The sequence below is a fragment of the Bradyrhizobium sp. Crot121 genome, assembly GCF_059512385.1.
Map to the genome: position 1 here is coordinate 402394 of NZ_JCAMOR010000001.1, position 56326 is coordinate 458719.

Sequence of the window (56326 nt, forward strand, 5' to 3'; positions counted from 1 at the left end):
TTCTGATTCCATCAGAACCGAAGCTCTATATTCTAGTTTCGACGCGTTTTCTGCGCAGATAAGTCTACGCAATCTGCGTAAACTTGATGCTTCGCTCGAAAACGCTCCAGATCATGTTCCGATTGGACGAAATCGGATCACGATCTCATCTTTTTGTTAAGCATGATCTTCCCACGCAAACGCTGCGTTTGTGGCGAGGGAAAGCCGGTTCATGCTCTACTGAAACGATCGTACCAGGCCAACGGCGAGAAGATTCCATCCATCGATCAGCACGAAAAACAGCACCTTGAAGGGAAGCGCGAACACAGTCGGCGGCATCATCATCATGCCCATGGACATGGTTAGCGTGGCGACAACCATGTCGATCACGAGAAACGGCATGATGACCAGGAAGCCGATCTCGAAGGCCCTTCGCAGCTCGGAGATCATGAACGCGGGTATGATCACGCGCAGATCGATCCGTTGGCCGTCGGGCCGCGTCTTGAAGCCTTCGGCCGCCAGGCTTTCAAAGCTTTGCAAATCCTTCTCGCGGACATGCGCCAGCATGAAATCGCGGAACGGATCGGTCACACGGGTATACGCTTCCTGCTCGGAAATTTCGTTCTGCATCAAGGGCTGAACGCCGTCCTTCCAGGCGCGGTCAAATGTCGGTGCCATGACATAGAAAGTCATGAAGAGCGCGAGGCTGATCATGACGATATTTGCCGGCGTCGTCTGCAATCCGAGTCCCTGCCGCAGAAACGAAAGCGCGACGACGAACCTGGTGAAACTCGTCACCATGATCAGAAGCCCGGGAGCCAGCGACAGGACTGTGAGCAGCGCCACGAGCTGGATGATCCGGCCGCTGGCGCTTCCACCGCCTTGCGGGATCAGCGAGGACAGATCGGGAATCTGCGCCGCTGCCGCGGTGGGGAGAAGAGCCAGGAGCAGGACGAGGCAGAAGCGCTTCATTGGATGACCAGTGTTTCGATGATCAGTTCGCGCACCTTTCCGCCCGAACGGACCGCCGCCCGCTCGTTGAGATCCTCGCGAAGATACTGCAGCCCGCGCGCGCCCTCGATTTGCGCCGCCGACACCGTTCGCAGGTAGGACACGATGTCTTCGCCCAGCCGGGCCGCGAGAAGGCTCGCTTCCTCCTCGTTCATCTGATCGGTGATGACTGATCCCTCCATGCGGACCCACGTGCCGGTCGGTGCCGCCAGGTTGGTCACTACCGGCGAGATCTTCCGCAGGCGCGCCGTCGGACTGAATGCGGTGGCGACCGGCCGCTCCGCGGGCTCCTTCTGGCTATCCGCCATCCGCTGCCCGGCGGATAGGAGATACAGACTGGCAAGACCGCCCGCCCCAGCCGACAGCACCGTAATCAGCAACAATGCGGCCAACCATTGCATCACGTTTCCCATGCTCCGCTCCGCCGCCTGACGAGCTTCGCCACTTCTGGCCGCACCATCGGCTAGAACGGCCCGACCTGGTCGTAGATCTGCTGCCCCCACGCCGGCTGCTGCACCTCCATCAGACGGCCACGGCCGCCGTAGGACATTCGCGCTTCTCCGATCTTGTCGTAGGCAATGGTGTTGTTGCGGCCGATGTCCCGCGGCCGGACGATACCGGCGACGTTCAGAATGCGCAGTTCGTAATTGACGCGCATTTCCTGCGATCCGCTGATCAGCAGGTTGCCGTTCGGCAACACGTCCACCACGACCGCTCCGACCGAGAACTTCACCTCATCGGTGCGATCGATCTTGCCCGCTCCCTTGGTCGACGTTTGCGAGTCGACGTTGCCATTAGCCAGCCCCTGGGGCTTCCAGCCGAACATGTCGACGAGGTAGTCGGCGCTGAACTTTGTCTTCGAATCCCGTGACCGGTCGGTCTTGTTGTCGAGGGTCGCCTTGTCGTTCATGGAGATGTTGACGGTGATGAGATCACCGATGCGCGCCGCGCGCGGATCGCGGTAAAGATCCCTCCGCTCGTCCCACAGCGAGTGATAGCCAGCGGTGTATCGGCTGCGCGGCTCGACGGGAACCGCGCGCGCTTCTGCGTGCAGACCCTGGCCGATCGGCGACAAATAGGGCGCTTGGTTGATCTCGGCGAGGCTGTTCATGCATCCGCCCAGAGCGAGAACCGGAAACAGAGAAAGTAAGCGAAGAACCTTCATTTGTTCGTCTTCCCGTCGTCGGGGCGTCGCATGCCCGCCAGGGTGTCGGCGAGGTGGGCCGCGCGCCCGGTCTCCATCTCGTTCAGGATCGCGCTTGCGGTCCGCACCCGAAGCTTGGCGAGCACGGCCGCCGCGGTTTCATCCGCCATGCTGGCGATCTGCCGCGCGGCGGCATCCGGGTCCATGCCGGAGTAGATCTCGACGACGCTGTCTTCCGCCTTCTTCAGGAAGTCCTCGCGCAGCTTCAGCCATTTCTCGTACTCGGCGCGCTTCGCCTCCAGCTCGGCGATCCGCTCCCGAAGCTTGGCCTCGGAGGCTTCCAGCTGCTTTTGCTGCCACGCCACGCGCGCATCCAGCGCCGAATCTGTGATGTTCTTGCAAAATTCGGTGGCGTCAGATCCGCGCTGATCGGTTGTCGCCGGCTCTCCAGGTGCCGCTGGAGGCGCTGCATTTTTCGCAACGGTTGCGGTCGTCAGCGGCAGTTCGGGCTGGGAATTGCCGGACGGCGCCTCCGGCTTGGCAACAGGGCGGGACGGCACCGCGCGCGATGTCTTGGCGAAGTTGGCCAGGTTCAGCGGCTTCGACAATTTCTGCTCAGGCTGCGCCCATGCCGACGCCTGCGCGGAGAGCGCAAGACACCCCGCAAGCAGCATGCTTCTTCCCAGCAACGTCGCGAGCCTCACCATCCGCTCTCCGTACAGCATCTGTTCGAAGCGTTGCACGTTCAAGCTTGTGCGACGCTGACTCTACTGGATGACAAGATCGGCTTGGAGTGCGCCCGCCGCCTTGATCGCCTGCAGGATCGCGATGATGCCCTGTGGCTTCAATCCGATCTGGTTCAAGCCGCGCACGAGACGCTCCAAGTCCGTTCCACGCAAGATCGCCACTTGCGCGCCATTCTCGCCGGCTTCGATGAACGTTTGCGGCACCACGACCGTTTCGCCGCGGCGCGCGAATGGCCCAGGCTGGGAAACGACCGGCATCTCGGTGATCCGAACCGAGAGATTGCCGTGGGTGACGGCGACGGTCGAGACCTGGACGTTGCGGCCGATCACAACGGTGCCGGTCCGTTCGTCGATGACGACACGCGCCGGCGTGTCAGGCTCGACCAGCAATTCGCCGATCTCGGCGATGAAACGAACCGGCGCGACCGAGCGTGGCCGCGACAATATGATCGACCGGTAGTCACGCTCGAAGGCCATGCTGGCGTGATATCGCCCCTGGCCATAGTGGTTGATGGCGTCGATGATTCGCGTCGCGGTGACAAAATCCGGATTTTTCAGCTCGAGAATGAGCGATTCCATCTGGTAGAATTTGCCCTGCACCTCGCGTTCGATCAGCGCGCCGTTTGGAATGCGGCCCGACGTCGGAACGCCCTGGCTGACGGTCTGCGCGGCACCTTCGACCGAATATCCGCCAACCGCAATAGCTCCCTGGGCCACGGCATAGACCTCACCGTCCGCGCCGCGGAGTTGGGTCATGAGGAGAGTGCCGCCCAATAGCGAAGAGGCATCGCCGAGCGAGGAGAGCGCGACATCCATGCGCGAACCACCAGTAGCGTATGGTGGCAGATCGGCTGTCACCACGACAGCGGCGACGTTTCGCGTCCGCAGCAACGTTCCGCGGATGTTGATCCCCATATTGTCGAGCATCGACTGGAGCGACTGCTCGGTGAAAGGGGCATTGCGCAACGTATCACCGGTCCCTTTAAGACCGATCACCAGACCGTAGCCGATAAGCTGGTTTTCCCGCACACCCTTCAGGTTGGCGATATCCTTGATCCGCACCGCCGCATCGGCGACGGTGCAGGAAAGGAGCAGGACGATGAATGATAAAGGTCGCAATATCATCCGTTTTGAATCCGCACCGATCCGTCCGACTGGATGATACCCCTGATGATCACGCCCGTATCGAGGTTCCGAAGCTGGATCATGGTGCCCGGACTGCCGGACTGCAGCGATGAGGCGTAGGTGACGATGGAAAGAGATCCATCTTCGACGATCACCTTGACGACATTGCCTCGCGCCACGAGTTTCTGCTCTTCGAGGGCGTTGATCGGGATCGGCTGGCCCGCCACCAGCGTCCTTCGCGCGACGCGGCCAACAAGCGATGCCCGGTCTGCGGCAAAGGCCGCTGCACCGGGCATATTCGGCCCGAAGGCGCGATCGATGATCAACTCGTCCTTGATCACATCGCCCGGATAGATCACCGTTGCCGGCACGAGCAAGCGCACGGAATCTTCCGCGATCGCGCCGCCACCTGCGCCGCTCGCAACGAGCATGAGCGCCGCGATCATGGAAATCAGCGCGAACTTGACGAGCTTCAAGACGCTTCTCCGCTTGCAATCCTATCGAAGGCCCTTGGAGACCGTCGACGCCATCTCGTCCGCCGCCTGGATCACCTTCGAGTTCATTTCGTAAGACCGCTGCGCCGAGATCAGTTCAGTGATCTCTTTCACCGGATCGACGTTCGAACTTTCCAGGTAGTGTTGATGGATCTTGCCGAAGCCGATATCGCCGGGAACGCCAACGACCGGAACGCCGGACGCCAACGTCTCCCTGTAGAGATTGCCGCCAAGCGGATCGAGGCCCGCCTCGTTGGCGAAATTCGCGAGATTTAGCTGGCCGAGCAGGCGCGGATTAACCTCGTTGTCGAGCTTGGCGTACACCTGGCCGGATTCATTGACCGTGACATCGACCGTCCCTTGCGGGACGATGATCGCGGGATCGACGGTGTAGCCATCCGCCGTCACCAACTGTCTGTCGGCGTTGGTATTGAAGGCCCCGGCGCGGGTGTAGAGCGTCTCGCCATTCGGCCCCACGACCTGGAACCATCCTCTGCCGTTGACGGCGAGATCGTAGGTATTGCCGGTTTGCGCCAACGCACCCTGCAAGTGCAGCTTTCGCACGGCCACCGAGCGAACGCCCAGCCCCAGCTTGGCCCCTTCGGGGACCGCAGCTTCGCCGCTGCGGTTCGGAACGCCCTGCATGCGATCGACCTGGTAGAACAGGTCGGTGAATTCGGCTCGCGAACGCTTGTACGATGTCGTGTTGATGTTCGCGATATTGTTGGCGATGACCTCGACATTGAGCTGCTGCGCGCTCATTCCGGTCGCCGCGATGGCAAGCGCTCTCATTTGCTATCCTCAGATCGCCATTCGGCTGACTTCTTGGTACGCCTGCACGACCTTGTCGCGCACGGCGACCGCCATCTGCAGCGTCTGCTCGGCGGACATCACGGCCTCCACCACGCTCTGGGCCGACACCTTGCCCTGGATATACGACACCGACGCAGCCTCCCCGTTCTTAAGGGTGCCGATGGCGTCGGCGGCAACCTGCTCAAGGACCCCGCCGAAACCGACCGAGGATTGAGCCGCCTGCGGCGCCACCGGTGCGGACGTCGCAACACTGCTTGAGCGAACGACGCCGGCAATGTCTTTTAGAACCGAAACCGCTTCCAACATCATGGACTATGCCCCCTTCAACAGATCGATCGTCATGGCAACCATCGACCTCGCCTGCTTGATCACCTGCAGATTGGCCTCATACGAGCGGTTGGTTTCCCGCATGTCCGCCATTTCGATCAGCATGTTCACGTTCGGCAGCTTGACATAGCCGTCCTGGCCGGCCGCCGGATGAGTTGGCTCGTAGTCGACCCGAAACGGAGCGCGGTCGACACCGATGTCCTTGATCTTCACGACCCGCACGCCCGCCGCGCGATCGACCTCCGCCGAGAACGTTGTGGTCTTGCGTCGGTAGGGCTCGGCACCGGGCGTACGGCCAGTGGAGTTGGCGTTTGCCATGTTCTCGGATACGACGCGCATCCTGGTCGACTGCGCCTCAAGTCCCGAACTGGCGATTTGAACTGATGCCTGCAGCGGATCGATCATCAAGCCTCGCGTTAGCTCTTCGCACCGGTCATGAACATGCGGTGAAACGATTTGACGATTGCGACGTTCAACGAATAGTCCTTGTTGATATCGCCCGCCTTGAGCATTTCCTGCTCGAGACTCACCGAGTTTCCGGAGTGAACGACTTCCCAGCTATTCTCCTTGCGCGTGCCCTGCGGACGTACAAGCGAGCCGGTGGTCATATGTTTCGGAGATGTGACTGCGAGCGGCACGACTTTGGTATCGAGTATCTTGTCGAACGGCTCGATATCCTGCGCTCGGTAGCCCGGCGTATTTGCATTGGCTACGTTCGACGAAATCGTGGACTGTCGAAGCGACAGCCAGCGCGCGTGAGATGAGGCAAGATCGAAGAGATAAACGGGTCCCACAACGTCCTCGTCACAGTGGTCCTATGACGATCGTATACGAACCCAAACTTGTCCGAGGCTGGTGAAATCTCCGCCATTGATGCGAAGCGTTTCTCACACACCCGCCTTCTGCTTGCGTGAATGCAGGAAATAGATGATCTCGGCGACCGGACGAAAGAACTCTTGCGGAATCACCCGGTCGACCTGAGCGGCACCGTACATGGATCTCGCAAGCATCTTGTCCTCCACGACCGGCACGTTGTTCTGCTCGGCAATTTCCCTGATCTTGAGCGCGATGAGATCCTGCCCCTTCGCAAGCACGGTGGGAGCTGCATCTTCGCCATGTCGATATTTCAGGGCGATCGCATAGTGAGTGGGATTGGCCACGACCAACGTCGCGCGGGGAACCGCAGCCAGCATCGACTTTCGCGCCCGATCGCGGGCCAATGACCGCAGCCGCGACTTGACCAGCGGATCGCCTTCCGCCTGCTTGAATTCGTCCTTGAGTTCCTGCCGCGTCATGCGCAGGTCGCGCCGCCAGTGGAATCGTGCCCAGACGAGATCGAGTGCCACCAGCACGATCGTGGCAATGCTGATTGCCGATACGAGCCGCATCGCAGTCGTCAAGATAAGTTCCGGAACGCCGGTCGGGTCGCTAAACAAAGAATTCACGGCCACAGCCTCCTCGGCCCGCAATACGATGGCCACCACAAGGCCTATCGCAAAAAACTTAAAAGCGGCCTTCAGGAACTCGATGCGCCCCTGACTGCCGAATAATCTTCCCCATCCCTGAGAAATCGAAATACGTGAGGCCTCGGGCTTTATCCTTTCAAACACCAGACGCGGAGCGTTCTGCAGGAACGAAGCCGCCAGTCCGGCTATTGCAAGGACAACCACGATTGGAAGCAGCAGGGCGGCCGAACTGCTTCCAATAACCACCATGAATTCCAACGCATCCGCACCGTTACGGATGCGAATCCCGGAGGGATCATCGATCAACCGGCTCAGCGTCGATGCCAGTTTCCGGACACTGTCGACCGTAAGGAAGCTCAGGATGATGAGGAACGCGATCATGGACGAGAAGATCGACGCCTCACGCGAGACCGGAATTTTGCCCTTCTCGACGGAGTCTCTTATCTTGTTTTCCGTCGGCTCTTCGGTCTTGCTCTCCTTGTCGGGTCCCTCGGCCATAACCGTCAGTCTTTACGTGAATACCGGCCCATCTTCCTGATCCGGATTGAGCTCGATCTCTCCTCGCCCGGCCATGTCGAGCGCAAGGTCCGTGATCGCGCGGCGCGCCTCCAGGATTTCGCGCTGGTTCGAAGGGACACTGCTGGCAAGCTCGCCCTCGACCATCCGGCGCGTCCGCGACGCCAGCGACGACAGAATGAGCTCGCGAAAGCTCGTATCCGTTCCCTTCAGCGCTATCACCGTGCGATCGGTCGGGACCTGGTCGAAGATCAGCATGCGCGCCTTGGCGGCGAGATTGACGATATCGTCAAACGTGAACAGCATCCCCTTCAGTATCTCCGCCGACTTCGGTCGCGATTCGGAGAGATTCTTCAGCGATTCCTCCATCTGCGTCCGCTCCATCTTGTTGATGATGTCGGCCATGCGAGGATAGGTGTCGGATGCGAGGTTGCGCCCGAAGTTGATCATGAAGTCTTCGTGCATGGTCTTCTCGATGACCCCCATCGCCTCCTCGACAACGGGTTTCAGGCTCAGCATGCGGCGCATCAGATTGTGCCGCAAATCCGCCGGCAGCAGGCTCATCACGCGCGCGGCGCATGCGGGCTTTACCCTGGAAAGGATCAAGGCGGCCGTCTGCGGATGCTCCTTGAGCAGATAGTTGGCCAGCAGGCTTTCGGACACGGAAGAGACCCGTTCCCACACCGACTTGGTCTTGTTGCCGAGCACCTCCGATATGATGTCCGTGACCTGCTCGGGAGGAAGAACGCCGGTCAGCAGTTTCTCCAGCTCGCCAACCGTTCCGAAGATGTTTGGCCCGGTCGTGAAGTGCTGGGCGAACTCCTCGATGATCGCCTCGAGCTCGGGACCTGAAATAGGCTTCAATTCCGCCGCTGCGCGCGTGACGATCCTGATCTCGTCCGGATCGAATTCCTTTAGGACGCCGCCGGAGAGCTCCCGACCCATGGCCAGAAGGAGCGCGGCAACCTTCTCAGTGCCGCTCAGCGGCCTGGCTTCGGAGCTACGCTTTGCAGGTGCATTGAACGCCATTCGGGCAGATCCCTTACGCCTCTACATCGCCTGGGGATCCTCCGACGATTTCGGTGAGCGACACGCCGAATCGCGAGTTCTCGTCCTCCACGACGACAACCGCGCCGCGCGCCACGATTCGGCCGTTGACAACCACCTCCACCGGCTCGCCGACGCGATGATCCAGCGGAATGACGGCGCCTCGCCCCAGCTTCATCAGATCGGCGACCGGCATCGTCGCCGAGCCAAGCAGAACCTGGACAGTGACCGGAATGCGCAGGATCGGCTCGAGGTTTGTAAGCCGGCTGGTTTCCTCCGCCGCGCGCGCAGCAAGATCCGCGAGTTTTCCGAACGCGGCTCCTCCCAGCTTGGCCGCCTCCGACGGATTCGCTGTCGGGGAGGCGGCTGATTCGGTTTCGAATGGCTGCTTCATTTCACTTGCTTTCTCGGCAATTTCATATTCCGGCGATCATGCCAATTATATCTACCTGCGGGACACATCGGCGCGAGTTTCGATATCGGTGATTGCCTTGCGCGCCTCTTCGATCTTGCTTCCGAGGATATTGACGAGCTGCTTTCCGTCGGCACTGAACTCCCGCACCATGAGCACCATGTCATCCATGGTTTCGGTGGTCTTGCCGAGAATGAAAGCGAAATCGCCCTGGCTGGCGCGCAGGTGAACGAGCTCCCGGTGCATCCTCGTCACACGGATGGTGGTGACAAGCAGCGCCGCCAGGAGAATAAGGTCAACGAGATAGGATGCCATCGATGAACTCCCGCTTTTGATCCGCCGATTCCTTGACTTGCAGCGAATAGACCCCGTTGAGCTGCCCCATTTGGCACCAGAACAGCCGCTGATTGTTGCACTCGAGCCTCACGAGAGTGCTCGGCGTGGCATTCAGCTCGATCACCTGACCTACCTGAAATCCCGCGACTTCGCCGAGAGTGAGCGAGCGCTCCTCGAGCACCGCTTTCAGCACCACCTCGGTGCGCTGGATCTCGTTGTGGAGCTGCTTGCTCCAGTTCGGGTCCGTGGATACGGACTCTCCGGACACGATCTGCGAAAGCGCCTGGCGGATAGGATTGAGAACCGCGTGCGGAATGACGATGAACATCTCGCCACCGCGGTCCAATCCCTGGACCAGAATCTTGGCATATACGGCCATGTTGTTGAGCCGGCCGATAGCCAGATAATCCATCCGCGTCTCGACGCGTTCCAGATTGAACTGGACCTCCGAAGCGCGCGAGAACGACGATTGCAATGCCTTGCCGAAGCGTTCGAACAGCGCTTCTGCAACATGCAGCTCCACGTTCGAGAAAACGCGCGGCATGTCCAGCGGTGGTTCCGCCCCGTCGGAGCCGAACAACAACTCTACCATCGTGTATACGAAGTCGCGATCGAAGCCGATGAGGATTCGGCCGTCCCACGCCTGCGCGTAGAACACCGCCACGATCGCCTCTGATTCGCGGCCGTCGAGAATCTCGGAAAGACGGTCGCTACCGACACCGGTCAGCGAAAAATACGACTGCGACGGCGACATCGACCGGAGACTCTCGGCGCAGAGGTTGGTCATCTGATCGAAGATCACATGCAGCATCGGCATGCGATCGACCGAGATTCCGGCAGCTCCGAGCAGTTGATCCGGAGCCGGCTCGTGCCGCAGCGGCTTGCTTTCCGACATCAGGCCTTCGCTCCCGCCACTTTCGCCACCTGCTCACCGCCGCCGCCCTTGGCCGCGCCGGCAATGGTCTCGTTTTCCACCACGTCGATCGAGGGACGATCGCCAGGTCCGATCATCTTGCGGCCATGCTCGATTGCGATCTGCGGCAGCGCGCCGTTCATGAAGGCAAGTAGCGTCTGCTTGACGATGATGTACATCCGGCATTGCTGCTCACGCACCATTTTGACCTTGTGGGCCAAAGGCGCAACAAGGCCGTACGAGAGAAAAATTCCGGCAAATGTTCCAACCAGCGCCGAACCGATCAGGCCACCGAGAAGCTTGGGCGACTGATCAAGCGCCCCCATCGCCTTGATGACACCCAGGACCGCGGCCACGATCCCAAGCGCCGGCAGGCCTTCCGCAACCATCATCAGAGAATGGTACGGCTTGAGCTTGCTACGAACTATCGTTTCGATCTCTTCGTCCATCAGCGCCTCGATCTCATGCGGTCGCGCGCTTCCCATGACGATCAGGCGAAAATAGTCGCAGATGAAATGCACGAGAGAATCGTTGGCAAGTACGGTCGGGAAGTTCTGGAAGATCTCCGACGATGACGGGTCGTCAATATGCGCCTCGACTTCATTGCGCCCCTTGTTGCGCACCTCGCGCATGAGCGCGTGCAGAAGTCCGAGCAGGTCGAGATAGTGGCGCTGCTTCGGCACCGCCACGGTAAGCGCCTGCACGATCCCGACCCCCGTGTCGATGACGACTTTCCAGGGGTTCGCGACAATATAGGTGCCGATCGCCATGCCGGCGATGATGACGAACTCCCACGGCTGCCAGATCACGCTGACATGCCCACCCATCGCCACGAAGCCGCCCAGCAGGCTCGCGATCGTGACGATGACGCCAAAAAGAATGCTCAAGCCCACCGCTCCGAATTGGGACACATTCGTTTAGGCAGCGATCCTTGCACGAAGCTGTCACTGGACCGGCGCGAACAGCCTCACACAAGCTTGCCGGTCGATTTTTCAGGCAGTCTTAATCCCTGTGTGCGCGCAGGAGCCGCTTTCGCGATGGTGTCCCACGATCGCAAATTATCGGAGATCTCCGGCAATCCGGCTCGATCTCCGAGCGGACGGCGCGCAGCAACCTGAAGATCGGACGATAGCCGGTATGCAATCAGCGCTCTATGTCAGCCTTTCCGCTCAGGTCGCCGTCGAAAAGAGGCTTGAGACCATCGCCAACAATCTGGCGAACATGAAGACGACCGCTTTCCGCGCCGACGCGGTGAAGTTCGAAACGGCAATGTCGCGCGCCGCATCCCAGCCCGTCGCCTTCTCGACCCCCGGAGAAAACTTCATCTCCCGAAGGCCCGGAAGCGTGACGCGGACCGAGAATACGCTCGACGTCGCCGTCATCGGCAACACATGGATGGGCTTTACCGGTCCCACCGGCACGGCTTACACGCGGGACGGCCGGATGCAGATCAACCGCACTGGCGAATTGCAGACCGTTTCAGGGTTCCCCGTGCTCGATGCAGGCGGCACGCCGATCATCGTCGATCCCGAGGGCGGACCGCTGACGATCTCGCGAGACGGGACCATTACACAAGGCATAAACCAGGTCGGAGTGCTCGGCCTGTTCGACATTCCTGCCGGCGCAAAGCTGGAGCGCTACGGCAATTCGGGGGTCATTCCGGACCGTGCCGCGACGCCCGTCGTCGATTTCATGTACACCGGCTTCCAGCAGGGCTATGTCGAGGAGTCCAACGTCGATCCGCTATCGGAGCTGACACAGTTGATCACCGCCTCGCGCGCGTTCCAGAGCGTCACCTCGCTTGTCGAGGGCTCCGAGGGCACGATGCAGAATGCGATTCGCTCGCTTGGCGAACCGCCCAAGGCATAGCAGCCAGCAACACAGGAGCCTGGTGACCGAATGAATGCGCTGGAGCGGCTGGAATCGACGCTTTCGTCGCTCCGCAAGGACGTGCCGACGGTCCGGGTAGGCGGCACCGTTTCAGAGGTCGCGCCAACGCATTACCGCGTCTCGGGCCTCTCGCGATTCGTAAGACTGGGAGAGTTGATCGGGCTCGAAATCGATGGCCAGGTACAACTCGGCGAGGTCGTTCGTATCGACGGCAACGGCGTCACTGCCAAGCCATTCGATTCCCACATCGGGGCAGGCCTGGGCCTCGTTGCCTATCGTCATCCACCAAAGACGATCTCGCCGCATCCAAGTTGGAAGGGCCGGGTGCTGAACGCCCTTGCCGAGCCGCTCGACGACGCTGGCACGTTGCACGTCGGGGACCGGGTGATGTCAACGGATGCAAGCCCGCCGCCCGCCATCAGCCGCGCCCGGGTGCGCGCACCGTTGCGGACGGGAGTGCGGGTGCTGGACCTGTTTACGCCGCTCTGCGTCGGGCAACGTATTGGTATTTTCGCCGGGTCAGGCGTCGGCAAGACGACGTTGCTGTCCATGATCGCGCAAAGCCAGGGTTTCGACACCGTCGTCACGGCCTTGGTCGGCGAACGCGGCCGCGAGGTACGCGAATTCCTCGAGGAGGCACTGGTTCACCATCAATCGCGCGCGATCACGGTGGTGTCCACGAGCGACGAGAGCCCGATGATGCGCCGCCTGGCGGCAAAGACCGCCACCACGATCGCCGAATATTTTCGGGATCGCGGCGAATCGGTGCTGCTGATCGTCGATTCGGTCACACGCTTCGCTCACGCGGCCCGCGAAATAGCACTGGCCACCGGCGAGCCGGCGGTTGCGCGCGGCTATGCCCCAAGCGTCTTCAGCGAGTTGCCGCGCCTTCTCGAACGGTCCGGACCCGGCATCGACGGACAGGGCTCAATCACCGGCATTTACTCCGTGCTCGTCGATGGCGATGATCACAATGAGCCGATAGCGGATACGGTGCGCGGCACTCTCGATGGGCACATCGTGCTTGACCGGGAGGTCGCAGATCAAGGGCGCTATCCCGCCGTCAATGTACTCTCATCGGTATCGCGCCTGGCCCAACAGGTCTGGACCGCGGACGAGCGCAATCTGCTGCGAAAATTGCGCGCCATGATCGCGCGCTTCGAGGACACGCGCGATCTGCGCTTGATGGGCGGCTATCAGCCGGGTCGCGACGGCGAACTCGATCAAGCCGTCCAACTCGTTCCGAAGATCTACGATCTGATGCGGCAAGCGCCGTCGGACCCGCCGAGCCGTGAGCCGTATCAGGAACTGCTGAACCTCATCAAGGCCGCAATCGAGTAGCGGTTTGCCTTTCCGGGAGGCCAACCTCGGAAGGTCACTGTAGCTTTGTTGTTCCTGACACTCGCCGAGTTTCTCATAGCAAGAAGGCAAGCGCCGCCTCGCAGCGATCTTCTATCTTCAGCGTGAGCAGGTGATCGGCACGGGTCCGACCGAGATTGACGGCCGCGATCGGCAGACCATTTTGAGCGGCCATCTGCGCGAACCGAAAGCCGGAATAGACCATGAGCGAGGAACCGACGATCAACATGCCGTCGGCTTCGTTCAAATGGCTCTTAGCGGTGGCAACGATCTCGCGCGAAACATTTTCGCCGAAGAAGACGACATCCGGCTTGAGAACGCCCCCGCACACGCGGCAAGCCGGTACGACAAAGCTTGAGAAATCCTCGTTCTCGACGTCAGCGTCCCCGTCCGGAGCGTCCGCGGCGTCCAAACCGAGCCACGCGCCGTTCAAGCGAGCCAGCTCATCCTGAAAAGTCGACCTCGGCATCGTCGATGCGCATCCCAGGCACCGAACCATATCAAGTCGTCCATGCAGGTCGATGACCTGCCTGCTGCCCGCAGCCTGATGCAGCCCATCCACATTTTGCGTCAGGAGAACCTTGCTTCGTCCCTTCGCTTCCAGCTTGGCCAGCGCATGGTGGGCATCGTTGGGCAATGCACGGCCAAACCTCCGCCACCCGATCAGACTCCGCGCCCAATAGCGCTGCTGGGTCGCGTGCTCACGAATGAAGGCCTGGTAGGTGACCGGCGGCGTTCGCTTCCACTTGCCGTCGCTATCGCGATAATCCGGAATGCCGGAATTTGTGCTGCAGCCTGCTCCCGTCAGGACGAACAGACGTGAGTGGCGGTTGATGAAGTCCTCGAGCGCATCGTCTTGCATGGCCGGGAGTATTTAGTGCGTCGGTGTCGCTGACGCCAGTAGGAGCCCGCGAGCTTGTGCGCCGGGCTCCGGACGGGGACCGCTCTCCACACCAACTTCGGCCGAGCCTTGCTTGCCGAGGAGGCCCGCCGATGGCCTCTGCTTCGCAGGCTTCTCAGGGGGATAGAGTGGAGCGCGTCGCTCTATCCGCGGCAATATTCGCACATAGCGCGGAGCGGGAACGCGATGCCTGAACCGACCACCGCGTTCCCGTTTGAAAAGTGTCAATCCGATTGATTTGCGATGGCGGTAGGGTCCATCCACATCGGTTCGAAGACATGGCCATCCGGATCCTCGAACGAGCGGAGATACATGAAACCCATGTCCTGGGGCGGCCGGACATCGGCCTTGCCGCCGGTGATCGCGGCGGCTTCGCAGATCGCGTCCACCTCCTGGCGCGATGCGCGCGACAGGGCGATCAGCACTTCGCTCACATTCGCGGCGGCGATCGGCTTTGCCGAGAAGCTTGCAAAATAATCATGCGTCAGAAGGTGGAATGTAATCGTGTCCGACCATGCCATCATGGCTGCCTGGTCGGTGCTGAACTGCTCGTTCTTCTTGCAACCAATCGCCTCATAGAAGCGAGTCGCTGCAGCAAGATCCTTTACCGGCAGGTTGAGAAAGATCATCTTGGTCATTCAAGTTCTCCAGTAATCATGTGCGGGCAGTAGCATGACGAGACGTCATCGCGCTGTTCGCGACGACGGCTCGGAACGTAGCGGCGTCGCCGCTGACCGCATTGATCTTTGGTAAGAAATCGCCTCAGCGCGAATCCGGCCCGCCATAGGCAATGGCCCGTCTCAGGCGACTGAGACTCTCCGGAGTGATGCCGAGCCATGCCGCGATGTGATGCTGCTTCAAGCGCCTGTGCAGGTCCGGCATCTTGTCGATGAAGTTCCGATAGCGCTTCATCGCATCGTCGTGGCGGAACGATATCTCGTCCGGCTCTTTCTCGATGATCCAATGCTGCTCCATGTAGCTGATGTAGAAGGCGGCGATATCGGAAAATTTGGAAACGAGCTTCCTGAACGCGGCGACATCATATTCCAGCACCGTGCTGTCCTCGATCGCCGTGATGGTGAATCGGCTCGGTTCGCCGAGGAGCGTCGCGCTGACCGAAGCCGCAATGCGGTTCTCCGAGCAAAAGTGCCGGCGCGGTCGGCTTCTTCGGCGAACTGTTCTTCCGGATGTTCACCTGCGGCGCTTTCTACAAATGCTTGTGTTTGAAGCGCTGTCGCGATGTATAATCCCGTTCTCAACCGATCTCGGCGTCCTGCTGTAATTACTCCTGTTCGCCAAGAGCGCGCGGATCGCTTCGTTTGCTCCGCGCGCAAGGCCTTATGAGGCATGATTGCCCTCCGTAACGGCGGTCACCAGCCTGACAAATGCCAGCATTCCGGGATCGTCGAGGCCGCGGCTCTTGTCGCCGAACATCCGCGCACGGCCGATCCTGCAGGGTTTGTCGTTGAAACCGGCCAACACAGCGGCGGCACCCTGCCGCGCGGCGCTGACCACCGCTGTCCAGTCCGACTTGCCCGTAACCGCCTTGGCAACGGCATCGATCGCGTCGATGACCGTCTTGTCACCGAGCGCCGATTGGCCGCGCTTCAGCATCGCGTCACGCACATCAGCAAGGATCGGACCCAGCTCCGAGGCGGCAAGCTCGGTGCGGCCTTTCGTGGCGCGAGCGAACGCGAGAAGTCCGGTCGCAAATAGCGTGCCAAGGCTGGAGCCGGTGGCAGCCGCGGCCGCCTGTGCAAGAGCGCCGCAGACACGGCCGAGATCGTCGCCGTCCTTCGCATCCACCGACGCCAGCCGCTCAATCACCCTGGCAAGCATACCGCCCGTGTCGCCATCGCCCAACTTCGCGTCGGCAGCATTGAGTTCTTGTTCGAGCTGCGGCATGGCGGCATGAGCGCGCGACGCTGCCGAAATGAGGGACTTTGCCGACAGCATCAGCCGACCGTCCAGAATGGGCAGTATGCGGGAGCAGCGAGAAGGCGTTCCAGTTCCTGGTCGAGGAAGCAAAGGCTGATCGAGGCGCCGGCCATCTCCATCGACGTCACATAGGGACCAACAAGCGGCATCACGATGTGTAGCCCGCGTGCCGCCAGGAGTTGGGCCGCTTTCCTGTAGAGGATGAACAGCTCTTCCAGCGGCGTCGCACCCAGGCTGTTGACGAGGATGGAGACCCGATTGCCGCAGCCCCGCGGCTGCTCCGCCAGAAGGCGCTCGATCATTTCGGTCGCGATCTCGTCAGCGGATCTCAGCTTGTCGCGCCAGATGCCGGGCTCGCCGTGAATGCCGATGCCCATCTCCATCTCATCCTCACCGACGGTGAAGGTCGATCTGTCCGCGCCGGGCACGCGGCAGGGCGCGGTCGCCATGCCGATGGTACGGGTCGCATCGACAGCTTTCTGCGCGATCTCGGCGACATCGGACAGGCTGGCCCCCTCCTCTGCGCGTGCGCCGGCGATCTTGTAGGCGTAGACGATGCCGGCGACACCACGCCGCTTGCGCGCCTCCTGAGGCGAGGCGCTGGCGATGTCGTCGCAGCCAAGCACGGTGCGCGTTTCGACGCCATCAAGCTCAAGCATCTCGGCGGCCATGTCGAAATTCATGCGGTCGCCGCCATAATTGCCATAGAGCAGCAGCACGCCGGCGCCACCATCAGCAAGCTTGATGGCCTCGGTGCAGGAGGCCACATTCGGTCCCTCGAAGACGTTGCCGATGGAGCAGGTGTCGAGCAGCCCCTTGCCGACATAACCGGTGAAGAGCGGCAGATGCCCCGAGCCTCCGCCCGAGACGATGCCGACCTTCCCCTGACGCGCGCCTTCCGCCCTGCGCACCACGCGCTTTGCCTCTCCGCCCAGAGCAAGCGAGGGATTGGCCGCCACGAGGCCGGCAAGCATCTCGTCAACATAGTCCGAGGGTGAGTTGATGATTTTCTTCATGAGAAGCCCTCCTGAATGGCACAAGGTCAGTTGCCGATACGCGCTTCGGTCCCGGGATCGAACAGATGAATGACGGGGTCGAACGCCAGCTTGATGACGTCCCCTACAGCAGCCGTGATGCGCTCCCGGACAACGGCCGTGACTGGCGTCGTGCCGACACGAAGCTGCAGCACGGTCTCGGCACCGGTCGGCTCTATCAGCAATATGGTCCCGTCCACGCCCGCTTTGCCGACGTGGATGTGCTCCGGCCGGATGCCGAAGATCACCTTCCGTCCGTCCTGCATGCCCGGCGCCGAACAGAGATCTACGCCGCCATCGGCGATGATGCGCCCGCCGCTCGCGATCGCCGGAATGAAGTTCATCGCCGGCGAGCCGATGAACCCGGCCACGAACTTGTTGACCGGCTTGTCGTAAAGATCCAGCGGTCGTCCGACCTGCTCGACCGTGCCGCCGCGCAGCACGACGATCTTGTCGGCCATGGTCATCGCCTCGATCTGATCGTGCGTGACATAGACCGTCGTGGTCTTGAGCCGCTGGTGCATGTTCTTGATTTCGGAGCGCATCTGCACGCGCAGTTTGGCGTCGAGGTTCGACAACGGCTCATCGAACAGGAACACTTGCGGGTTGCGCACGATGGCGCGGCCCATGGCCACGCGCTGCCGCTGGCCGCCGGAGAGCTGGCGCGGATAGCGTTCCAGATAATTGTCAAGGTCGAGAATGGACGCCGCCCGACGCACCAGCTTTTCGATCTCTGCCTTCGGACGCTTCTGCAGCCGCAGCGCGAAACCCATGTTTTGAGCGACCGTCATCTGCGGGTAGAGGGCGTAGTTCTGAAACACCATCGCAATGTCACGGTCTTTCGGCGCGACGTCGTTGACAACGCGGCTGCCGATGCTGATCGCGCCGGAACTGATGACCTCCAGCCCGGCGATCATGCGCAGCAGCGTGGACTTGCCACAGTCCGACGGCCCGACGAGCGTGACGAACTCGCCGTCTTCGATGTCGACCGAAATCCCGTGGATCACCTCAAGAGAGCCGTAGCGCTTGCGCACGTCCTTGATCGTTACAGTACTCATTGCATGTTTCTTCCTTCGCGAAGGGCGAGCCCGCGTCAGCCCTTGACCGCGCCCGCGGTCATGCCCGCGACGAGGTACTTGCGCATCAGCACCGAGAAGAGCAGCACAGGCATCATGATCAGCGTGCCGCCGGCGGCGATCTTGCCCCACTCCCAACCTTCGTAGTTCATGAAGTTCACGACCTCGACGGGAGCGGTCATGGCGCTGTTGCGGGTCAACGTCAGGGCGAAGAAGAAGTCGTTCCAGGAATAGAGGAAGCACAACATTGCCGTGGTGGCGATCGCCGGAGTGGACATCGGAAGAACGATCAGCACGAATGTCTTCCAGAGGCTGGCACCATCTATCCAGGCGGCCTCTTCCAGCGCGCGCGGCGTCCCATCGAAGAAATTGCGCATCAGCCACACGACCAGCGCGAGATTGAAAGTCAGGTAGACGATGATGAGGCCGGTCTTCGTGTCCAGTAGTCCAAGATTGCGGTAAACGAGGAAGTAGGGAATGGCGAAGGCGACCGGCGGCGCCATTCGCGAGGCCAGGATAAGCAGCGAGAACGTGCGCTCGCGACGCATGGTGGCGCGCGACAGCGCGTAGGCGCCGGGCGTTCCGATCATCAGCGCCAACGCGGTCGAAACCGTGCTGGTGACGATGCTGTTCCAGATCGACACCGAGAACCGGCCAGTCCACAACCCTTCGTAGTTCTTCAGCGTCGGCTTGAAGAACAAGCCATCTATTCCGGTGAAGAACTCGTCCGACGGCTTGAAGCTCATCACCACAAACCACAGGAAGGGCAACAGCGTCAGGATCGCGAGCACGATGACGAGCGTGTTGGCAAGAATGCGTTCGCGACGTGGCAGATAGGAGGGAGCGTTAGTCGACACGGGACTCTCCTGCAACGACGCGGATGATGATCCAGCTCAGCAACAGCGTGATCGCAAGCAGCACCATGGTGACTGCCGACGAGTAGCCGATATAGCTGTAGTTGAAGGACTGCGAGAAGACGTAATAGTTGGAGACTTCGGTCACGGTGCCCGGCCCGCCATCGGTAAGGATATAGATCAGCGGGAAGGTCTTGATGCTGTCGATCAATCGGAACAGGCCGGCAACCAGGAGCGTGTTCCGCAGATAAGGCAGCGTCACGAACCAGGTGAGCTGCCAGCTTGTCGCGCCGTCAATGCGGGCGGCCTCGCGCAGCTCCTCGGGCATCATCGAGAGCGCCGCCAGGATGATCAGCATCGTGAAGGGAAACCATTCCCAGGTATCGGCGATGATGATCGCGGTCAGCGCCCAATTGGCATCGGTGATCGGCGTCGCGACGGACCAGCCAAGCGCTTTGAATATCCACCACGCCGGGCTGATGTCGGGCGAGTAAAGCACCTTCCAGATGATCGCCACGACGATGGGTGGCAACACCATCGGCACGAGAAACGTCGAGCGCAAGGCCTCCATCAGCGCGGTGCGCATGTTCAGCAGCAAGGCCACGACGAGGCCGAGCAGGAGCTGCAGCACCACGGTGAAGAACGACAGCTTGAGCTGCACCCACAGGCTGTTGTGCAGCCTGCTGTCGCCGAACAGAACCTTGTAGTTGGCCAGCGGGTCCGAGAAATTCCAGGCGGTTCCCGGCGTCGCCAGGCTCAGCGGCGTAAAGCTGGTGACCAGAAGATAGATCGTCGGCAGCAGCGTGACGATGGCGAGGATCACGAGCACCGGCGTCAGCAGCATCCAGAAAAAGCGGATCCGCTGTCGTTCGAAATGGGGAAGCGCGCCGATAGCTGCGCCACGGCCATCGCTGGCCGCGGCGTAATCCGACACCTTGGTGGAGATCGACATTAAAGCGCAACACCGGCCTTGCGCAGATCGGCAACGGCTTCGGCCTGTGCCGTCGCCATGGAAGCCTCCGCGCTCTGCTGACGCGAGGCGATGCGCTCGATCGCCTTGTTGATCTTGTCGCCCACTTGCGGAAAGACCGGGACGGTACGGTAGCTCATGTAGTTGCCCTCGCCGGCCCGCTCCAAAATTTGAAGATAGAGCGCGGCGACATCCTGACCGTTGATGTTGAGCACCTTGCGGTATTCCGGATCGTCGATGATGGACCGGCGCGGAACGGCGAGGCCGCCGCGCTCGAACGCGATACGCCGGAACGTCTCCTTCGAGGTTGCCCACTGAATGAAGGCCCACGCGGCTTCCTTCTGCCGCGCGCCGACCGGAATGCCGTAGCCGTTGGCATTGGAGCCCGGGAACCTGCCGCCGGCGCCCTTCGGGATCATGCCGAAGCGTGTCGTCTCCTTGACCTTGGAATCGGCGCGCTTGGCGAGCGGCAGCACCCAGGCCATCGCGTTGGTGCGAATGTTGGCGCGCCCCTCCGTCTGGCTGCGCAGCGCCTGATCGTCCGTGAACGACAACACGCCCTGCGGGCCGTATTTGCTGAGGAGATCCCCATAATATTGCGCGGCGCGCGCCGCTTCCGGCGTATCGAGCGTCGGCATCAGATCGTCCGGCGCCTTGCGAAACACCTTGCCACCCATGTTCATGAGGTAGGGCGGGAAATTCCAGTGATGCAGCTTGTCGTTCACGTAGGCCGCAACGCCATCCTTGCCATGGACGGCCGCGCAGACCGCAGCGAGCTCTTCGAGCGTCTCTGGGATCTTGAGACCGGCCTTCTCGATCAGGTCGTAACGCGCGATCCCCATCATCATCGCGCCGGCCTCCCAGGCGAAGCCGTAGGTCTTGCCGTCCTTGCCGCGGAACGGGGTCTGGGTGCCGCTGACGAAGTCGTCGGGATTCCACTCCGCGGGAGTCTGGTTGCGATCACTGACGAACGAGTCCAGCGGCGCGAGCCAGCCCGCACCAACCCAGCGCCCCGAATAAGGGAACGTGATGTTGATGAAGTCGTAGCTCGATCCCTGCGTGGAAAGCTCGAGATCCATGCGCTGGTTGTAGACGGGGAAAGCCTGGAGATCGATCTCGACCTTCATCCCTGTCGCCTTCTCGAACTCCGGCAGATAGGCCTTCACATTCTCATGGAAGACGTGCTGGAAGCAGGCGCCGCGAAGCGTGACGCCATCGAACCGCTTCGCCTGGGCCAGCACTGCGGGAGAGCGCAGGCCGACGGCGGCGCCGGCCGTCAGCGCAGCCATCGTCCTCAAGACGTCCCGGCGATTGATGGCGCCGGCCGCCGGGAGAGCAGCATCAGCCGCTTCGGGATTCGCCGCTTCGGGACTCCTGGACATGTTCTTCCTCCGCGCTAGGCACTTTGCGCGCCGATTTTGTGGATATGAGAGACGATCAGCGTCCCGGATCGAACGCGAGCAGGGCTTCGAGCGCCGGACGGATGACCTTCTTCTGCTCTTCACTTGCCGGCGGCATGGGATGCCGCGGCGCCAGGCCGACGTGATCGCCCTGAAGTTCGAGGCAATACTTGACGAGAGCCGGAAGATTCTCGTGGCCCATCAGGTTCCAGAATGGGACGAGCTTGTTATGGATCTTCAGTGCGAGCTCATGATCGCCGCGCTCGACCGCATCCCACAGCGCGACGCAGGGACCCGGCGCGGCCGTCGGCGAAGCAGCCAGAGTGCCTTGCGCACCCATCATGAAGCACGGATACAGAAGGTCATCGATGGCGGCGAGGATCGCCTTGCCCTTCGGCGCGCGGATTACCAGCTCGGCGGCGCGCTTGATGTTGCCCTGGCTCTGCTTGATGCCGATGACGCCCGGGATCTCCTCCAGAATGCGCAGGACGAGCTCGGTGCTGAGCAGATTCCAGGGAATGACGTTGTAGATGACAAGAGGAATGCCGACTGTTTCCCAGATGCGCTTGAAATAGTCGAACATCGCCTGTTCGCCGTAGTCGAACACGTAGAATGTCGGGGTGACCTGCAGCGCGGTGATGTTAAGACCGTTAAGCGCCTTGGCCTTGGCAACCACATCGCGCGTGCTGTTGGAAATGATGCCGGCTACGACCGGCACCTTGCCGTTGACCTCTTCGACAGCAGCCGCAGCGAGCTGACGCAGTTCGGCGGTCTCGAGCGTGAACCCCTCGCCGGTCGAACCGCCGAAGCACACGCCATGCACCTTCTTGCTGAGAATATAGCGGACATGAGACCTGAACTTGGCCTCCTCGATGTTGCCGTCCTGATCGAACGGGGTGACGAGCGCCGGGATGATTCCCTTCAAGGTGGTGCTCATGATTTACGATGACTCCGCAGCTCTAGTTGATCCTGATAAATGGCACCGATAACGGCGCACCTTTTCCTTGTCAAAAATCGTCAACGAATTGAAATTACGTAGCTAATTGCGTTTTCGTCGAAACAATATCCCGATAGTCGGGATAAAATACGAATTTCATCCGTTTGCTCGTAGAACGAGTATCCCATATATTCGGACGTCCAGAGGTCATATTCAGGACGGGAAAACATGGACGCCGTGAACAGCGAGGCGGACAAAGACAGCGGCGCCGAAACCTCCGCGCAGAAGATGCAGAAGGTGCTTCAGTGCTTCTCAGTCCTGGAGCGCAGCCTCAGTGTTTCCGAGATCGCCGAACGAACCGGCATGCCGCGCAGCACCGCGCACAGATGGTGCGTCTCGCTACGCGAGATCGGCTTCCTCGATCAGGATCATACCAGGGACGAGTACCGGTTGGGCCTGAGCCTGCTTCAGCTCGGCAACACCGTGCTGTCGAGCATGGATCTGCAGAAGCAGCAGCGGCCGATCGTCGAATCGCTGACCCAGGCTTCGCAGGAAGGTGTGCATCTGGGTGTATTCGACGGCATCAGCATGGTGTTCGTGTCGCATACTCCGGGTGGACCACTGGTCCGCAACAACTCCACCACGCTCGTCGAGTCATCACCTTGTTATTGCACGAGCGTCGGCAAGGCCGCGCTGGCCTTCCAACCTGCCCCGGTCGTCCAGCGTATCATCGACATGGGCCTGGTGGCCTACACGCGCAACACGATCACCGATCCCGACAAGCTTCGCGAGGAGCTGCGGATCATCCGCGAGCGCGGCTATGCTCTCAACAATGGCGAGTTTGAACCGCATACGCGTTGCATTGGCGCCCCGATCCGCAATGCCAGCGGAAAAGTGATCGCCGCCATCAGCGTCACAGGCACGTCCAAACGCCTGCCCGATAGCCGCGTCAAGAACATTGCCCCGCTTGTGGTCCAGCACGCCGACGCGCTCTCCATTCAGCTTGGCTACCGCATCCGCGGCGTGGCCAGCTAGCGCCTTTCGAGCGAAGCATGCGCTCGGACTTGATCCGAGGGTAGACAGCGGTTCGCGTGAAGAAAACCGTCAGGCTGGCAACCTGCACGACGCCCAGCCGACCGCGGTGAGCTTGGCATCCGATGCGCGGCGCGCCCAGACCTCGAGCTCGACGACACGCACGCCATCGGCCAGCGTGCCCACAGCCGTCACCACGCCCGAGAACGACACCGGATCGAACACCTGCAGCGTGTTGATGAATTTCATCTTCAGCCAGCCTTTGGTAAACCAGGCTGCGCCGAACACCCGCGCCATCAGCTCCGCTGCGGCGCCGTATTCCTGCTGGCCCTGCACGATCAGGGTCGGCAGCTTGCCTTTCTTGGCAATCTGCAGATCGTTGTGCGTATTGCGCACGTATTCGCCGATGCGCGAGAAGACAGCGGTCTGCTCGGCCGTGAAGACCTTGGCGAGCGGCGTCAACACGTCGCCCACAGCCACATCGCTACCGGCCTTCTCGATCCGCCGCGCACAGTCCGCAACCTCTCCCGTCACGCTGCGTTCGGTCGTCTTGCTGCTGCCGCGGCCGGCGATGAGACCCGGCACCGTGCGCAGGATCTCGACGCCGCGGTGTCTGACGATGCTGCGCCCGTCCTCGGCGGTCGCCTGGGCTTCCATGACCACATAGCCTTGGCCGCGCCGCTCATAGGCCTCGACATACTGGCCGGAGAGCGTCACGCGTTCGCCCAGCTTCACCGGACTATCGAACCAGATCTGCTCCTCGGTGTGGAAACCCACCGTCTTGCTGGCACGATAACGCGTGGTGAAGAGCTGGACGAGATCATTGCCCAGCAGCGCCGGATGACCGATGCGCGCACCGTCGAACGGGCTCTCGCCCCGCAGGTACCAGGCACCATAGTCGTCCTGGGTGAAAGCGAAGCGCTTGATCTTGTGATCGTCGATGGTGATCGTCACCGGCCCCAGTTCCTCCGGGATCCGCAGGTTCTCGAACACCGGCTCCTTCAGGCCGGCTTCGAGGTCATCTACGGTCACGGCCCGGCGAGGGTCGGTCAGATCGCGCCAGGGGTTCGGTGCGGCGGTCGATTGGGTCATGGTCACGTCCTGGAAGCGCTCTTCGATTGCTGCGCGAACGGCGGCCGGCTGCGGCTTCGGCCGAATGCAAGGAAACAACGGCCCCCGGCCGGAGTCGGGGATCGGAGCATCAGAAGGTCAGGCGTGAAGGCAGGACCTTCCGCTTGCGGCTCTCCGGGTCATACCACTCGGTCACATTCGACTTGGTGATCAGCGGGGAATCGAAGGCGATCGTCTTCTTGATCGGCTTGCCGCGCAGGATCTGCACCGCGGCCTCGATCCCCTCCGAGCCGAACGGAAGATACTCCCACACGCCGTCGAGATCGCCCTTGTAGATACCTTCCAGTGCCTCGACCGTGAGACCGTCATAGCCGGTGAACCACATCTGGTCCTTGCGCCCCGCCTCTTTGGCGGCGCGCACAGCGCCGAGAGCCATGTCGTCATTATGGCAGTAGACCGCGTCGATCTGCTTGTTGGCCTGGAGCAGATCCTCCATGCCCTTGATGGCCTGGGTGCGGTCGTAGTTGGCGACGATGTGGCCAATGATCTTGATGTCCGGATGCTTCTCGATGACTTCACGCCAGCCTTTCCCGCGCTGCTGGTTGATTACCGATCCAGGCTTGCCCTCGATCTGCGCAATCAGACCTTTGCCGCCGAGCTTCTTGACGTAGTACTCGCCGGCCGAACGCGAGGTCGCCATGGTGTCGGTCGCGAGGTGACACGCGAAATCAACGCCGCCGGCCAGCGGCGAGCTGAGTACCACGATCGGAATCTTGGCTTCATTGATCTGCCTGACCGCGGGCGTGATCGCCTCGGCGTAGTAAGTCGAGATGATGATGATGTCGACGTTGCGGACGAGCAGATCCTCGATGTCGCGGACCTGCTTGGCCGGCTGGTCGTTGGCATCATAGACGACGGTCTTGAGACCGTACTTCTTGGCGGTCTCCTCGATGCCTGCCTGTTGCTGCTTGATCCACTCGGTGTTGGAGAAGGACATCGTGAAGCCGACGGTCTTTCCCTGCACGGCCTGCGCAAACGAGTCTTGTCCCCAGATGGCGCCGGACGCGAGCGCCGCAGCGCCGGCGCCGAGCTTGAGGATGTCGCGGCGGTTCGCCCGCCGCGTTCCGTCGTGGGTCATGATTTCTCCTCCAATTGCGGGCTTCAGCGCCGCTTTCTCCATTCGCTCATGACGACCGCCAGAACGATGATCACGCCCTTGAGCAGCATCTGAGAATAAGGTGACACGTTGAGCAGGTTGAGGACGTTCGATAGGAACGCCATGATCAGCACGCCGAGCACCGTGCCGCCGACACCGCCGACGCCGCCATCGAAGGTGGTGCCGCCGATCAGCGTGGCTGCGATGGCGTCGAGCTCATAGAGCGTGCCGGCATTGGGCTCGCCGACAGTGAGGCGGCTCGCCAGGACCACGCCCGCAAGACCCGCCAGCAGCCCGCTCACCGTGTAGACGAGCACCTTGTTGCGCTCGACTGCGATGCCCGAGAGGCGAGCCGCCTCCTCATTGGCACCGACGGCGTAGACGGCGCGGCCGAACACGGTATAGCGGAGCGTCACAGCCGCGATCAGCCATACGAACGCGAACAGCACCACCGGCGCCGGAACAGGCCCGATGAAGCCGGACCCGAGAAAAGTGAAGGCCGCCGACGCATCGCGCACGATGACGTTGCTGCCTTCCGTATAGATGTAGACGAGGCCACGCACGAAGATCATCGTGCTCAACGTCGCGATGAAAGGCTGCAGGCGCAGGCGCGTGATCAGCAGCCCGTTGACGATGCCGACCGCGACCCCCGCCGCGACCCCGACCAGCACCGCGGCGCCCACGCCGTAGTGCGCGAAGCCGGCGGTCAAGGCGGCCGAAATGCCGACGATGGAGCCGGCCGAGAGGTCGATTCCCCGGTTCAAGATGACGTAGGTCATCCCGATGCTGACGAGGCCGATCATGGTCGCCCCGCGCAACACATTCAGGATATTGCGCGAGGACAGGAAGTACGGCGACAGCAGGCTCGCCACGACGAGCAGCAGCACGAGTGCGAGCACGTTGCTGTAACGCACCAGCAAGCCCAGGGCCCGGTTGTAACCGGAGTTGGCGGATTTGGGAGAGGCCGCGCCTTCCGTGATGGCGGTGTCGGTCATGCGTGAAGCTCTTGCTTGATGGATTGAGCGGGGAGGGCGAGAGCGAGCAGGCTTTCTTCCGTCGCACGGTCGCCCTCGACTTCGCCGGTGATCCGCCCGTCGCTCATGACGAGCACGCGATCGGCCATGCCCAGGATCTCGGGCAGTTCGGAGGAGATGAGCAGGACCGCAATTCCCTCGCGGGCGAGTTGATCGACGAGCGCGTAGATCTCACGCTTGGCGCCCACATCGATACCGCGGGTGGGCTCGTCAAGGATGAGCACGCGCACGCCCTTGAGGAGCCATCGCGCAAGGATGCATTTCTGCTGGTTGCCGCCGCTCAGCACGGCGACCGGCTGCTCGGCATGAGGGGTCCGCACGTTGAGGCGGCCGATAAACGCCCGCGCCTGCTCGGCCTGCTTGCGGCTGTTGAGCACGCCGAAGCGGCTGTGCTTCTCCGGAGCCGCGAACGCGATGTTCTCGCGAACCGAAAGCGGCATGAAGAGGCCGTCGCGGCGATCCTCGGCGATGTAGGACACGCCCTTTCTGATCGCGTCCGCCGGGCTGCGCAGGACGACCGGTTCTCCGTCGATCAGGATGCGCCCCGCCGAGATCGGGGCTGCACCGAACAGGGCGCGCGCCAGCTCCGTTCGGCCTGCGCCGACCAGGCCGGAGAGGCCGAGAATCTCGCCGGCGCACAACGTCAGGCTTGCGTCCCTGAAGCCGTGACCTGAAATCTCCCGCGCCTCCAGCACCGGCTTGCCGGGCACCCTCCCCTTGGCGGGGAAGCGCTCGCCAAGATCACGCCCGACCATGAGGCCGATCAGCACATCCTTGCTGGTCGACGCCACGTCCAGGGTCGTCACCCTGCGGCCATCCTTCAGGACGGTGACGCGCGAGGCGATCCGGAAAATCTCGTCCAGATGATGCGAGATATAAAGAAAGCTGACGCCATCGGCCTGCAGCCCCCGCACGATGGTGAAGAGGCGATCGACCTCCACCGGCGTGAGACTCGCGGTCGGCTCATCGAGAATGATCAGACGCGCCTTGAATGCGAGCGCCTTGGCGAGTTGGATGAGCTGCCGCTGCGCGATCGACAATGCCTCGACCAGGGTACGCGGATCGAGATCGAGGCCGACACGCTCCAGTAATTCGGCGGTCCTGCGATCGGCTTCGGCCCAATCCACCCGTCCCCAGGCCGCCAGCGGCAGGCGTCCCATAAAAACGTTTTCCGAAATGGACAAAGGACTGCAAAGCTTTGGCTCCTGATGCACCATGCTGATCCCGAGCTCGAGCGCCGCGAAGGGATCCGGAATCCGCACCGGACGGCCATCCAGCAAGATTTCGCCGCCATCCGGCGTGTAGATTCCGTCCAGGACCTTCATCAGGGTCGATTTTCCGGCGCCGTTTTCTCCAATAAGCGCATGTATTTCACCGCGCTCGACCAGCAATGACACCTGATCAAGCGCCACCACGCCGGGAAACGACTTCGAAATACCGCGAACATCAAGAAAAGCCGGGACCGGCGCCAAGTATTTCCTCCATCTCACCCGCGTCTCCACAGTTTTGAGACTTGTCGCGCGGTGTATGATCGATATAAAAACGTTTTTATATCGGACGCGCAAGCTGAAAATGCGATCTGGCGGCCGATCACGTTGTGAAATTTTGTGGGGTCCGCCTCACGGTGCCGGGAGCCGCCATGAAGAACAAGCTCGTTTCACTCGAGGCCGCGCTGGCCCCGATCCCGTCCGGCGTGACGCTGGCGATCGGCGGGAGTCTGCTGCGCCGCCAGCCCAATGCGGCCGTCCGCGAATTGATCCGCCGCGAGATCAAGGACCTCACCTTGATCACATGGGCGACCACCACCGCGACCGACATGCTGGCGGCGGCGTGCGCGATCCGGCGCTGGGAGGGCATCTATGCGGGGATGTTCAGCCACGGCCTCGCGCCCAATTTCAGGCGCGGCGTCCAGAGCGGGACCATCACGGCGCGCGACTTCTCCGAATGCGCGATCGTGGCGCGTTTCCGCGCGGCCGCAGCGGGGCTTGCCTTCATGCCCGTTCGCTCGCTGCTCGGCTCCGACATGGCGGCGCGCAATCCGGAGCAAATCCGGCCGATGACCTGCCCCTTCAGCGGGGACAAGCTTCATGCAGTCGCCGCAGCCGACGCCGATTTCACCATCATTCACGGTTACGCCGGCGACTGCTACGGCAACGTGCAGTGGCCCGTCGTGCGCGACAGCGACGACATCGACCAGCTCATGGCGAGCGCCGCCAAACGGCTCATCGTCACCGTCGAGAAGATCATTCCGCACGAGCACGTCAAGGCGCAGCCGACCCTCACCTATATTCCGGGACAGTGGGTCGAGGCCATCGTCGAGGTCCCGCAAGGCGCGCATCCGGCGGCCTGCGACTCCATCTACGACGAAGACGAAGAGCACCTGCGGCTTTACCTCGAGCACGCCAAGACCCCCGAAGGCATGACGAGCTACCTCGACCGCTTCGTCCGCACACCACGGACTCACGACGAGTACCTTCACGCCAGCGGCGCTTCCGCCCGCCTCCCGTCCCTTTCCGTTCAGCAGGGCTGACGCATGAACACGCTTACCGCCACCGGCTTCACCGTCAACGAACTCGCAGCCTGTATCATTGCGCGCGAAATCAGGGATGACGACCTGATCTTTGTCGGCGTCGGCACCAACGGACGCGCCTTCACGCTCGCCGTCGGCATCCCGCTCACCGCGTGTCGGCTCGCGCAACTACGCCACGCGCCCGGCGCGACGGTCTACTGGGGCAACCTGTTGGATCCGGACCTCTCCAGCATGCCCGACAATCTCCGCCAGGACAGCCTGACGCGCTGGCATGCCGCGGCCTGCCCGGCCGACACGGGCTTCAAATGCGACATGCTTGGCCGCGGCCGCTTCGACGTCTCGTTCGAGTCCGCGGCGCAGGTCGATCGCCACGGCAATCTCAACATCACCGCGATCGGCGATTATGCAAAGCCGGATGTACGGCTGGTCGGCTGCCTCGCCCAGCCCGAGCATCTGGCCTTTGTACGCCGTCCCATCATCGTGGTGGACCTCGACAAGCGTACGTTCGTGGAGCAGGTCGATTTCGTGACCAGCGTCGGCCACCGGGTGCGGGGCACTCCGCGTCGGGAATTTGGCCTGCCAGGGCCGGGCCCGGCGCTCGTCGTCACCGACAAGGCCATCTTCGACTTCGGGACCGACGGCGCCATGCGCCTGCGTTCGCTGCATCCGGGCGTGACGCTCGATGACGTGCGCTCACGCATGGGCTTCGCGCCGACCATTCCCGGAAAGATCCCCGTGACGGAGCAACCGTTGCCCGAGGAGTTGCGCCTGCTGCGCGGGGTGATTGATCCACGCGGCGTATTGATGCGGGTTTGAGCGCCCCCGAATAATGTGGCACGAACGTGCCGCGGGGCGGCGCCGTCGCCCCGTGCGCGTTCGGCGCTCACTTCAGCCGAGCCAGTCCGCCACCACCTCGCTGGTGTGCTCTCCGATCGACGGCGCCCGCCGGCGGATGCTGTTCGCGGTCTCCGAGAGCTTCACGGTGACCCCGTGCATCGGCACATTGCCGTCGGGATAAGCGATATCGACGATCTGCTCGCGATGCTTGAGCTGCGGATTTGTGACCACTTCGGCAATGGTGGCGACCTTCCCGCACGGCACCTCGGCACGCGCCAGCGTCTCGACCACGTCGTCGGAGTGGTGCTGGGCGATCCAGCCGGCGATGGTGGTTTCGATCGCGTCAGCGTTGGCCATACGTGCAGCGTGCGTGGCGAACCGATCATCCGAGAGCAGGTGCTCGAGACCGGCCGCCTTGCACAAGCGGGGAAACAGCGCATCATTGCCGGCATTGAAGTGAATCCAGCGCTCGTCCTTGCAACGATAGTTGTTGGCGGGCGCAGAATAGCGGTCGCGCGCGCCCTTGCGCGTGGCCTCCGTTCCGAACAGCGCGTATTCGGGAATGGCGGTCAGCAGCAGGGTCACCGCGCTGTCCAATAGCGCAGCGTCAACCACCTGCCCTCGTCCTGTCCGCTCGCGCGCCTGCAAGGCTCCGAGCGCACCGACGGTCGCGTAGAGGCCGGTCACCTGATCGACGACGAAGGCGCCTGAAGGGACCGGCTTACCGCCGGCCTCGCCCGTGATCTCCATCAGGCCGCTCATGGCCTGCGCGATGACGTCGAAGCAGGGGCGCTGCGCATGCGGTCCGGTCTGTCCGAAGCCGGAGATGCGCACCATGATCAGACGCGGATTGATGGCGGAAAGCTCCTCGTAGCTGCATCCCATCTTCTCGAGGGTGCCCGGCCGGAAATTCTCGATCAGGATGTCCGCTTTGGCGGCGAGGTCGCGCAGGAGCTGCTGGCCCTCGGCGCTGCGATAGTCGAGCGCAAGGCTGCGCTTGTTGCGATTGAACATCATGACATAGAGACTCTCGCCTCCGATCTTTGGCGCAATCGCCCGGGCATCCTCACCTTTGCCGGCCCGCTCCACCTTGACGACGTCGGCGCCCATGTCGCCCAGCAGCATTCCGCAAACAGGTCCCGCAATGAAGCGCGACAAATCGAGGACCTTGATCCCCTCAAGCGAACCGGCCATTTCCTCTCCTTGACTGGAATTATACGGCTTCTTTCTTGCGCTTCCTGCCCGCCGCCTGGGGGGCGCGCGCGGTGGACCCGCGGACCACGAGGCCCGTCGGGAAAATCTGCTCGCGTGCCGGCGACGGACGCTGATTGCGGATCCGCTTCATCAGCATCTCCGCCGCGGCCGCGCCCATGGTGCGCTTCTGCAGATGGATGGTGGTGAGATCGATACGACGGAAGGAAGCGAGCTGGATGTCGTCGAGACCGACAACCGAGAGATCGCTCGGCACCTTGATGCCGAGCTCCATGGCCGCCTCGATCACGCCCATGGCGTTCAGGTCGTTGCTGGCCATGATCGCGGTGGGGCAATTGGGCAGAGACAACAAGCGCAGGCCGGCGTCATAGCCGGTCGGCAAATTGTAGTCGCCGTTGAAGATGAGTTCGGCATCCCGGTCCAGCTTCAGGCGGCGGACCGCGGCCTTGTAGGCCTCGAGCCGTTCGGCGGCGGTCGAGGAGTCCATGGGACCACGCACGAAGCCGATGCGGGTATGGCCGAGACTGGCGAGATGATCGACCGCCTGGGTGATTCCGCCGACATTGTCGGAACCGACATAGTCATCCTCGTGGCGCGGACTGCGCCGCTGGACCAGCACAAACGGCGTCCCCGAATCGAGCAGCTCGCGAACGCGCGGCGTATCCGTGTATTGGGAGATCAGCACCATGCCATCGACCTGGCTGTCGAGCAGCGCGCGCATATGCCAGATCTGCTTCTCCTCATCGCCATCCGTGTTGCAGAGAAGCAGGCTGCACTTTTCGCGGATCGCCACGTCCTCCACGCCACGGACGAAATCCGGAAAGGCCGGGTTGGCGACGTCCGCGATCAGGACGCCGATGGTGAAGCTGCGCTGCATCCGGAGCGCCCTGGCCACGGCAGACGCACGATAGCCGAGACGCTCGGCCGTCTCCTTCACCAGCCGCCGGGTCTCCTCGCTCACATGCTGTTTGCCAACCAGCGCGTTGGAGACGGTCGAGAGGGCGATGCCGCACTCGTTGGCGACATCCTTGATCGTTACGCGCTTCTTGTCTTTCATGTCTCAGGCTCTCCGACACCCATGCACCGTTCGGCAGCAATAGCGGCCGGCCGGGCTTCGTCCAGATTCAGACCCTGAGAGAACGCACATCGCAAGCAGATTAAGTCCGCAGTTGACCCCGGCGTCATAGCACGTGTAGCTTGCAAAACCAAGAAACGTTTTCGGAAATCGTTTCGTGGCTTGTCAGGCCGACACGGAGGATGCGAATGACCCCAGGCATGAGCGGCGCGGCCCTTCTTGAAGCGCGTGGCGTCAGGAAATCCTACGGCCCGGTCCATGCCTTGCGGGGCGTCGACTTCCGCATCCGTAAAGGCGAGACCATCGCGCTCGTCGGCGACAATGGCGCGGGCAAGAGCACCTTCGTCAAGATACTGTCCGGCGCCATTCAGCCGACCGGAGGAGAAATCCTGTTCGACGGCCGCCCTATCGCGATCTCCTCCACGGAGGTGGCGAGGAATCTGGGAATCGAAACCGTGTACCAGGACCTCGGCCTCTGCGACAATTTGAGCGTCGCCGACAACATATTTCTGGGCCGGGAAAGGACCTGGGGGATCGCTCCGCTGCGTTTCCTGGACAAGCGCAGCATGCGCGCGGCGGCTGACCATGCGCTGAAGGGCCTTTCTGTCAACGTGCCGCGCGCCGACGCCAACGTTTCCGGTCTCAGCGGCGGCCAGCGCCAGGCCGTTGCGCTGGCCCGCACCAAACTATGGAAATCCTCGCTCGTGCTGCTCGACGAGCCGACTGCCGCGCTCGGCGTGCAGGAGACCAAGCGAGCGATGGACGCCGTGCGGAAGCTGCAGGAACAAGGCATCTCCATCGTGCTCATCAGCCACAACATGCCGCTGGTGATGGAGATGAGCCACCGTGTGGTGGTTCTGCGGCATGGGACCAAGGTGGGCGACGTGCCGACCGCCTCCGTCAATGGCGACGATATCGTGTCGCTGATCACCGGCGCCCGCCAGACCTGGATCGAGGCGGCCTGAGCGCCTTACGGACAAGACCCCCAGCATGGTGCAAACGCCGTCGAAACTCGTCTCGCTGGCCGAGGCCGCGCAATCCGTCGTGAGCGGCGCATCGCTGACCGCCGGCGGCTTCGCGCATTCCCACCAGCCGCTCGCCTTCACGCGCGAGCTCATCCGGCAAGGGCACTCGCGGCTCACGCTGATGAGCGTGGCAGAATGCTGGGTCGCAGAATTCTTGGCCGCCGCGGGCATGCTCGAGAAGGTGTATTTCTCGAACTTCATGTTCGAGGGCTACGGCCGCTGCCAGCGTTTCTCCAAGGCGGTGGAGGCCGGCACCATCGCGGTCGAAGACCATAGCCATTTCGGCATGGTGTCGCGCCTGATGGCGGCGGGGCTCGGCTTGCCGTTCATGCCGATGAAGGCGATGGCGGGGACGGATATCCTTGCGGTCTCCGGTTTCGAGCCGGCGGCGCACAAGGCCAAGCGCCTGGAGTCACCCTTCGGCAACGGCATCGTCACCGCCGTCTCTCCGCTCAAGCCCGACGTAGCCATCATCCATGCCGCCCGCGCCGACCGGCTCGGCAATGCGCAGCTATTCGGGACAACGTCGGTGATCGAGGAGCAGGCGCGCGCTGCGCGACAGGTGATCGTCACCGTCGAAGAGATCGTGGATACCGACGTCATCCGTCGCCAACCGGAACTCACGCTGCTGCCGGCGCTGATGGTCGACATGATCGTCCATGTGCCGTACGGCGCGCATCCGACGGGAGTCTACGGCTACTACGACCATGACGCCCCTCATCTTGCCGACTACTACGCGGCGTCGCGCTCGGAAACTGATACGGCGGCCTGGCTTGACCGCTGGGTGCATGGCCTCCCCGATCATTATGCCTATCTGGACGCCCTGACGATGTCCCGGCTGCTCCGCCTGCGCGTCGACCCCGCGTTGGGTTACCTGCGTGAGGTCTGCCATGACTGACGTCAGCCGCGACGAATACATGGCCGTCGCTGCCTCGCGCGAGATTCGCGACGGCGACACCGCCTTCATCGGGACAGGCCTGCCCATGGTGGCCGCCTATCTCGCCAAGGCGACGCACGCGCCGCGCGTCAACCTCGTGTTCGAGTCCGGCATCATCGATCCCCAGCCTGTCGATCTCGCCACCGGCGTGGGCGACTATCGGCTTGTGCACGGCTCTACCAAGGTCGCGGGCACGTTCTATGCCCTCAGTCTGCTGCAGCAGGCGAAGGTCGACATCGGCTTTCTCGGCACGGCCGAGATCGATCCTTACGGCAACCTCAACTCCACGGTGATCGGCCCCTACGACCGGCCGCGGGTCCGGCTGCCGGGCAGCGGCGGCGCCAACGACATCGCCAGCATGGCGAAGCGCTTCGTGGTGATCGCGCGCCTCGATCGCAAGCGCTTCGTCGAGAAGGTGCAGTACCTGACGACACCGGGTTTCCTCACCGGTCCTGGCGCACGCGAAGCTGCGGGCTTGCCGGGGGCCGGCCCGGTCAGGGTGATCAGCGATCGCGCGGTCCTTGGTTTCGATCCGGCCTCAAAGCGCATGCGCGTGGAACGGCTCTATCCCGGGGTAACTCTGGGCGAGGTACAGGAGCACATCGCTTTTGCGATCGATGCGGCTCCAACGCTCGAAACCGAACCGAAGCCCGACACTCATTTGCTCCGCCTATTGCGCGAGGTCATCGACCCCGACGGGGTCTATGTCGGTCGCGACGAGCGCTGAGCCCATCCGAGGATTCCCGCCAATGTCCGCAGGACACAAAGTCGTTTCGCTCGCCGATGCAATCGGCCTCATTCGCGACGCCGACTGTGTTGCCCTTGGCGGCCACGCAGGGCGCAGGCCGCCGATGGCGCTGGTGTGCGAGATCATCCGGCAGGGCCGCAAGGACCTTCGTTTAGTGTCCTGGGACAAGAGCCTGGCGCTCGAACTCCTCGTTGCTGCAAGTTGCGGCGCGAGTATCGCGGCCAATGACATGGAGACTCGGGATCGCATCCGCGCCATCGCGCTCGGGTTGCCCTTCACATCGGGCACGTGGGACTCCCATTTCCGCACATTGCGGCCGGATTTCGTGCTCCTGCATGCGCAGTGGGCCGATGCGGACGGCAACGTTCGCTTCGCGCTGGATCAATGGGAGCCCGAACTCCCGGACCTGCTGCTCGCGAAGACCGCGACAAAGGTGATCGTGTCCGTCGAGCAGGTCGTCAGTCGCCAAGCTATCGCCCGGCGCCCGACCGATCCCTTTCTGTCCGGCGAAGCCGTCGCCTGCATCGTCGAAGCGCCTTACGGCGCGTATCCCGCCGCCTGCGACACCCGCTACGAAGCGGACCACGCAGCGGTTGGCGAGATCGCCGAAGCGACGCGGTCGGACCAGGCCCTACGGGTCTGGCTCGATACGCATGTCTTCAAGCCGGGCGATCACTGGGCGGCCATCGATGCCGTCGGTTCGCGACGGCTGCTCGGCATCACGACCAACCGGGTGTTGCGGGTCTGATCCCCGACAACACGGCGGTCGGCTAAGACATCAGATCGGATCCTTCCAGACGTTCTCGCTTCCGTCGATGCGGATGTCGATCAGGTAGAAGCGGCCCGAGGCCTTGCCTCGGGCAATCGCGGCAGCCAGATCGGCGGGATTGGCAACCTTCTCACCGTCGCCGCCCATGCACTTGGCGATGCCTGCATAGTCCACGTCGCCGAAATCCACGCCGATGTAGCGCTGGCCGTGGAAGTGCAGCTCTTCCTGCTTGATGTTGCCGTACGCCATGTCGTTCATCACGATCAGCGTGAACGGCGCCTTTTCGCGCACGGCAGTCTCCATGTCGCCCATGCTCATGCCGAGCGAGCCGTCGCCGACGACGGCGATGACGTCCTTGCCCGGTCCCGCAAGCTTGGCGGCGATCGCGGCCGGCAGGCCGAAGGCCATGTTTCCGTAGCCGACCGGCTTCATGTAGGCGCCGGGCGTCTTGATCGGCAGCATATGCGTCCAGACGCCGGGGTTGCCTGCATCGGCAACAATCACCGTGTTCGCATCAATCGCTGCGCCGAGCGTCTGCATGACCCATTGCGGCTTGATCGGCCGCGACGTCGCGTAGGCCGGGGCGAAGACGTCCTTGCGCCAATCCTCCCGCAGCCGCCTGGCCTGAGCGAGCCAGTCTGCGCGCGCGGCGGCATTGGCCGATACCTTGCCCTGCAGCGCCCCTGCGAGCCGCCGCAGCGCATCCGTTGCGTCGCCGATCACGCCCACGGCGACCGGGTAATTGCGGCCGACGATCGCCGGATCGAGATCCACCTGCACGATGTTCCGCGTCAGCGGCAGCGTCCAGCGCGAGGTCGACGCTGCATTCATGCTGTTGCCGACGACAAGGATGCAATCCGAGTCCTGCAGCAGGTGTTTGGAAACCTTGGTACCGAAGCGGCTGCGCGGGCCAAAGCATAGATCGTGGTCGCCGGGCACGGCAGAGATGCCGTTGAAGCTCGTCACGATCGGCGCACCGAGCAGTTCGGCCAGCTTCAGCGCGGCCTCGCCGGCCCGCGCGATGATCGCGCCGCGACCAAGCCACAGCACCGGTTTCCTGGCGACGGCCAGCGCCTGGGCAGCCGCCGCGATGGAGGCATCAGGCGCGACCGGGCGCTCGTTGAACCGGTAATTCTGCGGGTCGATCGGCTCGAACGCGATCTCGCCGCCCTCGACCGCATCGCGGGCGAAATCGAGCAGAACGGGGCCGGGATTGCCGGTCGTCGCCACACGGAAGGCCTCGCGCACCGCCTGCGGAATCCCCTCGCTGTCCGGCACGAAACGGCTCAGCTTGGTGAACTGCCGAAACAGTGTGATGTGATCGGCATCCTGGTTATCGTCCTGGCCGATGTGCCGGCGCCGATTGTTGCAGGTGATCACCACAACCGGACTTGAATCGCGGTGCGCACCGCCTACGGCGGTGATCAGGTTGGTAGCCCCGGGGCCGGTGGTCGCGAGGCAGACGCCGGGCTTGCCGGTGAGACGGCCGTAGGCGTCGGCCATATGTGCGGCAGCGCGCTCATCGCGCGTCGTGATGAAACGGATGCCGGGCTCGTCATAGAGCGCGTCCATGATCGAGAGCGTTTGGCCGCCAGGTACGCCGAAGATGAACTCCACACCTTCGAGCTTGAGGCATTGGACGACCGCACGTGCGGCTCCGATCTTGGCTCGCGCGGGCTGTGAAGTCGTCATCTGCTGCACTCCTGACTGTCTTTGAGATCCGCGGCCGTCTTGGCCATGGCAGCGACGCGTAGCAGAAAAAAACGTTTTCGGAAATCGTTTTTTATGTCTTTATGCCAGCACGCCAAAACCGACGTACGGGACCCATGAATCTGCCCGCCTCTCCCGCCGCCATCTCCTTCACAGGATCGAGTCATAATGCGAGGTGACCTGATCCTCGCCATCGACGCCGGCACCAGCAGCACGCGGGCCACGCTGTTCGACGCGACCGGCGTGCGGCTCGCACATGCCAGCCGCCCCTTCAGCGTTGCGCTTCAGGCCTCGTTCGCCGAGGCCGATCCTGCATCGCTGTGGGCAGCGGTCGTCGAAACGGTCCGTGATCTCGGCGTCGATCGGGAGCGCATCGCCGCGATCGGCGTCACCGCCGCGATTGGCATGGTGCTCACGGACGCGCACGGGCTGCCGCTTGCTCCCATCTGCACCTGGCAGGACCGGCGCGCGACGCGTGAAGCTGTCCTCATCGAACGTCGACTTGGCGCCGCAACGGTCTATGGCATCTCCGGTCGCCGGATCGCCCCCGAGCTGACCGGGCCGCTGCTGCTCTGGTTCCGCGATCATCAGGCCGACGTCTTCGCCAAAGCGCGCCTCATGCTGACCATGAAGGACTGGCTGCTCATGCGGCTTTGCGGCGAACCCGTCTGCGATCCCGCGGGCGCTTCCTATTCGCTGCTGTTCGATGTCGGGCGGTGCGCCTGGAGCGAGGACTTGATCGCAGCGCTGGAACTGCCGCGCCACCTTTTCCCCGAGATACGCGACGGCACCGCGATCGCCGGCCGGCTGACCCGGGGCGCGGCGAATGCGCTGGGGCTGCTGGATGGAACACCGGTGGTGGTCGGCGGCCCTGACGGCACCGTCGGCGGAATGGGAGGCGGCATGGTCGAGCCCGGCATTGCCGTCAACGTCATGGGCACCACGGACGTCATCTTTGCCTGCGCCGATCAGCCATGCTTCGATCCGGATCGCCGCCTGGTCCTCAATCGCTTTCCTGTCGGAGAGGCCTGGTGCATCGGCGGTCCTATGGCCGCTACCGGCGGCGCGGTCGCGTGGCTTGCTGGCGTGCTCGGCGCCGACTTGCCGACGTTGACGGCCGAAGCCGCCGCGATCGCCGCCGGCAGCGACGGCCTGATCTTCTCACCGATGCTGGCGGGCTCGCGGACGCCGCGATGGGATGTCACCGAACGTGGCGGCTTGATGCGACTAAGTTTCGAGCACGGACGCGGGCATCTGTTCCGCGCCGCGCTCGAAGGCGTAGCGATTGAGGTCGCAGAGGTCTTCGATGCGCTCGCGACCGCGGGCATGCCGGTGCGCGAGATCCGCGCCGTCGGCGGTGGGGCCGAGTCGTCGCTGTGGCTCGAAATTCGCGCCGCCCTGCTCGGCAAGCCGCTCATCGTACCTGAAATCGCCGAGGCTTCGGCGCTCGGCGCCGCCATGCTGGCAGCCGTCGGCGTCGGACTTCATGCCGACCTTCGGGCGGCTAGCGCCGCGATGGTCCGAATCCGCGAGAAGATCGAACCGGCGCCCGATGCGATCGCCGCCTACGCTCATCTCAAGAAGCAGTATCTCGCCTACCGCCAACACCTCGACAGACTTCCGGTTCAGGAAGCAGGAGATCTTTGACATGTTCAGTGCGCTACAGGGATTGAAGGTCCTCGACGTGTCGCGCTTCATCGCCGGCCCGTTCTGCGCGATGCAGCTTGCCGATCACGGTGCTGATGTCGTCAAGGTGGAGCGCATCGACTCGGGCGAGGACACCCGCGAGAACGAGCCGAAGCTTGGCGGCGAGAGCGTCTATTTCATGACCTATAACCGCAACAAGCGCAGCTTCGCGCTCGATTTCCGCAAACCTGAGGCCCAGCAGGTGCTGCGCGAGCTCGCCGGCAAGGCCGACATCCTGATCGAAAACTTCCGTCCGGGAACGATGGAGCAGATGGGCTGCGGCTGGGAGGCGCTGCATGCGCTGAACCCGCGGCTCATCATGGTGCGCATCTCGGGCTTCGGACAGACCGGGCCTCTCTCGCAGCGCCCCTGCTTCGACGTGATCGCGCAGGCGACGAGCGGATTGATGGAGCTCACCGGCGACCCGAACGGCCCGCCGACCATGGCCGGCACTTTCGTGGTGGATTACACGACCGCGCTCTACGCCACCATCGGGGCGCTCACCGCGCTTGCCGCCCGCGAGCAGACCGGCAAGGGCCAGCTCGTCGAAGCCACGTTGCTCGAAAGCGCAGCCAGCCTGTTGATGACGGCGATCCCCGAGCAGGCCGTCTTCGGCCGCAGCATGAGCCGCCAGGGCAACCGGGACCGCTACACGTCGCCGGTCAACACCTTCAAGGGATCGGACGGCGCCTGGGTGCATATCGCCTCGGGCACCGATCCGCTGTTCCAGCGTCTGGTCAACGCAATGGGACGCGAGGACCTGCTGCAGGATCCGCGCTTCGCCACCGTCAAGGCGCGCGTGGCGAACGCATCCGCGATCGAGACCGAAGTCCAGGCCTGGGTTTTCAGACACACTGCCGACGCCGTGGTCGAGGCCATGGACCGCGCCGGGGTGCCCTGCGCCAAGGTCTCCACGATGACTGACGTGGTCGAGAACCCTCAGCTCAAGGCCCGCAACCAGATCCTGACGGTCGATCATCCGCGCGCCGGCGCATATCCGACCCACGGCATCACGGTCACGCTGCGCGAGACACCGGGCGCCGTGCGCCGACCTTCTCCGCTGGTCGGCGAACACACAAGCGAGGTGGCCGCCGAGTGGCTCGGCTGGTCCCGCGAACGCTGCGATGAATTGATCGGAAAGCGCGTGATCGGATGAGGGACTCGCGACGCCGACCTTGGACCTCGGATGCCGATCAGACGTTCGCCCCGCGACGCCCCGCCGCGCTGGCCGACCCTGCAGCCGGAACAGCGGTCTTAGCGGTTGACGTTTGCGAGAGGGCCTGATCAAGTAGGATACAGAAACGTTTTTCGGAAATCGTTTTCGGAGTAGCAGCCCTACGGCGGAAACGTTAAGGGCCGATGCCCCCGCCAAGGGCCGGCCCTTATCGGGAGGGAATCCATGTTCACCATGCGTTGGCTCAAGGCCGCCATGCTCGCGCTCGTTACGGCCGTCGGGCTTGCGGGAGCGATGCCTGCACAGGCTCAGGACAAGATTACGATCGGCGCCATCATCTACGCGCGCGACTCGCAGTACTGGCAGCAGATCGAGCGCGGCATGCGCGACGCGGCTGCGAAATACGGCGCGACGATCACGTTCGGCCTCAACCAGCGCAAGCTGCCGACCGAGGGCCAGGTGATCGAGGACTTCGTCACCCGCGGGGTCGACGTGCTGATCATGCCGCCGCTCGACAAGCAGGGTTCGGTCGCATCCGCCCGCCGGGCCAAGGACCGCAACATCATGGTCGTCGAATACGACACCCGGCTCGAGGATTCCTCGATCGCCAGCCACTCGATCGGCGTCGACAGCCACGAACTGGCCGCCGCGGTCGGCAAGGAGCTGCGCAAATATCTGGAGAGCAAGGGCGGCCAGCCCTCGATCGGCATCATCACACTGCCGCCGATCAACGCCAACATGCAGCCCCGGCGCCAGGGCTTCCTGTCCGCTCTCGAAGGCTTGAAGTACGAGACTGTCGCCGAGGTCAGCGGCGCCACCCCCGAGGAGGGCGCCAACGGCCTGGAGAACATCCTGCGTCGCAAGCCCGACACCACGGCCATCTGGGCCTCCAACGCCGGCACGCTCGCCGGAGCGGCAGCCGCAGCGCGCCGGGCCAACACGCAGACCAAGCTGTACGGTATCGACATGAGCCAGGATCTCGCCCAGATGCTGCTCGATCCGTCGAGCGCGGTGGAGGCGATCGCCGACCAGCAGCCTTACCGCATCGGCTATCTGACCGTCGAAACCGCGGTGAAGGCCAAGCGCGGCGAAAATCAGCCGCGCTACGTCAACGTGCCGGTGAAGCTCTACACCAAGAGCGATCAGCAACCCGTGAAAGAATATCTGGACCTCGTGCGCTCCTTGTCCAACTGAGGCGAGGCACGGAGCTCCTTAGAAGCCCCTCACAATCTTCCTGCGAGAACCCATGTCCATGAACAGCACGCTCGCCCAACCTCGCGAAGGCATCAGTCCGGCGCGACTAAAGGCGGCCCTGGCCTCCTGGCGCGCCGAGATCGGCGTCGGCATCGCGTTGGCGGCACTCATCATCTACTTCTCGGCGACGGCTTCGAATTTCCTGACCGTCGCCAACTTCGCAACGCTCCTCACGCAGACTTCGGTCGTCGCGATGATCGCGGTCGGGATGACGATGGTGATCATCGCAGGTGAGATCGACCTGTCAGTGGGAGCAACCGTTGGCCTTGCCGGAACCGTGATGTCGCTCCTGGTCGTGAAGCTCGGCTGGTCGCTCGTCACCGCAAGCGCGCTCGCAGTCGGCATCGCGGTCCTCATCGGCGCCTTCATCGGCGCGCTGCGCGTGATCTGGGCGATCCCGTCCTTCATCACGACGCTGGGGCTGCTGTCGGCGCTGCGCGGCGTCGCGTTCTACATTAGCGACGGCCTCACCATCGGGCCGATGCCGAAGGCGCTCGATGGTCTATGGTATGGCTCCGTTCTCGGCCTGCCTACACCGGTCGTTCTCATGGCCGGCACGATCGGACTTGGCTGGCTGCTGCTCTCGCAACTGCGCTTCGGGCGGCACCTCTATGCCGTCGGCGGCAACCCGATCACGGCCTCGCGCTACGGCGTGCCCGTGCGCGCCATCCGCATTGCCGTGTTCATCATCGTCCAGGTGCTCGCGGCGATCGGCGGCATCATGCTCGTGTCGCGGCTGAACTCGGGCAGCGCCACCGTCGGCGAGCACATCGAACTCGACGTGATCGCCGCGGTCATCGTCGGCGGAACCAGCCTGAACGGCGGATATGGTCGCCTCGTCGGCACCGTGCTCGGCGTCATGTTCGTCGCCGTGCTGCGCAATGGCATGGTCCTCGCCGGTATCGACCCCATCGTGTTCCTGATCGCCCAGGGCCTCGTCATCATCCTCGCCGTCTGGTGGAGCATGCTCCGCCGGCAGCGCACACGTGCGGACGGATTTGCATGAGCAAAGCTCCCCTTGCCTCGAAGTTGATCACCCTGCCGGAAGCCGCCGGACGCGTTGTCGACGGTTGCCGGCTCGCTCTCGGCGGCTTCGCCGTCTATCAGAAACCAATGGCCTTCGTGCGCGAGCTGGTCCGCCAGGGCCGGCGCGACCTGACGATCATCGGATCTGCCCACTCCTTCGATGTCGACATGCTGGCAGGCGCCGGCTGCTTGAAGAGGGTCGAAACATCCTATGTGGGGCTGGAGAAGCACGGCCTGGCACGCAATTATCGGCGCGCCGTGGAAGGCGGACGCCTCAAGGTCGTCGACTATCCCGAGATGGCGTGTTGGGACCGCTTCCGCGCCAACCAGGATGGCTTCGACTTCTGGCCGGCCAAGTTTCTGGGCGGCAACGATGTCGTCACCTACAACGACGAGATCAAGGAATTCCCCTGCCCCATCACCGGCCGCAGGCTGCACGCTTTCCCGGCGGCAAATCCCGATGTGGTGGTGATCCACGCTATCGCGGCCGACGAGCAGGGCAACATCGTAACGCCGGCGCGGCGGCTGCTGCCGCAGAGCGGCGACGTGCTGATGGCCCGCTCGTGCGAGCATGTCATCGTCACCGCAGAAAAGATCGTCGCAAAATCCTTCATCAAGCGGCACGCCCGTTTCGTCGAGCTGCCCTCCTATCGGATCAGCGCCGTGGTCGAGGTGCCGTGGGGATCGCATCCGACGCCGACGCTGGGGCGATATCTGGCCGATGATACCCATCTCGATGCCTATGTGGCGGCCTCTGCAAACGACGGCACCTTCGCCGCCTACCTTGATGATTGGGTCCGCCGGCCGGTGGACCACTTCGCTTATCTGGACAAGCTCGGCGCCGCCCAGCTTTCTCGCCTCGCCGACCTCGGGAGCCTTGCATGACCGCGCCCGCCACCCTCAACGAAACGCTCGCCGTCGCACTGGCCCGCAGCTTTGCCGATGCCGAGGTCGGCTTCACCGGTCTCCTCACGGGGGCCGCGGCGGCCCTGTTCGGGACCGGCATCCCGCTTGCGGCCATGGAGCTCGCCAAGCGCATGCACGCACCGAACCTGACCATCCTGCTCGCTGGCTGCTATCATAACCCGGACTTCAGCGAGATCGACCGGCTGCCCGACTCCGAGCACAGCGCGATGCTGCGCGACCTGCCCTGCGAGTCCCAGATGGTCGACTATCCCGGCCAGTTCGTGCTCAAACGCGGCGACGTGAGCTTCGGATTCAGCAGTGCGGTACAGGTGGACCGCGTCGGCAACATCAACAGTGTTTGCGTCGGTCCGCACGACCGGCCCAAGGTTCGCCTCGTCGGCCCGATCCTGCAGCCCGAGCATATGACGCTGTTCCGGCGGGAATATGTGATGATGCCGCACCATGACCGGCGCAACTTCGTCGAGAAGGTCGATTACGTCTCCGGCGTCGGCTATCCGGGAGGGATCGAAGGACGCAGGAAGCTCGGCCTCGACTGGGGCGGCCCCTGCATGGTCGTCACCCCCAAATGTCTGTTCGACTTCGACCGCGAGGCCGGGCGCATGAAGGTCCGCTCAATCCACCGCGGCGTCAGCCGGCAGGAGCTGCAGGACGCCACCGGATTCGACCTCGGCGACCTTTCATCGGTGCCCGAAACCGAGGCGCCGACGGCCGAAGAGCTGCACAACCTCCGCCGCGACGTGGATCCGCGCGGTGTCCTGATGCCCACCCTCTGAGGGATACAGCCGAACGCGATCAGACACCGCATCGACGGAATCGATCGGGAAGGATGTAATCGATTCAGAGCGTTTTCGAGCGAAGTGGACACCGGTTCGCGTGAAGAAAACGCGTCAAAACAAGAATTTAGAGCTTCGGTTCTGATCCAATCAGAACCGAAATGCTCTAGGTCGTCAGGGCGCCGGCGTTGGCTGTAGACTTTCCCGCAGCGCCTTCTTGTCCGGCTTGCCGAGTGACGTCAGCGGAATGTCCTGACGAAAGTGAATCGCCTTCGGCGCACAGACCGGTCCTTTCGCCTGCCGAACCCAGGCGATCAGGTCGGCCTCCGATGCGGTCATATTTTCGCGCAAGACCACGACGGCGGTAACGGCTTCACCCCACACGGGGTCGGGTAGCCCAATGATGGCTGCAGCGGAAACGGCCTCGTGTGCAGTAAGGACGTCCTCGACCTCCGAAGGATAAACGTTGAAGCCACCGGTGATGATCATGTCCTTCGATCGACCGACGATGTAGAAGAAGCCGTCGTCGTCGCAGCGCGCCAAATCGCCGGTATGCAGCCAGCCGTCGCGAAAGGCATGGGCAGTCTCCTCCGGCCGATTCCAATAGCCCTCCATCACTAACGGTCCGCGGACACAGATCTCACCCAACTCTCCTGCACCGACCTGCCCTCCCTCCTCGTTTAAAAGCGCGACCTGGCTATTGCCGATTGGGACCCCGCATGAGGTCAGCCGTCGATTGTCGATGGAAAGATGATCATCTCTTCGCAAGACTGTCACGGAATTGGGGGCCTCGGATTGCCCATAGAGTTGCATGAAGATCGGGCCAAAACGCTCAATCGCTTCGCGCAGGCGGACGGGTGTCATCGGTGCGGCCCCGTAGATCACAAGTTCGAGGCCGATGTCCCGGACGTCATGAGACGCCGCGTGGTCCAGCAGTTTGTAAATCATGGTCGGCACGAGGAAGGTGGCGGAAACGCCATACGACCGTACGACCTCGAAGAATCCTTCCGGCGAGAAACCGTTGGCCATCACGACGGTGCCGCTCAAGACCAGGACGGGCAACAGGCAGCCACCCGCGCCATGACTGATGGGCGTCGTCGCGAGGAAGACCGGCGCTCGCGGCCACTCCCACTCCGCCAATTCCGCCATCGTCATGGCGACGTGCGTGCGATGACTGTGCATCACTCCTTTCGGCCGCCCCGTCGTACCGCCGGTATAGATCAGCCAGCAGAGATCGCTCGGCCTCGCATTCGAGACCAAGTCGCGCGCGGGAAACGATCCGGCTTCGGCAAGCACGTCGACCGCGGTTTCGCTGGGCCCCAGTGCCATCGCCTCGACGCAGCGAACCCGCGAGACGATCGCACGTGCACGGTCGGCGAATGTCGCGGGGTCGAAGAAGAAGGCCTTTGCGCCGCTGTCCTCGAGCATGAAAATCTGATCTTCCGCGGAAGCAAGCGGATGGAGGTTAGTCAGACGTGCTCCCGAGAGATAACACGCCGCACCGATCAGAAATGCTTCCATGCTATTGCGAGACAGACAGGCGACACCGTCGCCGCGGCGGACTCCGTGCCGTTCGAAGACCTGCAACATGCGCGAGAGCAGCGCTCCGAAGTCACGATAGGTCGTTCGCTTGCCATCGGAGATGAACGCCGTTCGATCGCCGCCGCGCCTGATCGCCCTGATGAGAATGTCACCCATCGTGGACGATGCGTGAAGTTGATCCATCGATTACCTTTCCGCCATCTGCCGGGCCATGACTAGGATGCTCGCTCGTAGACGATGACGGCGGCGAGCGCCTCTTCGAGTCCGATCACGCCGCCACCGTTCTCCTGGAGGGCAATACGTGCATTCGGGACTTGTCGGGCCCCCGCCTCGCCACGCAACTGGGCCACCAATTCGAAGCACATGGACAGGCCGGTGGCGCCTATTGGATGACCTTTGGAGACCAACCCGCCGGATGTGTTAATGGGTAGCGCGCCGCCGATCTTCGTCGCGCCGCTGGCTACGAATTGTCCTCCCTCGCCGACGTCGCAAAAGCGCAACATCTCGCTCTGATAGATCTCGCAGAAGGAGGTGGCATCATGTACCTCGGCAACATCGACGTCGCTGGGTTTGATGCCCGCCATCGCGTAGGCGCGATCGGCCGCCGCTCGCGAAAGGCTTGGTTCGTCCGGGAGGCGATACTTGCCGCCAGTCACGGCCAGCCCTCGGATCAGAACGGCACGGCGCTGCACCTCCGCGGGCTGGGCGCGAAGGAACGTTTCCGAGCAAAGCAAAGCCGCAGCGGCACCGTCTCCGATCGGCGCACACATCGATCGTGTCAGCGGGTCCGAGACCATCCTGTCGCCAAGGACCTGTTGTGGAGTCATTTCGAAGCGATATTGCGCATTTGGATTGAGCGCGCCGTTGCAGTGGTTCTTTGCTGCACCGATTGCGATCTGCTCGGCGGTGGTTCCGTAGAGCTGCATATGCAGCCTGGCCTGCATCGCGTAGGTGTCCATCGCTACCGTGCGGTCAGGAGATCGCTGGAATGGCTTTCCCACTTCGCGACCGATCTGCGCGTAATGTTCCTCCCACTCCTGCGGATCGAAACTGTCCAATCCGCGCTCGAACTCCGCGAGCATGGCGGCCTGATTATCTGGATCGTAGAGTTTCTCAACCCCAAGGGCGAGGGTGAGATCGGCATCGCCGGCGCGAATCTCCTTAAAAGCTGCGGCTAACGCCAGGCTGGCGGTGGCACAGCCGCCTTCCACGTTCACGATCGGCGCCCGTTCCGGAAACCAGCCCTCGCGGACGAGCGGAATGAAGCACACGTTGCCGCGCGCAGAGGCTTGTCCCCAGTAATGCATGAGACAATTGCCGAACCAGGCGGCTTCGATGGGCGGGCATTCCTCAAGCTTCGCGTCCGACAGCGCCCCGAAATAGGCGTCTCGCGTGAGCTGTTTGAAGGACTTGTCCGGCCATCGCCCAAACGGGGTCGCATAAGCCCCGAGAACATACACATTGTTGGTCAAACGATCGCTCCTCATGATGAAGGTTGTTCGCGTGCCACTGCGTGCTGGCGCGCTGCGCATTCGACTAGCCGCGTTTCGCGACCAGGGGGCAGGTGCTTTGGTCCAGGGGACGGAATGCCTTGTCGCCGGGAGTAGCCGAGAGTATCTTGAAGAGATCCCACTCTCCCTTCGATTCTTGCGGCTTCTTGACCTGGAGCAGCAGAATGTCATGCAACATGATGCCATCGGCACGAACGCGCCCATCGGGCACCATCGGATCCCTGACCGGAAGTTCGCGAATCTTGTTTGCGATCGCCTCGCGATCGTCACTGCCTGCCGCTGCGACGCTCTTGAGATAATGCAGCGCGGCCGAATAGACACCCATTTGGACCGAGGTCGGCATGCGGCCTTGACGCTTTTGGAAACGTTCCGCCCAGGCGCGGGTTTCCGGCGTGCGATCCCAATAGTAGCCGTCGGAAACGATCAGCCCTTGCGCCTCTTTCAGACCCACGGCGTGAGCGTCGGTGAGGTAGAACAGTCCGGTCGCCAATCTCTGGCTTTGCGTGATTCCGAACTCGTTTGCCTGTTTGACAGAGTTGATGGTGTCGGAACCGGCGTTCAACAGGGCGACCACATCGGCCTTCGAAGCTTGCGCCTGCAATAGAAAGGACGAGAAGTCCGCCGTGTTCAGCGGCGTCTTGACGGATCCCACCACGGTGCCGCCGCTGGCTTTGATCGCCGCCGTCAGGTCTGCTGAAAGCGCCTCGCCCCAGGCATAATCCACCGGAAGGAAGAACCAGGACTTCCCCCCGCTTTCGGTAACTGCGCGGCCCATGGCGTTGGCGAGTGCGTAGCTGTCGTAGACCCACATAAATCCGTACGGCGAGCACGCCTCGGCGGTGAACTTTGAAGTGCCGCCCCCGGCGGCGATCAGAATTCCGGACTTGTTTCTGACGATGTCCTGAATAGCGAGCAGGATTCCGGAGTTCGGAACGTCGAGGATAAGGTCGACTTGCTCGACGTCGAGCCATTTGCGGGCAATGGATGTCGCTACGTCGACCTTTTGCAGGTGATCGGCCGAGATCAATTTCACCGGTTTGCCGAGCACGCTTCCGCCGAAATCTTCGATCGCCATCTGCGCTGCTACGACCGAACCTTTTCCCGAGCCGTCGGCGTAGGGTCCGCTCTGATCGTTGAGCACCCCTATGGTGATGCCGTTTGGCCCTGCATTTGCGGGCGGCGCCGCCAGCACTGCAACAAGAACCGCAATCGAAGCCGTCCAAAATTTCCAGTTCACAATTTCCTCCCATCCTAACAGCTCTGTTGTTTTTGCTCGAAGCTGTCGTGCGTTCCTGCCCCAAGTGGCGACAGAACGACTGTCTCCAGCCTAAGGCCGGTCACGGCACTGAAACCTGCGACCGGATGGCGACAGATACCCCAATAATTTATATAGTACAAGTTTATTGTGATATTTGGCGTTGCGGGACGTCTGGCTGGGACCTAGATTGTCGGTTAAGGAGGTGGCGGATTCACAGGGATGGTCGGTTTGGTGAAGCAGCAGAATTCCTCTCACGCCTCTAAGGCGCAGTCAGAAGTCCCAGCCGATCTTCGCAAAAAGACTCTGAAGGCGTTTTTGCTGCATTTCTTCGCCAACGTGATTCTTGCCGCAGACGCCGAAGCCGCACTGGAGCCCTACGGTCTCACCCGCCTGCACAATCGTGTGTTGGTTCTGACCGCGATGAATCCGGGAGCGACGGTCAGTGATCTCTTGCGTGCGATGCGTGTGTCGCACCAGAATTTGAATCCGACCATGCGGCAACTCGTCAAGGACGGCCTGCTGATCGCGAAGATTGGCGAAGAGGACCGAAGGCAGAAACGACTCTACCCTACGGCCAAAGGCCGCAAACTTGTTCAGACAGTGCTCCGCCGGCAATTCGCGCGCCTGGAGGCCGCTTTGGCCGATTGCGGCCCTGATGCGACGAATGCGTTCCTCGCCGTGCACGAGAAGCTTGTAGACAAGGACGATCTGAGATGGGCAGAGCGGCTTGCGGAAGATCCCTCTGGACTCGCAGATGTTTGATACCAAGGACGGCTTGGCCGGCCGGCCCGACGTGGCTTCTCCGCTCCGTCCAGAGCCTGCAATGAGAGGATTGACTTCGGCTCAGACAACCTCCTAGATCACGACTGACGGTTCCCCTTACGGGGATCAAAAGGGAACGCGGTGCGGGGACTTCTCCTCTATGCCGCGGCTGCCCCCGCAACTGTGAGCGGCGAATCTTTCGTCATGCGCCACTGGGAGCCTCGGTCCTGGGAAGGCGACGAAGGGTTGGGACCCGCAAGCCAGGAGACCTGCCGTCAGCCGTGGTCACACGCAAAAATGTCGGTCGGGGAGTACAGACATTGTTTTCGTCCGGCGTGCCATAGGCACGTTCGAGCGAGACCTCGTTTGCGGTGACGTGCCACTGACGTCATACCGAGGTCTGCTCGTGCTCTCTATCGTTCCTATCGTAAGGCAGCGTGATGCTGCGCGGCTCGCTTTCAGATACTTCCTGCCGGTTCTCCTGCTCGAATCTTCTTCGGCAAAGGCCCAGCAGCCTGAGACGTCCCATGTCTTGCCTCCGGTGAGCGTTATCCAGCCGCAAAAGCCTGCGGCAAAGCGTCTCAATCATCAGCGTTCAACTTCCGCAGCGCGACCTGCGCAATCTCAGTCGAGCCGGAGCCCGGCGGCGCGAAGCACCACGCCCTCCGCAACATCCGACAGGCCATCTCCGACGCTAAACCTGAACAAGCTGAACGCGAGTGGCAGCCGCCTCAACCTCACTCCGCTGCAGACGCCCGCCAGCGTCGAAACGATTACGTCGCAGACCATCGCAGAACGCGGCCAGCATAATGTCACGGACGCGGTCACCCAGAACGCAGTGGGCTTTACCGCGAGCCCGGCGCCCGGCAATGGCGGCCTCTCGTTCAGCACGCGCGGCTTCACCGGAAGCAATTCGGTGATGACGCTGTACGATGGCACTCGCCTCTATGTTGGCGCAGGAACCGTGACCTTTCCATTCGATACGTGGTCGGCGGATCGCATCGAGGTCATGCGCGGGCCAGCCTCCGTTCTGTACGGGGAAGGCGCAATTGGTGGGATCATCAATGTGATCCCCAAGAAACCGGTCACGACGCCCTACAACGATGCCGAGATATCGCTCGACACCAATACGACGCGACGCATTGCGGTGGATAGCGGCGGCCCGATCAATCCGAACGTATCCTATCGCGTCAATGCCATCGGCAACATCTCGAACGGCTGGGTTGATCGCGACGAGACGTCGAATGTTGCGGTCTCCGCCGCGGTGCGGGTCCAGGCCGCCGAAAACCTCGCTTTCACACTCTCGAACGACTACAGCAATCGAAGCCCCTCGCGCTATTTCGGCACACCGCTGATCAACGGCGGGATCGACGACACGTTGCGGTTCAAGAACTACAACGTGCTCGACAGCGCGATCCGCTATCAGGATAACTGGAGCCAGTTCAAGACCGAGTGGGACGTGACGGAAGGAGTCAAGGTCCAGAACACACTCTACTATCTGACCAGCCGTCGGCATTGGCGTGATGTCGAGAACTATAGTTGGAATCCTGCAACACGGTTGATCGACCGAACCAGCTACATCGAGATATTCCACGACCAGGCTCAGGTCGGTAACCGGATGGACGCAACGTTTCGTGGTCATCTGCTGGGCTTCGCCAACGAGTTCGTTGCGGGCTTCGACGTCAACCGGATCGATTTTACCCACACCAACAATTCGCCCTATGGCGGCGCATCTTCGGTTGATCCCTATGCCGGCGACATGGGGTCTTTTGCGACCTCCACGACGCGAACCACGCCCGGCTACAATGCGATCGTCAATCAATATGCGTTGTTTGCCGAGGACCGGCTGTCGCTGACCGATCAGTTGTCCGTTGTAAGCGGTATCAGGTTCGACCGGCCGGATGTCGACCGCACCGATTACAGGACACCAACGAATAATTTCGATATCTCGCTGTCGGGCACGAGCTGGCGAACCGGCGTGGTCTACACGCCCGTCTCGAACCTCGCCTTTTACGGACAGTATGCGACAGCCGTCGATCCCGTCACCAATCTCATCTCGCTGTCGGCCACGCAGAAAACCTTCCAGCTTGCCACGGGCAAGCAAACCGAGGTTGGGGTCAAGCAATCATTCTGGGGCGGCCGTGGTGAATGGACGCTGGCAGGTTACGAAATCGTCAAGAACAACCTGCTGGTCCCGGATCCCAACAATCCCGCCGGCCTGGCGCTGCAAGTCGGCCAGCAATCGTCGCGCGGGATCGAAGCATCGATCGGCCTGGCACTGAATGATGGTTGGCGCGTCGATGCCAATCTCGCGGTGCTGCGGGCCCGGTACGACAACTTCAGCCAGGTGGTGGGCGGCAAACTCGTCAGCTACGCCGGCAACGTTCCGACGAATGTGCCGCAGCAGGTATCGAACGTGTGGCTGACCTGGGACTTCGCGCCGAACTGGTCCGTCTACGGCGGCGTGCAGATCGTAGGGCAAACATTCTCCGATAACGCCAATACCCAGCTTCGCCCCGCCTACACCGTGGTCAACGGCGGACTGCGCTGGAAGCCTGACGGGCAAACCACGGTGGCGCTTCGCCTCTACAATCTCTTCGACACTGTCTACGCCACGTCCGCCCCTTCCGGGCAATGGCTGCTCGGCATGCCGCGCACGGCAGAAGTGTCCGTCAACGTGAAGTTCTGATCATGCGCCGCGCGTTGATCCGGAAAGGACGGCGGTGGCTTTACATCACCCATCGCTGGATCGGCATCGCGACCTGCCTGCTGTTTGCGATGTGGTTCGTCTCGGGCATCGTCATGATGTACGTGGCGTTCCCGCAGTTGACCGATCGCGAGCGCTGGGCGGCGCTGCCACCGATCGCCTGGGACCGCGTGCTCGTGGCGCCCGATCGGGCCATGGCCATCGCCGGTGTTGCGAACTATCCGCGCGATCTTCGCCTCGTCATGCTGAACGATATCCCCGTCTATCGGCTGCTGGACTGGAATGGCGCACGCAAGACCATATCGGCAACGGACGGTCATTCGATCGAGGACATCACGACCGAGCAGGCGCTGGCGATCGCCCGCCATCATCCGAATGCCGTGCATCCAAGGCTGATTGGCACAATCGAACGCGATCAATGGAGTGTCACGGCGCGCTATGATCCCTTGCGGCCGCTCCTCCTGGTGTCGCTCGGAGATGAAGCCGGAACCGAGCTCTATGTCTCGGCGAAGACCGGTGAACTGGCGCTCGACACCACGCGACGTGAGCGGATCTGGAATTGGCTAGGCTCGATCCCACACTGGATCTATCCCACGGTCCTCCGCCAGGATGGCGCAACTTGGCGGCAAGCGGTGCTCTGGATATCAGGCATCTGCCTCGTGGTGGCGGTTACCGGTTTCTGGATCGGCATTCTACGGCTGCGATTGCGCCAGCGTTATGCCCGGGGCAGCATCACGCCTTATCGGGGATGGATGGCCTGGCATCACATCGCCGGATTGATCGGCGGCATCTTCGTCCTGACATGGACATTCAGCGGTTGGCTGTCGCTTAATCCGAGCGAGTATTTTGCAGGCCGAGGCCCGAGCCGGGAGATGGCGGTCCGATATGCTGGGCATGATGCGCCGCGGATTGTCGCAGCCTTCCAATCGATGCCTCCGCTCGGAGCGGTCGAAGCTCGCTTTGTCTGGCTCGGCGGCCATCCGCTGATGGTGCTCACCGACCGCGACGGCGATCAGACTGTTGCCGATCCGGCAAGCGGCGCCACGAAGGTGCTTTCCGACGACGAGATTTTCTCAGCGGCGAATAGCTTGTTGCCAAACGCCGCGATGACCGCGCGCCTCCGCCTCCAGCAGTTCGATGATTATTGGTATTCGCATCACAATGAGCGGCTTCTGCCGGTGTTGCGCGTGGGCTTCGACGACGCGGCTGAGAGCTGGTTCTACATTGATCCGCGCAATGGCGATATTCTCGGCCGCGTCGACAACAGCCGCCGGGCGTATCGCTGGCTGTTCAATGCGCTGCACAGTCTCGATTTTCCGCCGCTGCTGCGCCATCGCCCAGCATGGGACATCGCTGTGTTGCTGCTGTCGCTCATTGGAATGATCATATCGACGAGTGGCATCGTCATAGGCTGGCGGCGACTGCGATCCTAGGGACAATGTCCGGCGCGCGGTGACAGCCAAGAGATCAGGACAAAGGCCGCAGCAGCCAAGCCGAATCTCCTTTACAAAACCTGAGCGCGAGATCAGTATCTCTACACGCGGAGATTTCACGTCGGCAGGTTTCCATGAGAAACTACGAAGCGAGCCGCAGGTTCATTTCGGAAGTCACCGCAATGGTCAGTCGTCTGGAGGCCATTCGCCACTACTGGGCGCGGCATCTCGGCATAACCGATGCTCAGTGGATCATTATTGTTGCCTTGGCCGAGTTAGACGGACGCGAGGGTGTATCCGTCGAGGCCATAGCGAAGACGCTGCAGGTGAATACATCTTTTGTCGTGAGGCAATTGAAACTGTTGGAGAGAGCGGGTCTGCTTCAACGTGAGTCCCCCTCCTCGAACACTCAGCTAGCAACTCTCTCTTTGACAGAAGCTGCCTACGCGCATCTGGCGATGCTGTCGTCTGAACAAGATGCGCTGCATGAGTTCATTCTGGCTGAGTTTGGACGCCCTGAACTCGACAGGGTGATCGACAGGCTCGCCAGTTTGAACCATCAGCTTGAAAAGGCCGCGGACGAAAAGGCCCCGCTATCTTCGTAGCGCAGTCTATCCGAGGCCGCGTCCTCACTGCACCGCATAGCAAAACTTGTCGCGCAAACAGAAACCCCCGGCAATCGCTTGCCGGGGGCCTTGATTAAGATTCCTTTGACGAGTGGATCAGAAGTTGCGCTGAACGCGGACGTTCAAGCTGTACGTATCCTGGTCCCTGAAGTCGTACCGAGCGGTCGGCATCGGCGCCGATGGGGTAAGGATAGCGGAGCCAGTGAACTTCTGGTCGAGATGGAACCACATGAATTCGGCCGAGAACGTCAGGTTCTTGACCGGGGTCCAGCGGGTGATCGTACCGAGCTGCGAGACATTGAAGTCGGGGTTACAGCTGAAGTCGGCACTGACCGCCGAGAGGCGGGCAGCAGTGAAGGTGGAGCAGACGAAGAATTTTGCCGTGTTATCGTAGCTGACCGCCGAGTAGCTGCCGAACAAGCTGCTCGACCAGTAAGGATCCCAGTTGTGGTTATACGCACCACGGACGCCCCATGCTGTCGTCAGATGGATTTTCCCATCAGCACCAAACAACGGGCCCGCAAGGCCGGCCGGTGCCCACACTCCGTCAGTCACCGCCCCGAAGCCGATGCTTCCGAAGGAGCCGAAATTATTGGCGCCACCGAAGATCGTGAAGGGGTTAGGCGATGTCGCCGACGTCGAGATCACCTGCTTGGTGTTACCTTTGGCAAAGGTGGCATCGATCTTGAAGTCGTCGCCGGGGCCGGTCGGGATGTTCTTGATCTGCAACGCAGCCATCACCGCACCACCCCACTTGGTGTCGGGGTGACCGGAGAGTTCAGACAGGTTGGTCGGCGCCGCACCCGGCAGACCGGTTGCACCAGCGGGAGCACCGACCGTATTCAGGACGTTGTAGGAGCCGTTGACTTCATGTGCCGAAGCCGAAATCTGGAACAGACCCCAAGCCTGATCGATGCGGATGTTACCGACGACGTCCGGCGCATGCACACCGGCATAGGCGTTGGCGACAGCGCCCTGTGACGTGAGCGGCACGGTCAGGTTGGCCACGACGGTGCGGTCGAAGACGGTCGGATCATCAAGGCCGATGGTGCCCGAGATGCCGTTGCCGAACTGCGCAGTGTACTGGATGTTGTTCACGCCGGTGACGGTGTCATGACCGCCGAGCAGGAAGGACGAGTTGTTGCCCGGATAACCATGCCATGGCGTCGCGAAGGCCGAAGCCGACTTACCGAAGGTGAAGCCCGCGAACTGAATGAACACGAATTCGACCGCGACATAGCCGCCGCCGGGGGTATCAAGCAGGTTGGCGCTTGCGACCGGCAGGCTCTGGTTGATCGAGTTCGGGTTGTAGGTGTTGTTGCCGAGCGTCGAGAACTGGAAGTCGGCCTGACCGAAGGTGCGGACGACGCCATATTCCGTTGCTGTGCGGGTATCGACCGTCAGCGCCATGCGGGAGCGGGCGGAGAAGTAGTCTTGATAGCGGTTGGTTTGACCCGCATCACCGCTCCAGGCTGGCGCATTGTAGATGCCGCCGTTGAACGTGGTGTCGACACGCAGGTAGCCACCGATCTTCATGCAGGTGTCGGTGCCAGGGATGTACCAGAAACCGGCGCCGTAAAGCGAACAGATCCTCACGTACTCGACCGCTTTGGCCTTGACGGGAAGATCGGCCGCCTGTGCCCCGCCCATGGCGAGCAGACCCGCCGCTGAGCCGAGGATAAGGCTCTTAACCATCTTCATGTTAAACCTCCAAGTTGCTCTATAAGGAAGAGCTGCGGATCCGCCGGGTAAACACCCTGAAGCTGATTCCCTAGTCCCCCCAAAACCCGTCAAGCCGCTTCGCGCTTTCGGACTCCCGCGAA

56 protein-coding genes and 1 riboswitch are annotated in these 56326 nt (G+C 62.4%); of the genes, 19 read left to right on the forward strand and 37 right to left on the reverse strand.

What is annotated here, in order from left to right:
• Positions 1–216: 216 nt before the first annotated feature.
• From fliP to motA, 16 genes are all read right to left on the reverse strand, one after another.
• Positions 217–951, reverse strand: a complete 735-nt coding sequence (fliP, locus tag AC5ZGW_RS01785; protein ID WP_028161575.1) for a flagellar type III secretion system pore protein FliP — start codon at positions 949–951, stop codon at positions 217–219.
• Entirely contained in the window at positions 948–1403 is a 456-nt protein-coding gene (locus AC5ZGW_RS01790; protein WP_245287141.1) for a flagellar basal body-associated FliL family protein, read from the reverse strand. The genes fliP and AC5ZGW_RS01790 overlap by 4 nt, the downstream gene beginning before the upstream one ends.
• A gap of 50 nt (positions 1404–1453) precedes the next feature.
• On the reverse strand, positions 1454–2155 hold the full coding sequence (flgH, locus tag AC5ZGW_RS01795; protein ID WP_130223159.1) for a flagellar basal body L-ring protein FlgH: 702 nt from the start codon (positions 2153–2155) through the stop codon (positions 1454–1456).
• Entirely contained in the window at positions 2152–2841 is a 690-nt protein-coding gene (locus AC5ZGW_RS01800) for a MotE family protein (RefSeq protein ID WP_130223308.1), read from the reverse strand. Before AC5ZGW_RS01800 ends, flgH begins: the two co-directional genes overlap by 4 nt.
• A gap of 60 nt (positions 2842–2901) precedes the next feature.
• Complete coding sequence (gene flgI, locus AC5ZGW_RS01805; RefSeq protein WP_130223161.1) at positions 2902–4005, reverse strand: flagellar basal body P-ring protein FlgI; 1104 nt, start codon at positions 4003–4005, stop codon at positions 2902–2904.
• Positions 4002–4481 carry a flagellar basal body P-ring formation chaperone FlgA gene (gene flgA, locus AC5ZGW_RS01810; RefSeq protein WP_245474517.1) on the reverse strand — a complete coding sequence of 160 codons (480 nt, stop codon included), beginning with the start codon at positions 4479–4481 and terminating at the stop codon, positions 4002–4004. The genes flgI and flgA overlap by 4 nt, the downstream gene beginning before the upstream one ends.
• 21 nt (positions 4482–4502) lie before the next feature.
• Entirely contained in the window at positions 4503–5291 is a 789-nt protein-coding gene (gene flgG, locus AC5ZGW_RS01815) for a flagellar basal-body rod protein FlgG (protein ID WP_130223163.1), read from the reverse strand.
• A gap of 9 nt (positions 5292–5300) precedes the next feature.
• Entirely contained in the window at positions 5301–5618 is a 318-nt protein-coding gene (gene fliE / locus AC5ZGW_RS01820) for a flagellar hook-basal body complex protein FliE (RefSeq protein ID WP_130223312.1), read from the reverse strand.
• 6 nt (positions 5619–5624) lie between these two features.
• Positions 5625–6044, reverse strand: coding sequence for a flagellar basal body rod protein FlgC (gene flgC / locus AC5ZGW_RS01825; RefSeq protein WP_028161567.1), 420 nt, complete (start codon positions 6042–6044; stop codon positions 5625–5627).
• Between the two features lie 11 nt (positions 6045–6055).
• A complete protein-coding gene (gene flgB, locus AC5ZGW_RS01830; RefSeq protein WP_130223165.1) occupies positions 6056–6433 on the reverse strand; it encodes a flagellar basal body rod protein FlgB in 378 nt (125 codons plus the stop codon).
• A gap of 93 nt (positions 6434–6526) precedes the next feature.
• Positions 6527–7603 carry a flagellar biosynthesis protein FlhB gene (flhB, locus tag AC5ZGW_RS01835; RefSeq protein WP_130223167.1) on the reverse strand — a complete coding sequence of 359 codons (1077 nt, stop codon included), beginning with the start codon at positions 7601–7603 and terminating at the stop codon, positions 6527–6529.
• A gap of 12 nt (positions 7604–7615) precedes the next feature.
• Complete coding sequence (locus AC5ZGW_RS01840) at positions 7616–8650, reverse strand: flagellar motor switch protein FliG (protein ID WP_130223169.1); 1035 nt, start codon at positions 8648–8650, stop codon at positions 7616–7618.
• A gap of 13 nt (positions 8651–8663) precedes the next feature.
• Positions 8664–9062, reverse strand: a complete 399-nt coding sequence (gene fliN, locus AC5ZGW_RS01845; RefSeq protein WP_130223171.1) for a flagellar motor switch protein FliN — start codon at positions 9060–9062, stop codon at positions 8664–8666.
• 51 nt (positions 9063–9113) lie between these two features.
• Entirely contained in the window at positions 9114–9395 is a 282-nt protein-coding gene (locus tag AC5ZGW_RS01850) for a hypothetical protein (RefSeq protein ID WP_130223173.1), read from the reverse strand.
• Positions 9376–10233 carry a FliM/FliN family flagellar motor switch protein gene (locus tag AC5ZGW_RS01855; protein WP_245287158.1) on the reverse strand — a complete coding sequence of 286 codons (858 nt, stop codon included), beginning with the start codon at positions 10231–10233 and terminating at the stop codon, positions 9376–9378. Before AC5ZGW_RS01855 ends, AC5ZGW_RS01850 begins: the two co-directional genes overlap by 20 nt.
• Before the next feature lie 77 nt (positions 10234–10310).
• Positions 10311–11216, reverse strand: coding sequence for a flagellar motor stator protein MotA (gene motA / locus AC5ZGW_RS01860; RefSeq protein ID WP_130223175.1), 906 nt, complete (start codon positions 11214–11216; stop codon positions 10311–10313).
• A gap of 250 nt (positions 11217–11466) precedes the next feature.
• Between motA and flgF the strand changes: the two genes are divergently transcribed.
• Positions 11467–12198 (forward strand): flagellar basal-body rod protein FlgF, encoded by a 732-nt coding sequence (flgF, locus tag AC5ZGW_RS01865; RefSeq protein ID WP_130223177.1) that lies wholly within the window; start codon positions 11467–11469, stop codon positions 12196–12198.
• A gap of 30 nt (positions 12199–12228) precedes the next feature.
• Positions 12229–13560 carry a flagellar protein export ATPase FliI gene (fliI, locus tag AC5ZGW_RS01870; RefSeq protein ID WP_028161559.1) on the forward strand — a complete coding sequence of 444 codons (1332 nt, stop codon included), beginning with the start codon at positions 12229–12231 and terminating at the stop codon, positions 13558–13560.
• Positions 13561–13633: 73 nt separating this feature from the next.
• On the opposite strand, the gene AC5ZGW_RS01875 is transcribed toward fliI, so the two are convergent.
• From AC5ZGW_RS01875 to AC5ZGW_RS01920, 10 genes are all read right to left on the reverse strand, one after another.
• Positions 13634–14440, reverse strand: coding sequence for an NAD-dependent protein deacetylase (locus tag AC5ZGW_RS01875; protein ID WP_130223179.1), 807 nt, complete (start codon positions 14438–14440; stop codon positions 13634–13636).
• Between the two features lie 263 nt (positions 14441–14703).
• Positions 14704–15117 carry a VOC family protein gene (locus tag AC5ZGW_RS01880; protein WP_130223181.1) on the reverse strand — a complete coding sequence of 138 codons (414 nt, stop codon included), beginning with the start codon at positions 15115–15117 and terminating at the stop codon, positions 14704–14706.
• A gap of 124 nt (positions 15118–15241) precedes the next feature.
• Positions 15242–15532 carry a cyclic nucleotide-binding domain-containing protein gene (locus AC5ZGW_RS01885; protein WP_207230933.1) on the reverse strand — a complete coding sequence of 97 codons (291 nt, stop codon included), beginning with the start codon at positions 15530–15532 and terminating at the stop codon, positions 15242–15244.
• 285 nt (positions 15533–15817) lie between these two features.
• Positions 15818–16435 (reverse strand): dihydroxyacetone kinase subunit L, encoded by a 618-nt coding sequence (locus AC5ZGW_RS01890; RefSeq protein ID WP_130223183.1) that lies wholly within the window; start codon positions 16433–16435, stop codon positions 15818–15820.
• Positions 16435–17433, reverse strand: coding sequence for a dihydroxyacetone kinase subunit DhaK (locus tag AC5ZGW_RS01895; RefSeq protein WP_130223186.1), 999 nt, complete (start codon positions 17431–17433; stop codon positions 16435–16437). The genes AC5ZGW_RS01890 and AC5ZGW_RS01895 overlap by 1 nt, the downstream gene beginning before the upstream one ends.
• A 26-nt stretch (positions 17434–17459) precedes the next feature.
• Positions 17460–18509, reverse strand: a complete 1050-nt coding sequence (locus tag AC5ZGW_RS01900) for an ABC transporter ATP-binding protein (RefSeq protein WP_130223188.1) — start codon at positions 18507–18509, stop codon at positions 17460–17462.
• Positions 18510–18544: 35 nt separating this feature from the next.
• Positions 18545–19384 carry a carbohydrate ABC transporter permease gene (locus AC5ZGW_RS01905; protein WP_207230935.1) on the reverse strand — a complete coding sequence of 280 codons (840 nt, stop codon included), beginning with the start codon at positions 19382–19384 and terminating at the stop codon, positions 18545–18547.
• Positions 19374–20333: a carbohydrate ABC transporter permease gene (locus AC5ZGW_RS01910; RefSeq protein ID WP_080663507.1), complete on the reverse strand. Its 960-nt coding sequence runs from the start codon at positions 20331–20333 to the stop codon at positions 19374–19376. The genes AC5ZGW_RS01905 and AC5ZGW_RS01910 overlap by 11 nt, the downstream gene beginning before the upstream one ends.
• Positions 20333–21733 carry an ABC transporter substrate-binding protein gene (locus tag AC5ZGW_RS01915; RefSeq protein WP_130223190.1) on the reverse strand — a complete coding sequence of 467 codons (1401 nt, stop codon included), beginning with the start codon at positions 21731–21733 and terminating at the stop codon, positions 20333–20335. Before AC5ZGW_RS01915 ends, AC5ZGW_RS01910 begins: the two co-directional genes overlap by 1 nt.
• Before the next feature lie 55 nt (positions 21734–21788).
• Positions 21789–22688, reverse strand: coding sequence for a dihydrodipicolinate synthase family protein (locus AC5ZGW_RS01920; protein ID WP_028161552.1), 900 nt, complete (start codon positions 22686–22688; stop codon positions 21789–21791).
• 228 nt (positions 22689–22916) lie between these two features.
• Between AC5ZGW_RS01920 and AC5ZGW_RS01925 the strand changes: the two genes are divergently transcribed.
• Positions 22917–23723: an IclR family transcriptional regulator gene (locus AC5ZGW_RS01925; RefSeq protein ID WP_130223192.1), complete on the forward strand. Its 807-nt coding sequence runs from the start codon at positions 22917–22919 to the stop codon at positions 23721–23723.
• Positions 23724–23792: 69 nt separating this feature from the next.
• Here AC5ZGW_RS01925 and AC5ZGW_RS01930 read toward each other — a convergent pair whose 3' ends face one another.
• The 4 genes from AC5ZGW_RS01930 to AC5ZGW_RS01945 form a co-directional block, all read right to left on the reverse strand.
• On the reverse strand, positions 23793–24812 hold the full coding sequence (locus AC5ZGW_RS01930; RefSeq protein ID WP_130223194.1) for a hotdog family protein: 1020 nt from the start codon (positions 24810–24812) through the stop codon (positions 23793–23795).
• Positions 24813–24921: 109 nt separating this feature from the next.
• Positions 24922–25929 carry a substrate-binding domain-containing protein gene (locus tag AC5ZGW_RS01935; protein WP_165435045.1) on the reverse strand — a complete coding sequence of 336 codons (1008 nt, stop codon included), beginning with the start codon at positions 25927–25929 and terminating at the stop codon, positions 24922–24924.
• Positions 25930–25952: 23 nt separating this feature from the next.
• On the reverse strand, positions 25953–26942 hold the full coding sequence (locus AC5ZGW_RS01940) for an ABC transporter permease (RefSeq protein ID WP_130223198.1): 990 nt from the start codon (positions 26940–26942) through the stop codon (positions 25953–25955).
• Positions 26939–28453 (reverse strand): sugar ABC transporter ATP-binding protein, encoded by a 1515-nt coding sequence (locus tag AC5ZGW_RS01945; RefSeq protein ID WP_130223200.1) that lies wholly within the window; start codon positions 28451–28453, stop codon positions 26939–26941. Before AC5ZGW_RS01945 ends, AC5ZGW_RS01940 begins: the two co-directional genes overlap by 4 nt.
• A gap of 167 nt (positions 28454–28620) precedes the next feature.
• On the opposite strand from AC5ZGW_RS01945, the gene AC5ZGW_RS01950 reads away from it, so the two are divergent.
• Both AC5ZGW_RS01950 and AC5ZGW_RS01955 read left to right on the forward strand, forming a co-directional pair.
• A complete protein-coding gene (locus tag AC5ZGW_RS01950) occupies positions 28621–29511 on the forward strand; it encodes a CoA transferase subunit A (protein ID WP_130223202.1) in 891 nt (296 codons plus the stop codon).
• Positions 29512–29514: 3 nt separating this feature from the next.
• On the forward strand, positions 29515–30327 hold the full coding sequence (locus AC5ZGW_RS01955; protein WP_130223204.1) for a CoA-transferase subunit beta: 813 nt from the start codon (positions 29515–29517) through the stop codon (positions 30325–30327).
• A 72-nt stretch (positions 30328–30399) separates the two neighbouring features.
• On the opposite strand, the gene AC5ZGW_RS01960 is transcribed toward AC5ZGW_RS01955, so the two are convergent.
• The gene (locus AC5ZGW_RS01960; protein WP_130223206.1) at positions 30400–31542 is read right to left on the reverse strand and encodes a CaiB/BaiF CoA transferase family protein; all 1143 of its coding nucleotides are present in this window, start codon (positions 31540–31542) and stop codon (positions 30400–30402) included.
• 19 nt (positions 31543–31561) lie between these two features.
• On the reverse strand, positions 31562–32617 hold the full coding sequence (locus tag AC5ZGW_RS01965) for a LacI family DNA-binding transcriptional regulator (RefSeq protein ID WP_463328134.1): 1056 nt from the start codon (positions 32615–32617) through the stop codon (positions 31562–31564).
• Positions 32618–32823: 206 nt separating this feature from the next.
• On the opposite strand from AC5ZGW_RS01965, the gene AC5ZGW_RS01970 reads away from it, so the two are divergent.
• The 4 genes from AC5ZGW_RS01970 to AC5ZGW_RS01985 are packed head-to-tail and all read left to right on the forward strand — an operon-like array spanning position 32824 to position 36093.
• Complete coding sequence (locus tag AC5ZGW_RS01970) at positions 32824–33600, forward strand: ATP-binding cassette domain-containing protein (RefSeq protein ID WP_245474518.1); 777 nt, start codon at positions 32824–32826, stop codon at positions 33598–33600.
• Positions 33601–33625: 25 nt separating this feature from the next.
• Positions 33626–34558: a CoA transferase subunit A gene (locus tag AC5ZGW_RS01975; RefSeq protein WP_130223210.1), complete on the forward strand. Its 933-nt coding sequence runs from the start codon at positions 33626–33628 to the stop codon at positions 34556–34558.
• On the forward strand, positions 34551–35324 hold the full coding sequence (locus AC5ZGW_RS01980; protein WP_130223212.1) for a CoA-transferase subunit beta: 774 nt from the start codon (positions 34551–34553) through the stop codon (positions 35322–35324). Before AC5ZGW_RS01975 ends, AC5ZGW_RS01980 begins: the two co-directional genes overlap by 8 nt.
• Positions 35325–35346: 22 nt before the next feature.
• Positions 35347–36093 (forward strand): CoA transferase, encoded by a 747-nt coding sequence (locus AC5ZGW_RS01985; protein WP_165435046.1) that lies wholly within the window; start codon positions 35347–35349, stop codon positions 36091–36093.
• Positions 36094–36123: 30 nt separating this feature from the next.
• Here the strand turns inward: AC5ZGW_RS01985 and AC5ZGW_RS01990 are convergent, their stop codons facing one another.
• Entirely contained in the window at positions 36124–37806 is a 1683-nt protein-coding gene (locus AC5ZGW_RS01990) for a thiamine pyrophosphate-binding protein (protein ID WP_130223216.1), read from the reverse strand.
• Between the two features lie 186 nt (positions 37807–37992).
• Here AC5ZGW_RS01990 and AC5ZGW_RS01995 point away from each other — a divergent pair, with 186 nt between their 5' ends.
• The 6 genes from AC5ZGW_RS01995 (at position 37993) to AC5ZGW_RS02020 (ending at position 44664) form a co-directional block, all read left to right on the forward strand.
• On the forward strand, positions 37993–39471 hold the full coding sequence (locus AC5ZGW_RS01995) for a xylulokinase (RefSeq protein WP_130223218.1): 1479 nt from the start codon (positions 37993–37995) through the stop codon (positions 39469–39471).
• Position 39472: 1 nt separating this feature from the next.
• Complete coding sequence (locus AC5ZGW_RS02000; protein ID WP_165435047.1) at positions 39473–40666, forward strand: CaiB/BaiF CoA transferase family protein; 1194 nt, start codon at positions 39473–39475, stop codon at positions 40664–40666.
• A 243-nt stretch (positions 40667–40909) separates the two neighbouring features.
• Complete coding sequence (locus AC5ZGW_RS02005; RefSeq protein ID WP_130223222.1) at positions 40910–41878, forward strand: sugar ABC transporter substrate-binding protein; 969 nt, start codon at positions 40910–40912, stop codon at positions 41876–41878.
• A gap of 52 nt (positions 41879–41930) precedes the next feature.
• Entirely contained in the window at positions 41931–42944 is a 1014-nt protein-coding gene (locus tag AC5ZGW_RS02010) for an ABC transporter permease (protein ID WP_130223224.1), read from the forward strand.
• The gene (locus tag AC5ZGW_RS02015) at positions 42941–43849 is read left to right on the forward strand and encodes a CoA transferase subunit A (RefSeq protein WP_130223226.1); all 909 of its coding nucleotides are present in this window, start codon (positions 42941–42943) and stop codon (positions 43847–43849) included. Before AC5ZGW_RS02010 ends, AC5ZGW_RS02015 begins: the two co-directional genes overlap by 4 nt.
• The gene (locus AC5ZGW_RS02020) at positions 43846–44664 is read left to right on the forward strand and encodes a hypothetical protein (RefSeq protein WP_130223228.1); all 819 of its coding nucleotides are present in this window, start codon (positions 43846–43848) and stop codon (positions 44662–44664) included. The genes AC5ZGW_RS02015 and AC5ZGW_RS02020 overlap by 4 nt, the downstream gene beginning before the upstream one ends.
• Before the next feature lie 174 nt (positions 44665–44838).
• Here the strand turns inward: AC5ZGW_RS02020 and AC5ZGW_RS02025 are convergent, their stop codons facing one another.
• The 3 genes from AC5ZGW_RS02025 to AC5ZGW_RS02035 are packed head-to-tail and all read right to left on the reverse strand — an operon-like array spanning position 44839 to position 48954.
• Positions 44839–46389 carry an AMP-binding protein gene (locus AC5ZGW_RS02025; protein WP_130223230.1) on the reverse strand — a complete coding sequence of 517 codons (1551 nt, stop codon included), beginning with the start codon at positions 46387–46389 and terminating at the stop codon, positions 44839–44841.
• A gap of 32 nt (positions 46390–46421) precedes the next feature.
• Positions 46422–47738 (reverse strand): thiolase family protein, encoded by a 1317-nt coding sequence (locus AC5ZGW_RS02030; protein WP_349645049.1) that lies wholly within the window; start codon positions 47736–47738, stop codon positions 46422–46424.
• Between the two features lie 4 nt (positions 47739–47742).
• Complete coding sequence (locus AC5ZGW_RS02035; protein ID WP_130223234.1) at positions 47743–48954, reverse strand: ABC transporter substrate-binding protein; 1212 nt, start codon at positions 48952–48954, stop codon at positions 47743–47745.
• 240 nt (positions 48955–49194) lie between these two features.
• On the opposite strand from AC5ZGW_RS02035, the gene AC5ZGW_RS02040 reads away from it, so the two are divergent.
• The 4 genes from AC5ZGW_RS02040 to AC5ZGW_RS02055 all read left to right on the forward strand — a co-directional run bounded on the left by AC5ZGW_RS02040 (position 49195) and on the right by AC5ZGW_RS02055 (position 54482).
• The gene (locus tag AC5ZGW_RS02040) at positions 49195–49737 is read left to right on the forward strand and encodes a MarR family winged helix-turn-helix transcriptional regulator (RefSeq protein WP_130223236.1); all 543 of its coding nucleotides are present in this window, start codon (positions 49195–49197) and stop codon (positions 49735–49737) included.
• A gap of 91 nt (positions 49738–49828) precedes the next feature.
• Positions 49829–50028: riboswitch (cobalamin riboswitch) on the forward strand.
• Positions 50029–50152: 124 nt separating this feature from the next.
• Positions 50153–52426, forward strand: a complete 2274-nt coding sequence (locus tag AC5ZGW_RS02045) for a TonB-dependent receptor (RefSeq protein WP_463328148.1) — start codon at positions 50153–50155, stop codon at positions 52424–52426.
• Positions 52427–52428: 2 nt separating this feature from the next.
• Positions 52429–53877, forward strand: coding sequence for a PepSY domain-containing protein (locus AC5ZGW_RS02050; RefSeq protein WP_130223238.1), 1449 nt, complete (start codon positions 52429–52431; stop codon positions 53875–53877).
• A gap of 134 nt (positions 53878–54011) precedes the next feature.
• Positions 54012–54482 carry a MarR family winged helix-turn-helix transcriptional regulator gene (locus AC5ZGW_RS02055; protein ID WP_130223240.1) on the forward strand — a complete coding sequence of 157 codons (471 nt, stop codon included), beginning with the start codon at positions 54012–54014 and terminating at the stop codon, positions 54480–54482.
• 117 nt (positions 54483–54599) lie between these two features.
• Here the strand turns inward: AC5ZGW_RS02055 and AC5ZGW_RS02060 are convergent, their stop codons facing one another.
• Positions 54600–56204: a porin gene (locus AC5ZGW_RS02060; RefSeq protein ID WP_130223242.1), complete on the reverse strand. Its 1605-nt coding sequence runs from the start codon at positions 56202–56204 to the stop codon at positions 54600–54602.
• Positions 56205–56326: the final 122 nt, after the last annotated feature.

Coding starts and splice junctions, on each gene's coding strand:
- AC5ZGW_RS01910 (WP_080663507.1), bottom strand. CDS start 20,333: ATGTCGATCTCCACCAAGGTGTCGGATTACGCCGCGGCCAGCGATGGC.
- AC5ZGW_RS01895 (WP_130223186.1), bottom strand. CDS start 17,433: ATGAAGAAAATCATCAACTCACCCTCGGACTATGTTGACGAGATGCTT.
- AC5ZGW_RS01790 (WP_245287141.1), bottom strand. CDS start 1,403: ATGGGAAACGTGATGCAATGGTTGGCCGCATTGTTGCTGATTACGGTG.
- AC5ZGW_RS01875 (WP_130223179.1), bottom strand. CDS start 14,440: ATGCAAGACGATGCGCTCGAGGACTTCATCAACCGCCACTCACGTCTG.
- flgF (WP_130223177.1), top strand. CDS start 11,467: ATGCAATCAGCGCTCTATGTCAGCCTTTCCGCTCAGGTCGCCGTCGAA.
- AC5ZGW_RS01900 (WP_130223188.1), bottom strand. CDS start 18,509: ATGAGTACTGTAACGATCAAGGACGTGCGCAAGCGCTACGGCTCTCTT.
- fliE (WP_130223312.1), bottom strand. CDS start 5,618: ATGTTGGAAGCGGTTTCGGTTCTAAAAGACATTGCCGGCGTCGTTCGC.
- AC5ZGW_RS01940 (WP_130223198.1), bottom strand. CDS start 26,942: ATGACCGACACCGCCATCACGGAAGGCGCGGCCTCTCCCAAATCCGCC.
- AC5ZGW_RS01990 (WP_130223216.1), bottom strand. CDS start 37,806: ATGACGACTTCACAGCCCGCGCGAGCCAAGATCGGAGCCGCACGTGCG.
- AC5ZGW_RS02025 (WP_130223230.1), bottom strand. CDS start 46,389: ATGGATCAACTTCACGCATCGTCCACGATGGGTGACATTCTCATCAGG.
- AC5ZGW_RS02010 (WP_130223224.1), top strand. CDS start 41,931: ATGTCCATGAACAGCACGCTCGCCCAACCTCGCGAAGGCATCAGTCCG.
- AC5ZGW_RS02030 (WP_349645049.1), bottom strand. CDS start 47,738: ATGCGCAGCGCGCCAGCACGCAGTGGCACGCGAACAACCTTCATCATG.
- flgC (WP_028161567.1), bottom strand. CDS start 6,044: ATGATCGATCCGCTGCAGGCATCAGTTCAAATCGCCAGTTCGGGACTT.
- AC5ZGW_RS01980 (WP_130223212.1), top strand. CDS start 34,551: ATGACTGACGTCAGCCGCGACGAATACATGGCCGTCGCTGCCTCGCGC.
- AC5ZGW_RS02040 (WP_130223236.1), top strand. CDS start 49,195: ATGGTCGGTTTGGTGAAGCAGCAGAATTCCTCTCACGCCTCTAAGGCG.
- AC5ZGW_RS01985 (WP_165435046.1), top strand. CDS start 35,347: ATGTCCGCAGGACACAAAGTCGTTTCGCTCGCCGATGCAATCGGCCTC.
- AC5ZGW_RS02060 (WP_130223242.1), bottom strand. CDS start 56,204: ATGAAGATGGTTAAGAGCCTTATCCTCGGCTCAGCGGCGGGTCTGCTC.
- flgH (WP_130223159.1), bottom strand. CDS start 2,155: ATGAAGGTTCTTCGCTTACTTTCTCTGTTTCCGGTTCTCGCTCTGGGC.
- AC5ZGW_RS02015 (WP_130223226.1), top strand. CDS start 42,941: ATGAGCAAAGCTCCCCTTGCCTCGAAGTTGATCACCCTGCCGGAAGCC.
- AC5ZGW_RS02020 (WP_130223228.1), top strand. CDS start 43,846: ATGACCGCGCCCGCCACCCTCAACGAAACGCTCGCCGTCGCACTGGCC.
- AC5ZGW_RS01880 (WP_130223181.1), bottom strand. CDS start 15,117: ATGACCAAGATGATCTTTCTCAACCTGCCGGTAAAGGATCTTGCTGCA.
- flgG (WP_130223163.1), bottom strand. CDS start 5,291: ATGAGAGCGCTTGCCATCGCGGCGACCGGAATGAGCGCGCAGCAGCTC.
- AC5ZGW_RS01950 (WP_130223202.1), top strand. CDS start 28,621: ATGAAGAACAAGCTCGTTTCACTCGAGGCCGCGCTGGCCCCGATCCCG.
- AC5ZGW_RS01855 (WP_245287158.1), bottom strand. CDS start 10,233: ATGCCGATGCTGCATGTGATCTTCGATCAGATGACCAACCTCTGCGCC.
- AC5ZGW_RS01995 (WP_130223218.1), top strand. CDS start 37,993: ATGCGAGGTGACCTGATCCTCGCCATCGACGCCGGCACCAGCAGCACG.
- AC5ZGW_RS01935 (WP_165435045.1), bottom strand. CDS start 25,929: ATGACCCACGACGGAACGCGGCGGGCGAACCGCCGCGACATCCTCAAG.
- AC5ZGW_RS01915 (WP_130223190.1), bottom strand. CDS start 21,733: ATGTCCAGGAGTCCCGAAGCGGCGAATCCCGAAGCGGCTGATGCTGCT.
- fliN (WP_130223171.1), bottom strand. CDS start 9,062: ATGAAGCAGCCATTCGAAACCGAATCAGCCGCCTCCCCGACAGCGAAT.
- AC5ZGW_RS01960 (WP_130223206.1), bottom strand. CDS start 31,542: ATGGCCGGTTCGCTTGAGGGGATCAAGGTCCTCGATTTGTCGCGCTTC.
- flgI (WP_130223161.1), bottom strand. CDS start 4,005: ATGATATTGCGACCTTTATCATTCATCGTCCTGCTCCTTTCCTGCACC.
- AC5ZGW_RS01890 (WP_130223183.1), bottom strand. CDS start 16,435: ATGCTGTCGGCAAAGTCCCTCATTTCGGCAGCGTCGCGCGCTCATGCC.
- AC5ZGW_RS02005 (WP_130223222.1), top strand. CDS start 40,910: ATGTTCACCATGCGTTGGCTCAAGGCCGCCATGCTCGCGCTCGTTACG.
- AC5ZGW_RS02055 (WP_130223240.1), top strand. CDS start 54,012: ATGAGAAACTACGAAGCGAGCCGCAGGTTCATTTCGGAAGTCACCGCA.
- fliI (WP_028161559.1), top strand. CDS start 12,229: ATGAATGCGCTGGAGCGGCTGGAATCGACGCTTTCGTCGCTCCGCAAG.
- AC5ZGW_RS01955 (WP_130223204.1), top strand. CDS start 29,515: ATGAACACGCTTACCGCCACCGGCTTCACCGTCAACGAACTCGCAGCC.
- AC5ZGW_RS01800 (WP_130223308.1), bottom strand. CDS start 2,841: ATGGTGAGGCTCGCGACGTTGCTGGGAAGAAGCATGCTGCTTGCGGGG.
- fliP (WP_028161575.1), bottom strand. CDS start 951: ATGAAGCGCTTCTGCCTCGTCCTGCTCCTGGCTCTTCTCCCCACCGCG.
- AC5ZGW_RS02000 (WP_165435047.1), top strand. CDS start 39,473: ATGTTCAGTGCGCTACAGGGATTGAAGGTCCTCGACGTGTCGCGCTTC.
- AC5ZGW_RS01970 (WP_245474518.1), top strand. CDS start 32,824: ATGACCCCAGGCATGAGCGGCGCGGCCCTTCTTGAAGCGCGTGGCGTC.
- AC5ZGW_RS01965 (WP_463328134.1), bottom strand. CDS start 32,617: ATGAAAGACAAGAAGCGCGTAACGATCAAGGATGTCGCCAACGAGTGC.
- AC5ZGW_RS01975 (WP_130223210.1), top strand. CDS start 33,626: ATGGTGCAAACGCCGTCGAAACTCGTCTCGCTGGCCGAGGCCGCGCAA.
- AC5ZGW_RS01925 (WP_130223192.1), top strand. CDS start 22,917: ATGGACGCCGTGAACAGCGAGGCGGACAAAGACAGCGGCGCCGAAACC.
- AC5ZGW_RS01920 (WP_028161552.1), bottom strand. CDS start 22,688: ATGAGCACCACCTTGAAGGGAATCATCCCGGCGCTCGTCACCCCGTTC.
- AC5ZGW_RS01930 (WP_130223194.1), bottom strand. CDS start 24,812: ATGACCCAATCGACCGCCGCACCGAACCCCTGGCGCGATCTGACCGAC.
- AC5ZGW_RS01840 (WP_130223169.1), bottom strand. CDS start 8,650: ATGGCGTTCAATGCACCTGCAAAGCGTAGCTCCGAAGCCAGGCCGCTG.
- flhB (WP_130223167.1), bottom strand. CDS start 7,603: ATGGCCGAGGGACCCGACAAGGAGAGCAAGACCGAAGAGCCGACGGAA.
- AC5ZGW_RS02050 (WP_130223238.1), top strand. CDS start 52,429: ATGCGCCGCGCGTTGATCCGGAAAGGACGGCGGTGGCTTTACATCACC.
- AC5ZGW_RS01850 (WP_130223173.1), bottom strand. CDS start 9,395: ATGGCATCCTATCTCGTTGACCTTATTCTCCTGGCGGCGCTGCTTGTC.